Below are 57,671 nucleotides of genomic sequence, written 5' to 3' on the forward strand. Positions count from 1 at the left end.
ACGAGTCATCCCTCAAATGTGTACGCGGGAGAAGTGTCACCACCAAACACGCCCGAATGGTCACCGATCTATTGATGCAGAACTGTCACCGATGTCCTGAGACATAACAGCATCCGCCCGCGCGGTTCGCAGCAACCGGCGTCTACTGGCTTAATGGATGCTGTGGGCGACGACAGAGGGCTGGTGCTGGTCGTCGAAGACGACCCCGCAATCGCAGACATCGAACGCCTGTACCTCGTGCGCGCCGGTTTCACCGTGCATCTGGAGTCCGACGGGCGCGCGGGTCTCGACCAGGTGCGCCGGTTGCGGCCGGCCGCGGTGATCCTTGATGTCGGCCTGCCCGGGCTCGACGGGATCGAAGTGTGCCGGGCCATGCGCGAGGCGGGGGACTGGACACCCGTGCTCTTCGTCACGGCACGCGACGACGAGGTCGACCGGGTGCTCGGCATCGAACTGGGTGCGGACGACTACGTGACCAAGCCATTCTCGCCGAGGGAACTCGTCGCGCGGGTGAAGGGAATCGTGCGCCGCTCCTCGGGTCTCATCGGCGACGCGGTGCTGCGGGTGGAGGATGTGACGCTCGACCCGGCGACGCGCCTGGTCGCGCTCGGCGGCATCCGCGTGGACCTGACCGCGACCGAATTCGACCTGCTCGCCCAGCTGATGGCCCGGCCCGGACGGGTGTATTCGCGGGAAGAACTGCTCTCCCTGGTCTGGGGAATCGCCGACTACAGTGCGAGCAGGACGGTCGACGTGCACGTCGCCCAGCTGCGTGCCAAGCTCGGCGAGGGAAATCCGATCCGCACGGTGCGCGGCGTCGGGTATTCCGTCGCCGGCCTGGAGGGCTGAGCGGTGCGGCGTTGGTTCGCGTCACTCGGCGGCAGGATCCTGCTCGTCACGGTAGGTGTGGCGTTCGTTGCGGTTCTCGTCACGGCCGTCGTGTCCCTGCAACTCGTGCAGACCCTCGTCACGACGCAGGCCCAGGCGGACCTCGGCGCCCGGACGACCGCGTTGAGCCAACGGCCGCTCGCGACCCTGCGCATCCTGCTCGAGGACGACACCCTCCTCGGCGCGCGCGGCGAGCGCTTTGTGTTGGTCGGCGCCGACGGGACGGTACCGGAAACAGGTCCGGGCGCGCTCACGGTCACGCAGGACGTCAAGAGCCGCATCACCCGGGTACTGGATGCCGGCCGCTCGGTGTCGACGTCGCTGCAGATCCGGGGTGAGTCGTACGTGGTGGAAGCGCGGCCGCTTGCGGGAGGTGGTGGGCTCGTGGGCTTCGTGCGCGTTGCGGACATCACCGACTCGGGCAGGCTCGTCGCCGGGCGCATCCTGCTGGCCGTGCTCGTCGGGCTCGTCGTGGCCGTGCTCGCCGGACTGTTCCTGTCCCGGCGGCTGGCGCGACCACTGGAGCGGACCGCAGGAGCCGCCCGGCGGCTCGCCGACGGCGAACGCGGCGTACTCCTCGCGGCCCAGGGCATTCCGGAGATCGACGATGTGTCTCGCTCGCTCCGTGCCCTCGACCACGCGCTGGGTACGAGCGAGACCCGCCAGCGGGAGTTCCTGCTCTCGGTGTCGCACGAGATCCGCACGCCGTTGACCGCGATCCGCGGGTATGCGGAGGCCCTCGCCGAGGGCGTGATTCCAGCAAGCGGCAGCGCGGCGGTCGGTGACGTCCTGGTTGCGGAGACGAAACGCGTTGACCGATTCGTGAGCGACCTGCTCGAACTCGCCCGCCTCGAAGCCGATGACTTCACCGTGCACCTGCAGCCGATCGACGTCGGCGGAGTGCTCGCGCAGGCTGCGCTCGCCTGGCAGGGTCAATGCACCCAGCTCGGCGTCGCGCTGCGCGTCGACGAGCCGGGGGACGGTGCGGGTGCGGGCGCAGTGCCGGGTGTCCTCACGATCGTGACCGACGGCATGCGCCTGCGCCAGATCGTCGACGGCCTGCTCGAGAACGCGTTGCGCGCAACGCCGGCCGGCGGCGAGGTCGTACTCGCGGCTCGCCGGGTCGACGGCCGGCACGTGCGGGTCGAGGTGCGTGACAGCGGCCCTGGATTGAGCACCTCGGATGCCGCCGTCGCGTTCGAGCGCGGAGTCCTGCGAGCCAAATACCGCGACATCCGCCCGGTCAACACGGGCCTGGGCCTGTCGATCGCCGCCCGGCTGGTGACCAGGATGGGCGGCACGATCACGGTACAGTCCGCGGCCGAGGGCGGCGCGTGTTTCGCCGTGGTGCTGCCGGTCGGCGACGGGCCCGTCGCACACTGACGCGAGCGGCGCGCGCCGGTGCATCGGCCTGCGGGGAGACCTACCGGACCAGCCGAACCTCGTGCAGCTGCTCGCCGAGCACTTCCTGCACCTGCTCGTGACCGTCGGCGGCGTAGCCGTTGCGGGTGTAGAAGGCGTGGGCACGCGGGTTGACCGCGGCGACCCAGAGGTAGGAGGGCCCGGGGTCGACGACCGCGTCGAAGAGTTTCTGGCCGATGCCGCTGCCGTGCTTGTCCTCGAGCAGGTACATGAAGTACAGCTCGTGGGCGGCGGGGGCGTTCTCGTCGCGGGCGGGGCCGCTGCCGGCGAAGCCGACGACCTCTCCGTCGACGAGTGCGACGACCTGGCGGTATTCCGCTCCCTGGGTGGTGAACCGGCGCCACATGGCGGCGAGGCGCTGCGGCCGCAGCTGGGAGAGGGCCGCCTGGCTCAGCAGGTGGTCGTAGGTTTCGTGCCAGCAGAGGGCGTGTACGCGGCCCAGACTCTCGGCGTCCGCTTCTTCGACGGGCCGAACAACGACGGTGGTGGTGTCCATAATCTGACCCTAACCCAGCCGGGGGACGCCGGTTTACCGCGCCCGGTCCGGGCAGACAAACGGGCCGGACTCCTGGTGGAGTCCGGCCCGTTTGTGTCGTGCTGGTGCTGCTTAGCCCTGCGCGCGGCGCGGCGCCGAGCGACGGGCACCGCCGGCGCCGGCTCCCGAGCCGGATCCGCGGACGAGTCCGCCGACCTGGATGCCGCCGGAGCGACCGGAGCCCTGCGGGGCGTGGCTGCGACCGGATGCCGCGGGGCGGCCAGAGTGCTCCTGGCGTGCTCCGCCGGCCGAGGCGGCGTCGTTGCTGCGGCTGCCGCGGTTGCCGCGAACGGGCGCGGTGCTGGCGCCGTCGCGGTCGTCACGGCCGCGCGAGCGCTGCCCGTCGGACGAGCGCGAGGTGTCGGATGACGACGAGGAGGCGTAGGAACGGCTGCCGCCCTGCGAGCGTCCGCCGTCTGAGGACGAGGAACGACCGCCCTGCGAGCGACCCCCCTCGGAACGGCCGCCCTGCGAGCGACCGCCTTCGGAACGGCCGCCCTGCGAGCGACCGCCCTGCGAGCGTCCGCCCTGGGACTGGCGCTGCTGCTGCGGCTGCTCGGTGCGCGGCGCCGGCTTGACGTATGCGGCGACCTCGCCGACGAGGGCGGCGACGGCGGGGGAGTCCGCGGTCACGCGCTGCGGGGTTACCTTGATGGCGGCCTTGCGCAGCAGGTCTGCGGTGTCGCGACGCTGCTCCGGGAGCACGAGGGTGACGACGTCACCGGCGTGCCCGGCGCGGGCGGTGCGGCCGGAGCGGTGCGTGTACGCCTTGTGCTCTGCCGGCGGGTCGACGTGGATGACGAGTTCGATGTCGTCGACGTGCACACCGCGAGCGGCGACATCCGTTGCGACGAGCACGCTGACGTCACCATTGCTGAACGCGGCGAGGTTGCGGTCACGGGCGACCTGCGAGAGGTTGCCGTGCAGGTCGACCGAGGGGATGCCCGCCTCGGTGAGCGCCTTGGCGAGCTTCTTCGCGTGGTGTTTGGTGCGCATGAAGAGGATGCGGCGTCCGGTTCCGGAGGCCAGCTTCTCGATCAGGGCCTTCTTCTGTTCGGCGTTGTCGATCTCGAAGACGTGGTGCGTCATCGCGGAGACGATGCTGTTCGAGTCGTCGACCGAGTGCAGGACCTCGTTGTGGAGGAACTTGCGGACGATCTTGTCGACGCCGTTGTCCAGGGTGGCCGAGAACAGCAGGCGCTGGCCGCCGTTCGGCGTCTTGTCGAGGATGCGGGTGACGACGGGGAGGAAGCCGAGGTCGGCCATGTGGTCGGCCTCGTCGAGCACGGTGATCTCGACGGAGTCGAGGTTGACGTAACCCTGCTTCATCAGGTCTTCGAGGCGTCCGGGGCAGGCGACGACGATGTCGACGCCGGCCTTGAGCGCGGAGACCTGACGGCCCTGGGAGACGCCGCCGAAGATGGTGGTCGTGTTGAGGCCGTACGCCTCGGCGAAGGGGGTCAGTGCGGTGGTGATCTGGGTGGCGAGCTCGCGGGTCGGCGCGAGGATCAGGCCGAGCGGGCGGCCCGGGCGACGCTTGCCGCCGGCGAGCTTGCCGCCGAGGCGCGCGGCCATCGGGATGGCGAACGCGAGGGTCTTGCCGGAGCCGGTCTTGCCGCGACCGAGCACGTCCCGGCCCTTGAGGGTGTCGGGGAGGGTGTCGACCTGGATCGGGAAGGGGCTGTCGATTCCCTGCGCCGTGAGGACGGCAACGAGGGGAGCCGGCACGCCAAGCGCGCCGAAGGAAGTTTCAGACAAAGTGGTGCCTTTCAGGCATCAGAGCCCTCCGTCGAACCGTGTGCGCACCCCGAGTGAGGGAATGCAGGCTTCGGAGCCAGGAGGATTCACATGGCGAAGGTGCCAATGGGCACATCCGTTCGCCGTAAGAATGTTCATTCGCAATATGCGCTCGGCCCACCAGGCAGGTGTGCCGCCGCAACAAGAAGAGGGCGTTCTACGACGCAGCGAGCGCAGCGATGCATTCGCAAGTGGTTTCAGTCTAGCGGATGCTGTCAAGCACCCTCCCAGGATCCCCCAGCTCGGTGCGTTCTAGTCGCGGTCGCCGGTGTAGAACTCGCCGACGGGTACGTCCACCGCGACCGTGTTGCCGGCTTGCGCGAGCGGGCAGGCCCACATCGGGTCGTAGGCGCAGGACGGGTTGTATGCGAAATTGAAGTCGAGGATCAGGGTGTCGTCGCCGACCCCCGGTCCGAGGTCTGCACCCTTGATCGTGTCGAGCAGGTAGCGCCCGCCGCCGTAGGTTCCGCCCGGGCGTCCGGCGAGACCGTCCTTGAGCGGCAGGAACAGGCCGCCGCCGTAGCTGCCCAGTCGCCACAGGTCGATCGGGCCGAGGTAGGGCAGCCGCACGATGCCGACCAGGTCGAACGGCACGGTGCCGTCCGTCCCGGTCTCGACCGCAATCCAGTGCGGCTCCGGCGCCCGGTGCACCTCGACCTCGAAACGCCAGTCCGGGTCGTACGGCGCGACCGTGAGCCCCGTGAACGCGGACCGATCGTCGGGGAGCAGGGGCGACGACGGATGCCCCGCGAACAGGTCGTCGCGCCCGCTCCGCCAGAGCTCGTGCCCCGCCGCAGGATTCTGCACGCTCAGCTGGCGCACGCCCGCATACAGTCCGGTCACGCGGCGGCGCCAGTCGGCGAGCTGCAGGGCGCCCAGAGTCGAACTCATGCCGACACCTCCGTCGGCGCAGAATCCCCGTCGGATTCGTCAGGGTCAGCGGATGCGGCGTCGACCGCGTCGATGCCCACGTCGAAACGCCACGTCGGGGCCAGCCGCTTGAGCTGAAGCATCCGCCACTGCCACATCGCCCAGAACACCGGCCAGCTCGGCAGGGTGAGCGCGCCGGTGCGGAAGATGAGCTGGTCGCGGTAGAGCGTCTTGCCGGTGCCGGCCGGGTCTGCCGACACCGCCATCCGGTGGTCCCAGAGCGTCACGGCCTCGAGGGCGCCGGAGACGCCCCGGCCGGTGTCGCGCACGATGCGCACGCCGTCGCGCCGCTCGGTAGACATCTGCAGCCGGATCACCTGCTTGCCCATCGGCAGGAGGCCGAGCGCGCTCAGCTCGACAGGGTGCTCGCCGGGCTCCCAGATCGAGGGGAAGCCGTCGGCCTCGAGCGACTCCACGCTGATGAGGGGCGAACTCACCTCGCGGAAGACGGCGGGGCTCTGCAGGGCGCGCCACGCGGCATCCGGCGGGCAATCGAGGATTTCTTTCAGGAGAACACGCATGCCCCCAGTCTGTGGCGCTGGGGCATGCAGTACAACTGAGGAGTGGCAATTCGGTACTGGCTCGGGGTCGCGCAGCGCGATAACGTGCAGCGGGGCGTCGCCATGGGCTTCGCGCAGGCCGGCTACCGGCTGCGCACCACGCTCGAGGGCATGCGGGAGAGCGACGGGGTCGTGTACTACTCGCCGAAGACCGCCGTCGAGGGCGAGCTGCTGCGCGAGTTCACTGCGATCGGGTTCGTCGCCGAGGGGAACGCGTACGAATTCCGGAGCCCGGAGACGCCCTCCGGCACCTATGTGCCGTGGCGGCGGCGCATCGACTACGACACGGATGCCGTCAGCACGTCGATCCGCCCGCTCCTGAACGTGCTCGAGTTCACCCGGGAGGATCCCGACTGGGGCTACCAGCTCCGCCGGGGGCTGCTCGAGATCTCCCGGCACGACTACGACGTGATCCGGCGGCAGATGCGCCGCATGTAGGCGCCGGCACGGCATGTTCGCGGGTGCTCCCGCTCGCCCCAGCCGCGTTGATTAGACTCGCGGCTATGACTGGCGATCTCTGGTGGGTGCCCTCGGCCATACTTCTCGCGTTCGTGGTCCTCGGGGTGACCCTCGTCGTCGCATCCGCTCGTCGTCGTCGCCGCGACCGCGAGCAGGCCGAAGCTGCGGTGGTCGCCGAACGCGCACGCGCCGCGGCGATCTCCCTGGTGCGGGCCGATGACCAGGTCGGCGCCGCGACCGACGAACTCGGGTTCGCGGTCGCCCAGTTCGGCGAGGCGGCGACCCGGGACTTCGCCGCGGCCCTCGAACTCTCCCGCCGCCAGCTGCGCGATGCCTTCGCCCTGCAGCAGAAGCTCGATGACAGTGTTCCGGACACCGAGTCCGAACGCCGACGCTGGACCGAGCAGATCATCGCGCTCGCCGCTGAGGCGACGACCCGCCTCGCCGAACAGGACCGCGCTTTCACCGCCCGCCGAGGCCGCGAGCGCGACGCCCCGCTCCTCCTCGAGCAGCTCACCCGGCGCGTGGATCGGGTGACCGATCGGGTCGCAGCGGGCGCGGCGAGTATCGACAGGCTCCGGCTCAGTTACGCCCACTCCGCGCTCGCCGCGTTCAGCGGCAACGTGGCCGAGGCCCGCACAGCCCTCGGACAGGCGAAACAGGCCACGGATGCCGCCGCCGCTCATCTCGCGGCCGTCCACGGCTACCCGATCGGCGATGAGCTCTCGGCGGCGGAGCTCGGGCTCTTCCACGCCGGCAAGCTCCTCGACGCGATCGAGACCGGAGAGGACCAGCTCCACATCGGCTATGCGACCCTCAGCGCCGCACTCGACTCCGCGGACGCCGAGATATCCGAGGCGCGCACCCTGCGCGACGGGCACGAGGAGTCCGTCGCGGCAGCCGACCTGAACCGGGTGATCACCGCCGCCGATGCGATCGTGGCCGAGTTGCGGCATCCGTCGCGGGTGAGCGACCCGGCCGCCGACCTCGCCCGGCTGCGAGAGGTGCTCGACGGGCTCGACGTCACCCGGTCGGAGGCTCGCAACCAGCAGCTGCGACTCGACAACGCGCGGGCCGCGCTCGCCGGCGCGCTTTTGGCCGCGCGCAGCCAGGGCACTGTGACCCGCGGCTTCATCTCGGCCAACCCCGGCCGGGTCGGTGCGGAGGCCCGCACCCGCCTCGCCGAATCCGAGCGGCTCGTCGCCCTCGCCGAGGCCGAGGCCGACCCCGTGACCGCGCTCGACGCCGCGCGCCGGGCGATGACCCTCGCAACGGATGCCGACGCCCTCGCCCGCTACGACGCTCGCTTCGCCTGACCGACGGGTAGCCTTTCCCGGTGAGTGAATTCCTGCCCCAGCAGAAGTACCAGGTCCGCTTCGACGTCGGTCTCGCCGGGTTCCAGGCGCTCGCCGGGGACGCGGACGTGATCATCCTCGCGGATGCCCTGCCCACCGTCGGCGACACGGCACCGGCCACGCCCCTGGGCGGGCCCCGCGTGATCGTGGCCGACCTCGGCAACCCGGCGCGCGTCGCCGAGTGGGTGCTCGCGCGTCAGTCCGAGAAGGCCGACCGGTTCTCCGTCGCCGTGATCGCCGTCGGCGAGCAGCGCCGGGACGGTTCCCCGCGCCCGGCAGTCGAAGACTTCCTCCTGGCCGGGGAAGTGATCGACGAACTCGCCCGCCTCGGAATCGACCACTGCTCGCCGGAGGCTGCCGCCCCCTCCGCCGGGTTCCTCGGACTCCATCGTGCCCTCCGCCACCTCGTGAGCGCGTCCGAGACCGCCGTGGCCCTCGGCGCGGCCGGTCGGGGCGACGAGGTTCGCTCCGCCATCGACCTCGCCCGGCCGCACACGGCCACGGATGCCGCCCGGCAATCCGCCGAGATTCGCCGTGTCCGGGAATTCCGGTTTCCGGCCTGACGTTTCATCATCCGCAACCGCCTCGCACCAGCCCGATTCACCGACCGAACCAGGAGCACCCCATGAAGGCAGTATTCAACGGCACCACGATCGCCGAAGCCCCCCAGTCCGACCTCGTCAAGATCGAGGGCAACTGGTATTTCCCGCCGGAGAGCGTCAAGCCCGGTTTCCTCGTGGAGAGCGCGACGCCGTACACCTGCCCGTGGAAGGGCGAATGCCAGTACTTCAGCCTCAAAGACGGCGATGCCCTCCTGCAGGACCGCGCCTGGAGCTACCCGACGCCGTACCCCGCTTCGTTCGACCGGGTCGGCCAGGACTACAGCGGCTACGTCGCCTTCTGGAAGGAAATCTCCGTCACCGAGTAGGTCAGACGCGCGCCTGCGGTGCGTGCGTCGAGCGGGCGTGTGCCCGCACGAGGTACCCGACCGAGCGCACGGCGATACTGCCGATCACGAGGGTCACGGTGGCGAGGATGCCGGTTCCGGCGACCGCCGACACCCAGTCCCCCGACGCCCCCAGGTTCACGGCCGACCCGGTCCCGGCACCGGGCGCTGCGGCACCTCCGATCCAGTGCAGGGCGTAGGTCCCGCTCGCCGCGGCCGTGAAGGTGAACGCCCAGAAGCCGAGGTCGAACCCGAGCCGCCAGTAGGCGGCGAGCATCATCACCTGCACGAGGATCAGCAGCACGAACGTCCCGAGCAGGACGGTCTCGAGGGTGTCGAGCCGGCCGCCGTTGGAGGCGAACCAGGCGTTCCCCGCGACCGCGGGCGGGGCGGAGAAGATCGCGAACGTCGGCAGCAGGCGGGCAGGAAGGGCGGGACGGAACGCCATCCTGCCGAGGATGAGCGCACCCAGCAGCATCCAGAACAGCAGCCCGACCCCGATACAAGCGACGCTCAGCGTCGTCCAGCCGAACGTTCCCGCCGACTGCCCTGCGATGAAGGCGGCGGCGACCGTCGGAAGAAAGTACCCGGCATGGAGTGTGTCGATGTCGCGCATCCGGAGAGCCAGTTGCGCGACAGACCACGCCCCGAAGACGAGCGCCACGACCAGGAACCCGACGACGACCCCTTGCACCAGCGCGACCAGGAGCCCGGCGGGCGATCCCTGCAGTACCCCCGCAAGCGGATGCCCTGAACCGGAACCCGCGGACAGGGATACAGCGACATGGGTGCCCAGCAGCATCCCGGTTGTGGGCGCGAGGGCGGCGAACGGTGCCTGCACCGGGTCGGCGAGGTCCCCCCGGATCGTCCCCCCGTTGTTCCGGCTGCGCACGAGGTAATTGGCGAGGACCGCAACCCAGGCGACGAGCGCGAACACCCACAGGGCCTCACCGATCCCAGCGGGCGTGCCGAGGACTCCCGCGGCCATCGTCCAGGTGCCGGCAAGGCCCGACAGCCCGAAGGGGATGCCGAAGCTCGTCAGCGGGGCCCGCCCGGTCCGCAGGACTCTCCGGAACGCGCGAGGGGAAGCCGGCATGATCGTTCCCCTCGGGCCGCTGTTGAACGGACAGTTGTCCTCTCAATAGAATACCGGAGTCGGAGTGACCTGCCGCAAGAGGGCAGCGCGGGGCCGTCAGGCGCGTGCGTTTCGGTCGTTCCGGCCCAGCGCCGGCGTGCCCAGGAGAGGTACGTGAGGGGGCTGACCGAACCGCATAATCCCGTTGAGTAAGGACACGCCCTTGTTCGGGGGGACAATTGGCTGACAGGATTTGCGATCGCGCGTAGTAAAAGTATCGGACCGACAGACATGGTGAGGCTCAGCGGCGGCGGCATGTACAGGCGGCGGATGGCGGAATCCGTGATCGACAAGCTGCTGCGCGAGCAGACCGGAACGCCGGTGCGTTCACCGTGGCACCGTTTCCGCGGGCGTTCCCCGCTCGGCAAACGCTGCGAGGGCTGGTACCTGGCCGCACTCGGCGAGATCGCTGTCGGGAAGAGCCTCGAGGCGCTCAGCTCCGACTGGACGATCTTCCACGCGCTTCCGATCGGCCTCGAAGGCTGGGATATCGACCACCTGATCGTCGGCCCCGGTGGTGTGATCACGGTCAACGCGAAACAGCACCGCTCGGCACGCATCCTCGTCGACAAGGCCGTGCTGACCGTCAACGGACGCACGGTGCCCTACTTGCGCCACGCCGAGTTCGAGGCGAACCATATCACCGACCTGATGAGCGACCGGCGCGCCCAGACCGCACCGGTCCGGCCGACCGTGGTCTTCGTCGGCGCCCGCGAGGTCAAGGTCAGGGCTCGCCCGCCCTTCGTCACGGTGCTCGGCGTCGACGACCTCGTCGGCTGGCTCGAGGCGCTCCCGGTCGTCCTCGACCAGAACGAGTGCGGCCGGCTCACCGGCCTGTTCGACAACCCGGCGATGTGGGCGAACGTGCCCGTCGAGACCGGCGACGACCTGATCGAACGCTTCCAGGCCCTCGACGCGGAGGTCCGCGCCGCCAGCCGACAGCGCCGCATTTACCTTCCGCTCGCGATCTTCATCGGCGGCGGCGCAGCCTTCTTCGGCATCATCGGGCTCGTGTCCGAGGCCATGGGCCTCTCCGGCTGACATTCCGGCGGCCGCGTAAGCCAGCGGGTGCCGTCGGCCGGGCCGTCCCTGTCGCCCCGGCTGCCCGATGCTGTCGGTGTCCGCCGGGATCGCAGGCAGGCCGAGCAGCACCCGCAGCTGGGCGTCGATGAGCGCCACCCAGGGGAGGCGTCCGGATTCTCGGCCGCCGCATCCGGGCTGTCGCCCTGGGTCCACCACTTCGCCTCGAAGGCGCCGGTGTCGAAGGGCACTCGCTGGCCGTTGCTGTATATCGTCGTGCCGGACCACTCCGGGAAGCTGCCGGCCGGGAGCGTCAGAGTTGGCACCGGCGTCTCACCGGATCGGCGTGCGCCAGGCATTCACCGCCCGTCGGGCAGGCGCCTGCTCCGGTCACGCCCGCTCCTGTCACGCCCGGCCGGTGGCCGGTCTCCCGGCCCGGCCTAGAGTCCGGCCGACGCCGCGGCGCGCCGCCGAGCCGCCGCAGTGATCTCCCGGCTCGTCCAGGTGACGAGGTGGTCACTGTTGAAGCCGCGCCCGCACAGCCCGCAGGCGAGGGCGCGCGTCGGCCTCCGGTACCGGTAGTGGATGTGGCCGGCCGGGCAGACGCCCACCCACGGGGCGAGCTCGTTGGCGATCTCGCCGTCGTGCGTGCGCTTGCCGTCGTAGCCCAGGTCGCGGGCGATGGACTTCCACTTCGGGCCGTGGCCGGCGCGCGGGCCGGCGAGCGCGTGCCCGACCTCGTGCAGCAGGATCTGGTGCACGTCGTCGTCCTCGTACCGGGAGGCGAGGTAACGCGAGATCGTGATGCGTTTCGCCGTGAAGTTGCACAGCCCGGCGCGTTTCTTGGCGTTGTCGAACGCGAAGGTCCAGCCGGCGTCGAGGTGCAGGTCGATGAGCGCTTCGGCCCAGCGCCGCACGCGGGTGAGGTCCGCCATCAGGGCGCCGCCGCAAATCCGGCGGGTTCATTCGCTCGCTGCGCCACCCGAATGCCTCGCGCCAGGGGCGTGGTCTGCTCCACTCGAACCGAGTAGAGCTTGTCGTCGCCGGCGGCTCGGATGCCGCGGCCGTCCGTGTTGTTCATCACAAACCACAGTGTGCCATCCGGGCCGGGCACCACGTCACGCAGCCGGCCGCAGGTGTTGACGAACCACGCGCTCGCCGCGCCTGTTGAGGAGTCGACCCGCCAGAGTCGTTCGCCCCGCAGTGCCGCGAGGAACAGAGTGTCCCCGACGATCGCGAGCCCGATCGGACTGGCCTCGGGCGTGCGCCACTGCACGACCGGGTCGGTGTACCGCGGGTCGTGCGCGATGCCCTCGGCGTCCGGCCAGCCATAGTCGGCTCCCGGCGTGATCAGGTTGAGTTCGCCCCACGTCGACTGCCCGAACTCGCTCGCCCACAGCCGGCCGCGCGAATCCCAGGCGATGCCCTGCGGATTCCGGTGCCCATATGAGTAGACGAGCGTCCCGAACGGATTGTCCGGCGGCACGGCGCCGGTCGGCGTCATCCGGAGAATCTTCCCACCGAGCGACCCGAGGTCCTGCGCGGCCGCGGTGTTCCCGGCGTCGCCGGTCGTCGCATAGAGCATTCCGTCCGGCCCGAAGCGGATGCGCCCGCCATCGTGATTGCCTGCCCGCGGGATCCTCGAGAGCACCGGTTCGGGGCTCCCGAGCGTGAGGCTTCCGAGGGTGCCGGTGAGCGGCATCCGCACGATCTGGTTGGAGGTGGTGCCGGTGAAATACGCGTACACCCAGCCCCCGGGTCCCGCGCTGGGGGCCCCGACGGCCGCGGCCGGGTCGGCGAGGTAGGCGAGGCCGAGCAGCCCGCCCTCGCCGCGCGCGACGACACCGGGAACCGTGCCCGCGTCGCGGAGTCCGCCGGACAGCAGCTCACGCACGCGTGCGGTGCCCCGCTCACTGATCAGGGTGCCGCCGCCGGGCAGGCGAAGGATCGACCACGGCACCTCGAGGCCCGAGGCGAGGACGACGGGGTCCCCGACCGGCTCGACGGGCCCCACGCCCTCACCGGGGCCCTGGCCGGGTCCGGTGTTCGGGTCGCCCGGTTGCGCCCCGTGGTCAGGACTCGGCACACCGGTCGAACCCGGGGATGGCGTCGCGGGTGACGGCCCCGACGATGCGGATGCCGCTGCGGGCGTTTCTGGCGCGTCGGAGGTGCACGCCACCAGTACCGGGGCGATCAGCGTGATTACTGCGAGCACGGCCAGGTGCCGGACCACCCGGCCGGCATGGTGCGCCGAACGCCGGGCATGCCGCACTCCACGCGGCTGCGTCGGCGGGAGTGCGCACCCCTGTGCCGGCTCGTGCGGCGGCATCCACTCGTCCACTGCGACCTCCCGACTCCTCCTGCACCGGCCCGCTGCCGCGGGGCCTGCCCTACCGTGTGCCCGCGCATCCGGAACAGTGGGGGAACCGGCTACGCCCGTTCCCCCAGAATGCCCCCGTCCACCGACATCGACCACCGGGTTGCCGCAGCGTCCTCCGCGTGGTCCGTTCCCGCGACTGCCGTCGCGACTGTTTGCGCAGCCCGCTCCCACATCGGAGGGCGCGGCTTGCGGAAACCGGCGCGGGCGCGAGCACGCGCCAGGGGGGTTAGCGGCCCTGGCCCCGCTCGGCGATGATGGACTCGACGACTGCGACGGCGACGAGGGACCCTTCGAGCTGCTCGACGGATGCCCCGGCCTTCTCCCGCAGGAACACGGCGGCGGTGAGGTCGGTGAGGGCCCCCTCGAGGTCGCCCTGCTCGAACAGGACCTTCCCGCGGTTCTCCCGCGCGAACGCCGCAACCGCGCTCCACTCGTGCGTCTCGGCCTCGAGAACGCAGTGGGTGAGCTCGCTCCCGGCTTCATCGAGCTTGCCCTGGAACTGCATCACCTGGGCCCGGCGGATGCGGCTGGCCGCGAGTTCCTCCCGGGATCCGGTGAACCGGGCCTGGCGCAGGGCGGCGTTGGCCATGTCGAAGGCCTCGTCGAGGCGTCCGATCAGGCGCAGCAGCGCGATCTTCTCGTTGAGCGCGGACAGGCTGCGCAACTCGCCGAGTTCGTCGAGGCGCTGCCCGGCGGCGAGCAGGTCGACTTTTTCACGGAGAGTGACGGCGTCGTAACCAATGATGATGGGCAGGGTGTAGTCCAGAGGCAAGGGCGGCCGGGTGTGCCGCGGACGATCGGGTTCCCTAACAGGATATCCCGACCATGCCGCGGCGACACCCGTACGGGGGTGTGCCGGCGAACTTTCCGGCCCGGCCCCGGTCCGCTCGCCGCACTCCGCTAGTACCCCGTGTACGTGTCCTTGACGTAGGAGTCGACTCCCTCGGCCATGCACGCCTTCATCGACGCCTCGTAGCTGCTCCAGTTCGTCTTTGCGTCCGAGCCGTACATGCTGAGGTTCTCGCCGAACGATCCGACGACATTCATGAACGTTCCCACGTCACTCGTCACCGCCCCGATCGGCACCGCGCCGCTGTACCCCGTTTTCGCGGCGATCCGGGTCTGGAGGTCGGCCTTGGCGGCGTTGAAGATGTCCTCGGCCGTCGCGTTCGGGCCGAGCCCCGCGCCGGCGCCCAGCGTGGGTGTCGCGCTGTTCGAGGACGGCAGGGTGAGGATCTCGCCCTTGCCGTTCGCCCAGTCGTTGAGGCACTTCGTCGCGAGCATCGCGAGGTCGACCTGTGCTTGGATGACCGTTCCGGCCTTGTCGATCGCGTCGGCGACCGCACCACCGGCTCCCGCGGCCCTGAGGCCGGCTGCCGCGAGTTTCAGCCCGACGGCGGCGACCTTGGCGACCATCAACTGGGCGAGGGACACCCCCGTCGCGACGGTGATCACGGCGGCGAGCATGCGTTGGCTGATCGAACTGAACCAGTTGCCGACCTTCTCGCGGGTGCTGTAGCGGTGAATCTTGGCCTCGACGTAGCGGTCCCTGTCCATGATCACCCACGCGGTCTGGTCCCTCGACGCGTCGGCGTAGTCCCAGCCGTCGAAGCGGTTGCCTTCGATGTCCTCGGCCTGCAGCTGCACCGTGGTGCCGCGCGTGTACCGGTTGCCGGCCCCTCCCGGGCAGTTGCCGGGCGTGGTCGCCGACAGGTCCTTCCCGGAGATCGTGTAGCAGATGATCGTCAGGTCGAGGGTGTTCGGGCCGGAGACGTTGCCCTGGGCATCCACCACGCGTGTCGGGCCGGTGCCGTCGGTGCTTCCCCCCACCGAGTAGGTGTACTGCCCGGCAACGGTCACGGCGGTGGTCACGGTGCGGCCGGGGCGCGAATAGAGAGGCGGGCATCCGCCGTCGTCGACGACGATCTTCTTGGCGGTCTCCGGGTCGAGGGCGGATGCCTGGCCCGAATCGTCGATGACCCGAACGTTCAGCCCGATGGGCGCGCAGTACTCGAGGCGATAGCTGCCGCCGCCATAGACCTTGGCGCGACCTTCGAAGAAGCCCTGGGAGGTGCCGAACTCCGCCATTTCGTCCAGGCCCGAGGCGTTCACCAGGCTCGTGATCGGGACGAGGTTGGGGGACCCGGCGATGGCGGCGGGCAGCAGGTACCCGGCCTGGCCCCGGGGCAGTTCGCCGGCGCGTTCGCAATAGCTCTCGTCGGCTGACAGGGGAGCGATCATGTAGGAGCCGCCCTGCGGAAGGTTCACGATGGGTGGCTTGCAGCTCGTGTTGTACCAGCCGGCGGTCAGCGTGATGGCGCTGTTGACCCGCGCGAGGTCGATCTCCGTTCCCCCGGATGTCCCCTGGTTGCCGTTCCAGACGACACCCTGTTGGGTGCTGCTGCTCCAGCGCACCGAGGCGGTGTTACCGGTGTAGCCGCGCCAGCCCATGATGGCGTATTCCGGTTCCGTCGTGGTCAGGTGCAGGCGTCCCGTGGCGACCATCGAGTCCGTGGTGGTGACCACGTGGTAGCCGCCGAGTGCGCTGTTGCTGGTCGTGGTCGTGGATGCGACGTCGCCGCACTGCGTGAGGGGGCCGTCGTGTGCCCACGAGGCGCCGGCGGGCTCGCCCGTGCGCGCGGCGAAGTAGTCGCGGATCGCTTTCGAGACGACGGTGACCGTCACGCACTTGACCATGCTGAACTGGGCTCCGACCTGGAACCTGTCAGCCCAGGGCACGGTGAGTTGTGTCGTCGCGGTGGTGGCACCGCTTTTGAGCAGCTGTCCGGTCGGAGCCGCCAGCAGCGTCGTCGGGGTGTTGTCGCGTGACGAGCCGCCGAGCCACGAACCGAACGTTGCGGTGGGCTTCGCGGTGGCCACGACGGTGATCTTCGTTCCGGGAACGTATCCGGCCTCGCCGCCGACGGTGCAGGCTCCAGACGAGGGCTTCAGGCCCCAGCTGGTGGACGGCCGATCGGCGGCTGTCACCGCGACGCTGCCGCCCTCGGTGACGGGGAGGTCGACCACCGTGCAGGCCTTGACGCGGAACGTGGCGGCGACCGCGCGATCGGCGGTCATCGCCACCTGGGCGGAGTACGGGCCGGTGAGGGTCGCTCCGGTGAGGGCGTCGAGCTCCAATTCGGATTGGGTGTGTTCTTCGGAGAGGTTGGCGGGAACGAGCGTCAGGTCCACGATGGTGCCCGCTGCGTAGCGGGAGAAGCCGGCCTTCTGGTCGGCCAGCTCCTGCGCGGTGGACCCGTACGGACTGGCGCAGTTCGGCCGGGTATTCGCGCGCGCCCAGCCTTGCGCGTAGGGGTCGAGCAGGCCCCAGTCCACCGTGGGGGTCAGCTTCAGGGTGAAGCAGGTCGGCGCGTAGTGCTCGGTGTAGCCGACGCGGATGAATCCGGTCACGACGAACAGGAAGGACCGTCCCTGCGAAAGACGCATCGAGCCGTCGATCGTCCAGCTGTCGACGGCGTAGTCGGAATGTGCGTATGCCGTGGCGCGCAGCAGGCTGCCGGTGACGACGCCGAGCTTGTCGTCACCGCAGCGCACGGAGTCGCCGTAGTCGATGGTTCCGAAGACGATCGGGTATGCGCACAGCCTGGCGTCGGCCGTTCCGCTCACGACGGCGCCGGGGGCGTCGTCTCGAGAGACGAAGGTGACTCTGTACTCGGTGCTGACGGGGGCGAACTGGGCGGTCGTCACCGGGGTGAGCGTGCAGCTGCCCGCGAGCGCGGGCCCGTTGCATCCGACGCCGGGGAGGTCGAAGTACACCCGGCCGACGGCGGCGGCACCGGTCGTCGTCGTGGTCCAGCTGGCGGTGATCGGGTCGCCGTATACCCACTCGTCGGGGGTCGGGGAGAACGTCACCGCGAGGTCCGTGCCCCGGGCTGACGCGGTGAATTGCGTCACGCTGTGCGACGCTTCGTTGTCGGCGTCGCCGTCGTAGTGCGCGTACAGGGTGTTCTCGCCCATCCGCACGGATGCCCCGGGCAGGGTGCATGCGCCGGTCCCGTCTGCGGCGCAGAGGGTGTCGTTCGAACCGGTGAGGATGATCGTGCCGGTGGGCGCAGGGCTGGTCTGGGAGCCGGCCTGCAGCACCCGGGCGGAGACCGGGAGGGCGTCGCCCGCGCGAGCCCCGTCCGGGACGACCACCGCGACGCTCGTGGCGCGTTTGTCCACGGTGGCCGTCAGGTCCGCGGTCGCGGCGCTCGTGTCGACACCGTCACCCGGTGTGGACGCGGACAGGGTGAGGGACCCTGCGTGCAGGGTGGGGACCGCGACCGTGCCGCGGAAGAACCCGGTGGCGCCGCTGCGGGTCAGGCTCAGGGGGTAGTCGGTGCCCAGCACGGTGACCGTGGCCGGCACCGAACGGGAGGACCCCGTCAGGGTGCCGCTCGGCTCGGCCGTGACCGTGACCGTGAGGCTGTCGCCGACCGTGACCGGCTGAACGGCCAGGGACAGGTCGGTCGTGGGCGCGCTGACCGCGAGGTCGAGGACCGGGCTCGACGTGGAGGCCCGCAACGGCCCGTACTCGACGCTCGCGTGCACGGCCAGGGTGCCTCCGCGGAGGTTGGCGACGGTCACCGTTCCGCTCAGTCCCTCAGGGGACCCGAACAGTTGCGTGGTGCCGATGGCCGTGCCGGTGGCGTCCAGGAGATCCGCTCGTGTGCCGGCGGCGAGTCCCGTCGACGAGAAGGAGAGCCAGGCGGCCGTGATGGTCAGCTCGACGGACGCGCCGGCGACGAGCGCTGCGCCGGGGTCGGTCCGGGAGACCGTGAGCTGGGGGACGGGAACCGGCTGCACGGTCGTGACGGCAGGGTCCGAAGCGGCAGGCGCCAGTTCGCTCGCCGCGGTGAAGGTGACCACCGCACGGATGCCGTGGGCCCCGGCGACGAGCAGGGTGGGGGCCGCGGTGCCGTGGCCTGCCGTGTCGAGGGTGATCGTGCCGAGGTCGCTGACCGTCGCATCCGGGGCCGTCGCCGTGAGGTTCACCTGGGTCACGAGGTCGAGCGGAACGCCGCTGAGGTCGACCGTCACCGGGAAGGCGGTGCCGAGCGGCGCCGAGGCGGGGGCGCCGACGGTGACCGAGGGGGTGTAGTTCCGCAGCGCGGAGACCGGCACCACGTCGGTGCGCGTGGCATAGAGGCCGTCGCCGGTGTACTCGGCGCGGAGCACGGGGTGCGCACCGGGTGCGGACAGCCGCAGGGTGACCGAGCCGTATGCCAGGTTGCCCGTGGCGAGGATGCCGCCGGAGGCATCCAGGATGCGGATGCCGCCGGTCGGCACGGCGCGGTTCGGTGCCGCCGCATAGCTGAGGGTGAGGGTGCGGTCGCTCGGGGTGAGGTCGCCCGTCCAGACGGCGACGGGGGTCGAGGCGATTGCCAACGCGACCGTCAGCGCATCGGTCGCGTTCGACGGCTCGTACTGAGACGTCGTGTCGAAGTAGGAGGCCTGCACGGCGGCAGTGCTCGCCTGGGTCGGAGTGAACTTGTAGCGCGCCGTGCCGTCGGCGGCGAGGTCTACTCGTGCAGAGGAGCGGTCGGGCAGGGTGAAGGTCACGGCACCGGGCAGGGTCGTCTCGCCGGCGGCTGCCGTCGTCGTGGCGACGAGGGTGACGGGGGTGCCGATCTCCACCGTGTCGACCGTCGCGGCGCCGGCCGAGATGGTGAGCGTGGTGCTCGTGAGGCCGGCGCCGATCGAGACGGTCTGGCCGGCGGATGTGGCCGGGGCGTGGTCCGCGTCGCCGACCACGGTCGCCGCCAGCGTGTAGCTGCCGATCGGCAGGAGTCCCGTGAGAACCACGCTTCCGGTGCCGTGCTGGTCGGTGACGGTGACGCTGCCGGTGGCCACGAGGGCGGAGGTGCGGGTGTTGCGCACCTCGACCGTGCGCGGTCCGTCCAGGTCCGAGGTGACGTCGACGGTCATCGCGTGGGCGCTTCCGCGCGGCACCAGGGTCGGTGAGGAGGCCGGCTGCAGGGCGGCGGAGACGCTCGTTCGGGCCGGGGCGATGGTGATCGTCGACGTGGTCTCGGAGGCCTCGAATCCGGTGGCCGGAACGAAGGCGAAGCGCAGGTCGGTGCTTCCCGCGTGGAGGGCGGTTGTGGGGATGCTGAGCGTCTGGGTCAGCTTGGACGACTCGGTGAGCAGGGTCTGGCCCGCCCAGACCTGGATCGTCCCCTTCACCACGGTGCCGTAGTCGGCGTTCGGCGCCGTCACGACGGCGGAGGCGTTGATCACCGTACCGAGGGTGAATGGCGGGTTGTAGACGGTGGCGACGATCTGGGTCGGGTCAGGGACGATGACCGCGCCGACCTGGTAGTGGCCGGAGCTGGGCTTGAACAGGGCGGATCCGGCGTAGTCGGCGGTGATGTACGGATCGGAAAGGAGGGTGACCTGCTTCTCCGCCGAGCCGTCCACTAGGGTGAGGGTCTCGGTGGTCCCGTCGATCGTGACGTCGACGGTTCCGTCCGGCTTCATCGACGTGGCGTAGGTCGGGGCGACCGTCACGGTCACGGTCGCCGGTCCGTTCACCGCGGCGGCGGCATCCGTGCTGATGGTGACCTCGGTGTCGGCGAGGAACGACCAGATGCGCACGTTCGAGGTGCCGGCGGCGACGGCGGTGCCGGCCGGTTCGAAGCTGAAGCTGAGCGGATGCGAGCCCGGATCGAGCGGAGCCATGCCGCTCAGGGAGGCGCGGGCGACGTGCGGGTCGCCGGGCGCGAGGGCCAGGGCGACCCGGGCGCCGAGGGGGACGGCGCCGTCGAGGAACTGCACGGTGCCCATCGGGTCGCCGTCCGGAACGGTGACCTCGGCCGAGAGGATGGGTGTCGCACCGAAGCCGTCGAATCCGATGCTGAGCACGGGCTCGATCAGTGCGGGCGCGACCGCCGTCGACGGGGTGACGCCCGCCGCCTGGGCGGGTGCCGCAACGGTGACGGCCGGAACGACGCCGGCGACGAGGGCGACGACCACGAGCATGGCGACCCGCCCGCCGGCGGCGGTCAGGGGCAGGGTGCGCTGCCACGGGCGGCGCGGCGCGCTCGTGCCCGCGGTCGTTGCGGCGGATGCGCTGGGCACGGCCGCGACGATGACGGCGAGGGCCATCCCGGTGAGGGCGAGGAGTGCCGCGAGGATCGCCGCGAGCACGAGCAGCCCGGTGGCGCTGGTGCCGTCGCCGTCGATCGCGCGTGATGCAGCGGTGCCGGCCCAGGTGAGGCCGGCGGACACACCGGCGCCCACGACGACGAAGAGAAGCAGGGGGACCAGGCGCTGGCGCAGGCCGATGATCGCGATGCGGACAAGTGCTCGGAGGGAGCGGGGAGCGTCGAGCGTGGCCGCGAGCAGGGCGGGCAGGAGGAGGAGCAGGGCCAGCGTCGGAACGGACGGGACGGCGGCCACGAGGGCGATGCGGGTGCCGCGAGTGAATCGCGTCCCCTCGGGCTCGCGCACGCGGGCGTTCCGCACGAACAGGACAACGGCCACGATCAGGGCCGCAGCGCTCGCGGGAAGCGTCAGGATCGTGGCGAGCACCAGGGCGACGAGCGTCAGCAGCAGGGCGAGCGCGAGCCGGGGAAAGGTGCGCGCCGCGCCGAGCAGGGAGCGGCCGACCCGGGGCGCGCTCGCGCGAACGCCCTGGGGGAGGTGGGCCCGGCGGTGCAGGACCCCGACCGCGACGATTCCGAAGACCAGGAGCGCGGCACTGACGACGGTGATGAGCGTGGTGACGATCGTGGCCCAGACGAGTGCGCCGTCGGCCGTTTCGGCCAGCCGACCGCCGACGAAGGTGCCACCGAGAAGGAGGAAGACCATCAGCACGAGGGGGCCGGCGGCCACGGAAGCGGCGGCAACGCCCGCAGTGCGCAGCAGCATCATCGGCGACACGCTGCGGCGTAGTCGCTCGGAAAAGGACACACGTTCGAACTCGACAGCAGACATCGCTTGGACCCCCGGAGATCAGCGCGCTACCGTGCACGACAGTGTCTCGGAGCCTAGTGGTTTTTTCCAGCCTCGATCGGGTTTTTTATTGCAACGATTTGTCTTCGTCGCCGGGGGCCCCTTCGCGGGGCCGCAACCCAAACGTTCATGTTCTGCTCCGGCTCAGTTGCCGATCTGGAACACCGTGCGGCCGGGCAGCGGGGACGGCGTCGCCGTCGCATCCGTGGTCACGAGTGCGGTCGCCATGAACTGGCGCAGCTCCGCGCCCTCGACGACTTTGGCCGGGTGCGGGCCGCCGGCGAGCAGCCGCGGCACCCAGGTCAGGTCGACCGGCGAGAGCGTCGCGACGAGCACGATGTTGCCGAACCGGCGCCCCTTGAGCACCTGGGTCTCGGCGAGGCCGATCACGTGCGGGAACACCGCGGAGAGCGTCGCCGCCTGCGCGCGCGCGAAGGCGAGCCCCGGCCCGTCGGCGACGTTCACGACGAGCACCCCGCGCGGGCTCAGCAGCGGCCGGGCGAGCTCGTAGAATTCGCGGCTCGTCACGTGGGCGGGGGTGCGCGCCCCCGAGAAGATGTCGACGACGACGAGGTCGGTCGTGCCGTGCAGCCCGGCGGGCAGCTTGGCGAGCACCTCGCGGGCGTCGCCGTGCCGCACCCGCAGGTTCGCGCGCTTGTCCCAGGGCAGCTCGGCCCGCACGAAGTCGATCAGGTCGCTCTCGATCTCGACGACCTGCTGCCGCGAGCCGGGCCGCGTCGCCTCGACGTACCGGGGGAGGGTGAGCGCACCCGCGCCGAGGTGCACGGCCGTGATGGCTTCGCCCACGTCCCCGAGCAGGTCGATGACGTGCCCGATCCGCTGCACGTACTCGAAGAACAACTCACCGGGGTTGTCGATGTTCACGTGCGACTGCGGCGTGCCGTCGACGATGAGCTCGAAGCTCCCCGGAACGAACCGGTCCGGCTGTATTTCCGCGGTCATCCCGCTCAGCTTCAACCTGACCGACGGATGCTGCACTTCTGACCTGCTCATCCCCCCAGTCTCCCCCACGCACCCCCACCACCACTCCGCGAGAGTACGAAATAGGCCCCTTCAGCGGCGCCGAAAGGGCCATTTCTCCGCTCTCGCGGAAGGTGGGCGGCGGGGCGGGGGGAGCGGATGCGGCGGGTTATACCTGAGAAAATGGTGAAGGTCAAGATTGGGGTGGACATAGGGGGAAAGACAGCCTATAGTTGATCTTTGCGCTCCCAGACAAATCTATGCCTTCATATTGCGGTCGGCTTTGCGTGCTCAAGCCACCTTGAGGCATACCTCGTTCAAACTGAGGGTCTGGGGAGCGTACTCGGAATTCATTACTAACAGTGACTAGACCTGACGGGGTCTACGGAGGTTATTTCCTTGGCTGCTGCGCGCAACGCAACCACCAACTCACCCAAGAACGGCCGCGCTGCAGGGCGTCTGTCGTTCGCAAAGATCACAGACAATCTGACGGTCCCGGACCTGCTCGCCTTGCAGACGGAGTCCTTCGATTGGCTTGTCGGAAACGACAAGTGGAAGAAGCGTGTCGAAGAAGGTCAGGCGCAAGGTCGCCAGGACCTCCCGACCCGCACCGGGCTCGACGAGATCTTCGAAGAGATCTCCCCGATCGAGGACCTCGGCGAAACGATGCAGCTGTCGTTCACCAACCCCGAGCTCGAGCCTGAGAAGTACACCATTGACGAGTGCAAGGAAAAGGGCAAGACCTATTCCGCACCCCTCTATGTGAACGCTGAGTTCATGAACCACCTCACCGGTGAGATCAAGACCCAGACCGTGTTCATGGGTGACTTCCCGCTGATGACCCCCAAGGGCACCTTCGTGATCAACGGCACCGAGCGTGTCGTCGTTTCACAGCTCGTGCGCTCGCCCGGTGTGTACTTCAACCGTGAGCAGGAGAAGACCTCCGACAAGGACATCTACTCCGCCCGCGTCATCCCGAGCCGTGGAGCCTGGCTCGAATTCGAGATCGACAAGCGCGACCAGGTCGGCGTTCGCATCGACCGCAAGCGCAAGCAGTCCGTAACCGTGTTCCTCAAGGCACTCGGCCTCACGAGCGAGCAGATCCTCGAAGAGTTCAAGGGCTTCGCGTCCATCGAGCTCACCCTTGAGAAGGACAACATCCTCACCAAGGAAGAAGCCCTCAAGGACATCTACCGCAAGCTGCGCCCGGGAGAGCAGGTCGCCGCCGAGGCAGCCCGCGCGCTCCTCGACAACTTTTTCTTCAACTCCAAGCGTTACGACCTGGCCAAGGTTGGTCGTTACAAGATCAACCGCAAGCTCGGCATCGAAGCGCCGCTCAGCTCTTCCGTGCTGACGCTCGAGGACATCCTCGCCACGATCAAGTACCTGGTTGCCCTTCACGACAACCAGACCACGATCTCCGGCATCCGTGAGGGCGTCCCCACCGACATCCGCATCGACATCGACGACATCGACCACTTCGGCAACCGTCGTATCCGCGCCGTCGGCGAGCTCATCCAGAACCAGGTCCGCACCGGCCTGTCCCGCATGGAGCGCGTCGTCCGCGAGCGCATGACCACGCAGGACATCGAAGCGATCACCCCGCAGACCCTGATCAACGTGCGCCCCGTCGTCGCCGCGATCAAGGAGTTCTTCGGAACCAGCCAGCTGTCGCAGTTCATGGACCAGAACAACCCGCTCGCCGGCCTCACGCACAAGCGCCGCTTGTCCGCGCTCGGCCCGGGTGGTCTGTCCCGTGACCGCGCCGGCGTCGAGGTGCGAGACGTTCACCCCTCGCACTACGGCCGCATGTGCCCGATTGAAACCCCAGAAGGCCCGAACATCGGCCTGATCGGTTCGCTCGCCTCGTTCGCGCGGATCAACGCCTTCGGATTCATCGAGACCCCGTACCGTCGTGTCGTCGACGGCGTCATCACGACGACCATCGACTACCTGACCGCGAGCGAAGAAGACGAGTTCATCGTCGCCCAGGCCAACGCGCCGCTGACCAAGGACGCCCGGTTCGCCGAGCCCCGGGTCCTCGCACGTAAGAAGGGTGGCGAGGTCGACCTCTTCCCCGCAGAAGACATCGGCTACATGGATGTCTCCCCGCGCCAGATGGTGTCCGTCGCGACCTCCCTCATCCCGTTCCTCGAGCACGACGATGCGAACCGCGCCCTCATGGGTGCGAACATGCAGCGCCAGGCCGTTCCTCTCCTCATGAGTGACAGCCCGCTCGTCGGTACCGGCATGGAGGTCTTCGCGGCCATCGACGCCGGCGACGTCATCACCGCCGACAAGTCGGGTGTGGTGATGGAGGTTTCGGCCGACGTCGTCACCATCCAGCTTGACGAGGGTGGCACGCAGGACTACTACATGCGTAAGTTCGCGCGCTCCAACCAGGGCACGAGCTACAACAACCGCGTCATGGTCACCGCAGGTGAGCGGATCGAAGCCGGCGAGGTCATCGCCGACGGTCCCGCCACCGACAACGGAGAGCTCGCCCTCGGTAAGAACCTCCTCGTGGCATTCATGCCGTGGGAAGGCTACAACTACGAGGACGCGATCATCCTGAGCCAGAACCTGGTCAAGGACGACACCCTCTCCTCGATTCACATCGAGGAATACGAGGTCGACGCCCGCGACACCAAGCTCGGCAAGGAAGAGATCACCCGCGACCTGCCGAACGTCTCCCCGGACCTGCTTGCAGACCTGGACGAGCGTGGCATCATCCGCATCGGCGCCGAGGTTCGCCCCGGCGACATCCTGGTCGGAAAGGTCACGCCGAAGGGCGAGACCGAGCTTTCCGCCGAGGAACGCCTGCTGCGCGCCATCTTCAACGAGAAGAGCCGCGAAGTTCGCGACACCTCGCTCAAGGTGCCCCACGGTGAGCGCGGAACGATCATCGGCGTCAAGGTGTTCGACTCGCAGGATGGCGACGACGAGCTCGGCTCTGGCGTCAACCAGCGTGTTGCCGTCTTCATCGCCCAGAAGCGCAAGATCACCGAGGGTGACAAGCTCGCCGGCCGTCACGGCAACAAGGGTGTTATTTCCCGCATCCTGCCGATCGAGGACATGCCGTTCCTCGCAGACGGTACCCCGGTCGACATCATCCTCAACCCGCTCGGTATCCCCGGTCGCATGAACTTCGGCCAGGTGCTCGAAACGCACCTCGGCTGGATTGCGAAGCAGGGCTGGGACGTGGAAGGCAAGCCCAAGTGGGCCGCCAACCTGCCCGAGCAGGCGCACCACGCCGCACCGAACACCAAGGTCTCCACCCCGGTGTTCGACGGTGCGTTCGAGATCGAGATCGAGGGTCTCCTCGACTCGACGACGAAGACCCGCGACGGCGTGCGACTGATCGACTCCACCGGAAAGACGCAGCTGTTCGACGGCCGCTCCGGCGAGCCGTTCCCGAACCCGATCTCGGTCGGCTACATGTACATCCTGAAGCTGCACCACCTCGTCGACGACAAGATCCACGCTCGTTCGACCGGTCCGTACTCCATGATCACGCAGCAGCCGCTGGGTGGTAAGGCGCAGTTCGGTGGACAGCGATTCGGTGAGATGGAGGTCTGGGCGCTCGAGGCATACGGTGCCGCGTACGCCCTGCAGGAGCTCCTGACCATCAAGAGCGACGATATCCTCGGCCGCGTCAAGGTGTACGAGGCCATCGTCAAGGGTGAGAACATCCAGGAGCCCGGCATCCCCGAGAGCTTCAAGGTCCTCATCAAGGAAATGCAGTCGCTGTGCCTGAACGTCGAGGTGCTGTCCTCGGACGGAACCGCCGTCAGCCTGCGCGACACGGATGACGAGGTGTTCCGCGCTGCGGAAGAGCTCGGCATCAACATTTCCACCCGCTTCGAATCATCCTCGATCGACGACATCTAGGGCCGGGCAGAATGACAAATACTCCGAACACTCTTCAAGGAGAGAAATTGCTCGACGTAACCACGTTTGACGAGCTTCGAATTGGCTTGGCGACCGCAGACGACATCCGTCGCTGGTCGCACGGTGAGGTCAAGAAGCCCGAAACCATCAACTACCGCACGCTCAAGCCGGAAAAAGACGGCCTGTTCGGCGAGCAGATCTTCGGACCGTCCCGGGACTGGGAATGCTCATGCGGTAAGTACAAGCGAGTTCGCTTCAAAGGCATCGTCTGCGAGCGTTGTGGCGTAGAGGTCACCAAGTCGTCGGTGCGTCGTGAGCGGATGGGCCACATCGAGCTCGCCGCCCCCGTCACTCACATCTGGTACTTCAAGGGAGTCCCCTCCCGTCTCGGCTACCTGCTGGACATGGCACCGAAGGACCTCGAAAAGGTCATCTACTTCGCTGCGTACATGGTCATCACGGTCGACGAAGACGGCCGTCACCAGGACATGCCGGGCCTTGAGAACGAGCTTCGCCTCGAGATCAAGACCCTCGAAGGCCAGCGCGATTCCCGGATCGCCGACCGCCTCGTCCGCCTCGAAACCGACCTCGCCGCACTTGAGGCCGAGGGCGCCAAGAGCGACCAGAAGAAGCGCACCAAGGACGCCGCCGAGAAGGAAATGGGGCAGGTCCGCAAGTCCCTCGACGAGCAGATCGCGCACCTCGAGCGCGTGTGGGAAGACTTCCGCACCCTCAAGGTCGGCGACCTCAAGCCCGAGGACAGCGTCTTCCACGAGCTCCAGGACCGTTTCGGCATGTACTTCGAGGCCTACATGGGCGCCGAAGCCATCAAGAAGCGCCTGCTGGCCTTCGACCTGGTCACCGAGAGCGAAAACCTGCACCTGCAGATCGCCGAGGGCAAGGGTCAGAAGAAGATCCGCGCCATCAAGCGTCTCCGCGTGGTCAACGCCTTCATCATGACCGGCAACTCGCCGGCCGCGATGGTGCTCGACGTCGTCCCGGTCATCCCGCCCGAACTGCGCCCGATGGTGCAGCTCGACGGTGGCCGTTTCGCCACGAGCGACCTCAACGACCTCTACCGTCGTGTGATCAACCGCAACAACCGCCTGCGTCGCCTCCTTGACCTCGGTGCCCCCGAGATCATCGTGAACAACGAGAAGCGGATGCTGCAGGAAGCTGTCGACGCACTGTTCGACAACGGTCGTCGCGGCCGTCCCGTCACGGGTACTGGCAACCGTGCCCTCAAGTCCCTGAGCGACATGCTCAAGGGCAAGCAGGGTCGTTTCCGCCAGAACCTCCTCGGCAAGCGCGTTGACTACTCCGGCCGTTCGGTCATCGTCGTCGGCCCGCAGCTCAAGCTGCACCAGTGTGGTCTGCCCAAGCAGATGGCACTCGAGCTGTTCAAGCCGTTCGTGATCAAGCGCCTGATCGACCTGAGCCACGCTCAGAACATCAAGGCCGCCAAGCGCATGGTCGAACGTTCACGCCCGCAGGTCTGGGACGTGCTCGAGGAGATCATCCGCGAGCGCCCCGTGCTGCTGAACCGTGCGCCCACCCTGCACCGCCTGGGCATCCAGGCCTTCGAGCCTCAGCTCGTCGAGGGTAAGGCCATCCAGCTGCACCCGCTCGTGTGTGCGGCGTTCAACGCCGACTTCGACGGTGACCAGATGGCAGTGCACCTGCCGCTGTCCATGGAGGCCCAGGCCGAAGCGCGCATCCTGATGCTCGCCTCGAACAACATCCTGAAGCCGTCCGACGGCCGCCCGGTGACCCTGCCCACCCAGGACATGATCATCGGTCTGCACCACCTCACGACGCTCAAGGAAGGCGTGATCGGCGAAGGCCGCTCGTTCTCCTCGATCGCCGAGGCGATCCTGGCCTTCGACCAGAAGAAGGGCGAAAACCAGGGCCTCGACCTCAACGCCAAGGTACGCATCCGTCTGACGGACAAGTACTTCGAAGAGGGCACCCAGCCGGAAGGCGTGGAACTCGTCAACGGCCAGGCCGTCGGTACCGTGCTGGTGAACACCACGCTCGGCCGCGCGATCTTCAACGAGGCCATGCCGGTCGACTACCCGTACTTCGAAAAGGTGGCCGACAAGGGCAGCCTCTCGGCGATCGTCAACGACCTCGCCGAGCGGTACCCGAAGGTGGAAGTTGCCGCGACGCTTGACCGCGTCAAGGACGCCGGTTTCTACTGGGCCACCCGGTCCGGTGTGACCGTCGCGCTCAGCGACATCCTCACCCCGCCGGACAAGCCCGAGATCGTGGCTCGCTACGAGAAGCTCGCCGCCAAGGTGCAGTCGCAGTTCGAGAAGGGTCTCACGACCGACCTCGAGCGCCGTCAGGAACTCATTCAGATCTGGACGAAGGCGACGGAAGACGTCGCCGAGGCCATGCAGAAGAACTTCCCGAAGGACAACACCATCAACCGCATGGTCACGTCCGGTGCTCGTGGTAACTGGCTGCAGGTGCGTAACATCGCCGGCATGCGAGGCCTCGTGAACAACCCGAAGGGTGAGATCATCCCTCGCCCGATCATCTCGAGCTACCGCGAAGGCCTGTCCGTCGCCGAGTACTTCATTGCTACTCACGGTGCCCGTAAGGGTCTGGCCGACACCGCCCTCCGTACCGCCGACTCCGGGTACCTCACCCGTCGTCTCGTGGACGTCTCGCAGGATGTCATCATCCGCGAAGACAACTGTGGAACGACCAAGGGCCTCGAGTTGCCGATCGCGATCGTCGACCCGCTCGGTAACCTGGTTCGCCACCCCAACGTGGAGAACGCGGTCTACGCCCGCAGCCTGGCCGCAGCCGCGGTCAACGCCGCAGGCGAGGTCGTCGCCGAAGCCGGAGACGACGTCGGAGACGTGCTGATCGAGAAGCTGGTCGAGGCCGGCATCGAGACCATCAAGGTGCGTTCCGTGCTGACGTGTGAGTCTGCCGTCGGTGTGTGTGCGGTCTGCTACGGCCGTTCGCTCGCGACCGGCCTGCTCGTGGACATCGGAGAGGCCGTCGGCATCATCGCCGCACAGTCGATCGGTGAGCCCGGCACGCAGCTGACCATGCGTACCTTCCACACCGGTGGTTCGGCATCCGCTGACGACATCACCCAGGGTCTGCCGCGCGTCCAGGAGCTCTTCGAAGCACGTACCCCCAAGGGTGCGTCGCCCATCGTCGACACTGCGGGACGCATCACGATCGAGGACACCGACCGTAGCCGGAAGGTCATCCTGACCCCCGACAACGGCGACGAGCCGATCGCGTACCCGGTGCTCAAGCGCTCCACCCTCCTCGTCGAGGATGGCCAGCACGTCGAGCTCGGCACGCAGATCATCATCGGCGCCGTCGACCCGAAGGAAGTTCTTCGCGTCAAGGGTGTCCGGGCCGTGCAGAAGCACATCGTCGGTGGCGTCCAGGACGTCTACCGTTCGCAGGGTGTGCCGATCCACGACAAGCACATCGAGGTCATTGTCCGCCAGATGCTCCGCAAGGTCACCGTCGTCGAACACGGCGACACCGGCCTGCTCCCCGGCGAGCTCGTCGACCGGTTGAAGTACAACGAACTCAACCGTGCGGCACTCACCGAGGGCAAGAAGACGGCATCCGCTCGTCAGGAAGTCATGGGAATCACCAAGGCGTCCCTGGCGACCGAGTCCTGGCTGTCGGCTGCTTCCTTCCAGGAAACCACCCGGGTTCTCACCCAGGCGGCCATGGAAGGCAAGAGCGACCCGCTGATGGGCCTCAAGGAGAACGTCATCATCGGAAAGCTGATCCCGGCAGGCACCGGCCTGCCCCGTTACCGCGACGTCACCGTCGAGGCAACGGAGGAGGCCAAGGCCGAGCGTTACCCGAACCGCATCTTCACCGATGATGCCGCGTTCAACGAGGGTGACCTGAGCTTCGTCGACTTCGACAGCTTCTCGTCCGACGACTTCACGCCCGGTACCTACAAGTAGCGTGTAGTTCTCTCAGACGGATGCCCCTCTCACTTCGGTGAGGGGGGCATCCGTCGTTAACGCCCCGTCGCTGGAGCGCCGGCGACACTCGGCGCGCCGGGCAATTCTCGACGGAAGCGGTGGTGTGACGCGCTGGGCCGCGCCGGGTACCCTGTGATGGGGCGCAGGTATTTCCGCGTCTCGCGAGCACGAGGGCAGCATGCAACTACTACTGGCACGCATCAGCGCGGCCGTCACCGGGGCGATGGGACTCGTCGTGCTCGCAGGCTGGTATCTCGGCGCGAGCACCCTGCCGGCCGCATTCGCCGGCCCCTGGTCGATGAAGCCGACGCCGGCCCTGGCTCTCATCATGCTGTCGCTGGCCCTGTTCCTGCTCGAGCGGCGTCGGGTGGCCCTGGTCCTGGGGCTTCCCGTCGCCCTGCTCGGCACCCTCACCCTCGCCGAAGACATTCTGGGCGTGACGCTCGGCGTCGACAGACTGCTGCCCGGCATCGCCTTCGGCGGTCAGGATCCACGCATGGCGCCGGCGACGGCCGTTTCACTGATACTTCTGGGCATCGCCGTCTGCGCGAGCCTGCTGCCGCGGGCGTCCTGGATGCTCGGCCTCGCCTTCGGCTCGCTGACCGTGAGCCTGCTCGCACTGCTCGGCTACGCCTACGGGGCGTCCTCGCTCTACACCTTGGGCGGGTACACGAGCATGGCTCTCATCACCGCTCTCGCGGTGGCGTTCGCGTCGGTCTCGATCCTTCTCACCCGGCCCGACAACGGCCTCGTCGGATTGCTGCGCGACCCGGGTAGCTCAGGGCGGCTGCTCCGACCCGTCGTTCCGCTCCTCCTGCTCGGCCCCTTCGTGCTGGGCTGGCTGCGACTCTGGGGCCAGCGACAGGGCTGGTTCGACACGGTGCTCGGTGTCGCCTTCCTGATCGCCACGATGACGGTGGTCGGCATCGGCCTGAGCTGGGTGGCCGCCCGGAGGCTCCGCGACCTCGACCGGCAGCGCGACGCCGCCATGGTCGCGATGGACGCGGCCAACCACGCCCTCGAGACGGCGGTGGACAGGCGCACCCGCGAGCTCGCGAAGGTCGCAGACACGCTGCACACGCTCGTCGCGATCGCCCCGGTGGGCATCGTGCAGATGGACGCGGCCGGCGGACTTCTCAGCGCCAACGACCAGTGGCGCGCCCTGAGCGGCCTCACCAGGGTTCAGTTCCAGCGCGGCGGTATGGCCACAGCCATCCACCCCGACGATACCGAACGCGTGCAACGCGACTGGGCTGCCGCGATTGCCGCCGGGGCAGCGTACGAGACGATGATGCGCTTCCGCACCCCGGGCGGTCAGGTCAACTGGGTACAGGTGAGCACCGCACCGATCCGGGACGCCGGTCAGGTCACCGGGCACATGGCCACGGTCACCGACGTGACCGCGCTCCACGCTGCGGAACAGGCGGTCTCGGCCGCGCGGGCACGATTCGAGGCCGCGTTCGCGTCGTCACCGCTCGGCACGGCGATCGTGGATCTCGACGGCAGGGTGGTGGCGGCCAACCCGCGGCTGTTCGAGCTCGCCGGGCCGGCATCCGTTGTCGTCGGCCAGCACATCGAGGCCATCTTCATGCCGCTCGATGCCGGAGCGCGCGGCGCTCGCACGTCGGAGGTGTTCGACGGGCCCTCGACGCGGCAGCGCATGGACCGCCGGATGCTCCGGGTCGACGACGAGGAGACGTGGGTCAAGGTGAGTATCGCCGAGATCCCCGCGGGGGAGCAGGCTGGCGCGCTGCTGTACCAGGTGGAGGACATCACCGCCCGCCGCCTCGCCGAGGCCCGAGTGGAGCACCTCGCGTTCCACGACCCGCTGACCAACCTGCCCAATCGCCTTCTGCTTCTCGACCGGCTCAACCAGGCCCTGTTGCAGTCATCACGGCACGGGCACGGCGTGGCCGTGCTGTTCATCGACCTGGACCGGTTCAAGTTCGTCAACGACAGCCTTGGCCACCACATCGGGGACGCCGTGCTGGCTGAGGTCGGGGTGCGGCTTCGGCAGCGGGCGCGGGCCACCGATACGGTATCCCGTATCGGCGGAGATGAATTCGTGATCCTCTGTCCGGGCGTCGACAGCAGCCAGGACGTGCACACACTGGCCCACAACCTGCAGCGCTCAATCGCCGAACCGATCCGGATCGGCGACCTCGTCGCATCCGTCGACGCGAGTATCGGCATCGCCTTCGGCCTCGGCCACGACGACGCGGAGGCGCTACTCCGCAACGCAGACCAGGCCATGTACTCGGCCAAGGGCCGGGGCCGGGCCCGCTACGAGGTCTTCGACGACGACCTGCGCGGCCGCATCGACCGGCGGCTGGACACCGAGCTCGCCCTCCGCGACGCCGTCGAGCTCGGCGAGATCGAGACCTGGTACCAGCCGATCGTCGATCTCCAGGAGAACACGGTCGTCGCCACCGAGGCTCTCGCCCGATGGCGCCGCCCCGAGCGCGGCATCGTCTACCCGGGCGAGTTCATCGCGATCGCCGAGGAAGTCGGGTTGATCAAGGGCATCGGCGTGACCGTTCTCGGCCAGGCCTGCCGGGCGGCGGCGACCCTCGAGGGCGGCCTCGCGGTGAGCGTCAACGTCTCTCCACGACAGTTCGCGCAGGACGACTTCGGCGTCGTTGTCAGACGCGCGCTGGCGGAGAGCGGGTTGCCTCCCGAGCGCCTCTGGATCGAACTGACGGAGAGCGCCGTGCTCGAGGCGATCGACTCCGCGGCCCGGACCTTCCAGGAGCTGAGGGAACTGGGTGTCAAACTGGCGATCGACGACTTCGGCACCGGCTATTCCTCCTTCACGCACCTCCGCGCCTTCACCGTCGACCTGCTCAAGATCGACCTCACCTTCGTGCGCGACCTCGAACGCTCCGAACACGACCGGGCGATCGTCGAGGGCATCCTGCGCCTTGCCGATTCGCTCGGACTCGACGTCGTCGCCGAGGGCATCGAGACGGCAGGCCAACGCGACCTGCTCCGGTCCATGGGCTGCCGCTACGGGCAGGGCTACCTCTTCTCCAGGCCGGACCCGTCACCGCTGCCCGTCGTGAGCTTCGACAGCTGACCGACGGGCGCCAACGGAGGATCGTCCGCACCGGTCCGGCAATCTGTAGCGGTCAGCCGCGCGATCTTCCTGAGTTAGCCACCGGAAGGCCGCGCTCAGGCGGCCGGCGGGGTGGGGACGGCGCCTGGCCACGTGCCCAGGTATGCGGGACTGTCGAGGTAGACGCTGTTCACCCCGGTCTGGGCCGGGTACTCGACCCCGGCGAGCAGGTTGGCCTGCGGCTGCAGGTCGAGGGTCCTGCCGTGGTTGCGCACGGTCAGGGTCAGCTCGGCGGGCTGGCTGTCGAACGAGGTCGCCCAGCCAACCCTGAGGACGTAGTCGAGCACGCCGGGGGCCGCTAGCGCGGAGTCGTCATCGACGTAGACCTCGATGATCGCCAGCGTCGACAGGCCGGAGATGACCTCACCAATGCTGGCATCGCTCAGCCCGGGGACGGCGTTCAGGAGCGCGGCAGCGGCCTCGCGGCTGATGCTCGCCCCGGTCGCTGATGCCCCGGTCGCTGATCCTGAGGACGTCGGCGTTGGCGCCGGAGTGGCCCTGACGGCCTGCGGGGAACAAGCAGTGAGCACGGCTGCCATTGTCACGGCCGCGACAAGGGTGACGATCGAGCGAGTGCTGAGTTTCACTTCCGGATCCTCATCGAGTTGTGGTGTAGTCGCGGACGGTGGCGCGCGACGTCCCTCGCGAGGTGCAGCTCGTCTGCCTTCCCCAGGACTCGTGAAGCGAGAGGTTCTGTCGCCTGTGCACTCTTTGCCAGGCGTTTTCCCCGTAAGCCCCGTCCGAGCTTAACGAGATTGGGGCGGATCAGCGGTTCTCGTCGGACGACGTCACGCCCGGGACGGTGCGGGACCGTCGACTCGCCTGAACCTGTGAACTGCGAATCTCGTTCGCTGGCTCATCCGCGGGCCGTTTCGGCCGACCCAGGCCGGGGGATTTGCACCCTTGCCAGCCCATCCCAATTGCAGCGTGATGCAACATTCCCCAAGTGAGGCGGGGCCGGCGCTCAAGGCCCGTCCTGGTGAAGCTGGCAGTATCGACCAGTTTCGTGGACACGAGCTCCCCGTGCACCTACGGTCGGCCTTGTACACAACTGAGGACGGAGGTGAACGAGATGAATGATGCTGAGGCATTTCGTGCTCCCCGCGCCCTCTGGCTCGCTCTCGTCGCCGTTGCGCTCGGCATCGCCTGGTTCCTGTGCGGCGGGGCGAATCCCGCGTCGGCGACCGATCTGCTCCCCGATGCGCCTCCTGCAACGGATGCCGCCGCACCCGGCCTCCTGAACGCTTCCGTCCCGGAGCTGGTCGCCAGCGTTCCTGCCTTTGCAGTCTCCGTCGTGGCTGACGCACCTGGCGTCGACACCGCAACCATTGACGCGGCGTCCGCAGACGTGCCCGAAGCCGTTGGGACGGCCATGACGCCGATTCTGGCCGCCGTAGCTGCCGAAGTACCCGACGTCAGCATTCCGGACCTCAGCATCCCCGATGTGGCGGGTTCTCCTGTCACCGTGCCCGTCGCCGTGCCCACGATCGCCCTCGCGGTTTCAGACCTTTCCACCCTCGCGACTCGCACAGTGATCACCTCGGTCGTCCCGGCCGGGACCGTCTTCGTCGCGCCGAGCGCGCATCCGTTCCCGCCCTCTGTGCGCGGCACCGCCGGTACCCCCGACGCGGTCGCGAGCCTGACGCTACTTGATGCCGCGGCATCCGCTACCGGAGCCCCGCTCGGCACGCCGGGGCACCCCGTTAACCTGCCGCAGCCCACTCCGGATGCCGCAGCACCGGGCGGCGGCAGTTCGGCATCTCTGCTCGCAACGTGCGGATCAACACGCGCCGCGTCTGTCGCGGCTCTCCGTCTCACTTTCGAGGACGACGCCCTGCCGTCCTCCCTCTCCATCGACCCCGGTTCTTCTCCCGCCTGAGTAGGTCCCTACCGTGCTATCCCGACGGCATGCGGACCACCGCCACGCGTCCCTCGCGCGGCTCACTCACACTTTCAAGGAGAACCATCATGAACATCACTCTGTCCCGGGCGCTCTACGGCACCCTCTTCGTCGGGGCGCTCTCGCTCCTCGGCACGACCGCGGCGCACGCCGCAGACACCAGCGGCGACTCCGGAACCCTCTCGGGATCCCAGGTCGTCACCGACACCACGGCCCCTGTCCAGGTCTCCGGCAACGCGATCAGCGTCGTGGGCGACTCCGCCAGCACGGCACCGGCTCCTGCGGCTGCGTCCGCGTCGGCTCCTGCTCCTGCAGCCACACCGGCGCCAGCCGCTGCAACCACCTCGAGCTCCGACGGGACCGCCTCCGGCACCCAGGTCGTCGCCCCGGTCGCGGCCCCGGTGACCGCGTCCGGCAACGCCATCTCGGTGCTCGGCGACTCGACCTCGACCGGGTCGACCGGACCGGCCCCCGCCCCAGCCCCGGCGGCCACCCTGGCCCCGGCAACGACAACAGGAACCGACTCCCTTCTCGGCGGCACACAGGGCCTCACCAGCGTCGACGTGCCGATCACGGCATCGGGCAACGCGGTGAGTGTCATCGGTGATTCGGCGTCAACGGGCACACCGTCCGCGAGCACGGCGGATGCCTCCGCTCCCGCGGCCGGCTCCGGCCGGGTGACCTCGGGTGCGGACGGCATCGCATCAGGTACGCAGGTCGTCCCTGAAGTCGCTGCACCGGTGACGGTCGGCGGTAACTCCGTCGCGATCCTCGGTGACAGCAGCGCGACATCTGGTTCGCCGGCTCCGTCAGGGTCTGGCGCGGGAACGACCTCCGCTCCCACGGCAGGATCCGCCCCGGTGACCTCAGGTTCGGATGCCACGGCGTCAGGCACGCATGTCGACCCGGTGGTTTCCGCTCCGGTGACGGTCGGCGGCAACGCGGTCTCCGTCGTCGGTGACAGCGAGTTGGTGACCCCGACCTCCGTGACCCCGATGACCCCGATGACCACGGCTACAATGATGGCCCCGATGGCCCCGATGGCCCCGGTGGCCCCGGTGGCCCCGGTGGCCCCGGTGGCCCCGGTGGCCCCGATGGCCCCGGTGACCTCGGCTATCCCGACGGATCCGACCGACGCGGCCGGCCCGACCGCCCTCATCGACACAATCGTGACATTCGGAGCTTCGGCGAAGTCGACCACGCCGGCGCACTCCGGCAAGGTCTCGGCCCCGGCCGCACTGTCGGTCACGGAGCTCGCATCGACCGGCATCGGCACACTCGAGTTCGGCGGTTTCGCCGGCCTGTCTTTGCTCATCGCCGGAGCCGCCTTGATGTTCACGCGACTGATGAACACCGGTCGTATGAACGTCTAGTCTCCACCCCTGATGCACGGATACCGTCGGCCCGACCGGACCGGCGGCATCCGTCGTTTAGGCGGTCCCGTGCTTGCCCTGAGGTGTCGCAGAACGACGTTGGAGGGGCGTGGGAACGTCGATCTGCGACGCTTCAGCGAGGGCCCACACTCATCGGTGAGTTGCAGAAACTAGATTTCACCTGCGATTCTCCACTACCCACTATCATCGTGGGCACACGTGTTGCGCGGGGGTGGTCCGCGACATGCAGGGGGCCGTCGTCATCGCCGGGTTCTGGCAGCCGCTTTCCGCCGCGCTCATGCCGACCGACGACCCGAGAAGGGCACCACCGTGAGCGACTCCCGCACCCTCCTGTTCGCCGAGGCCGCGAACCCCGCGACCTCGCCAGCCCGCCTCGCCAAGCTCGCCGCGAAGCATTTCGACCTGCATCGGGCGATCGCTGCGAACCCCGCGTGTTATCCAGGTCTTCTCGAATGGATGCGCGGCTGCGGCACGCTCGAACCGCTCGCACCCGCATTGACGCAGTCTCCAATCGCGGCGCAGGCACCGACCCGAAAGGCGGCGCACGCTGAGCCATCCGTGCCCGCCTATGCAGTCTCCCGGCCCGTGTCCCTGCCCGTGTCTGGCCCGGTAGGGGCCGGGTCGGGCGCACCCGGCGGCTGGCAGCAGCCCGTCGTTCGGGCCAGCGCCGCGGCATCCGCCGGACGTCGCCGCCGTCGGCCCGGCCTGCTCTGGGGATCGATCGGCGTTGCCGTGCTGTTGCTCGCCGGTGGCGGCGTCTGGGCGTACGCATCCGTCTTCTCCAAGATCGGCGGGTCGTCGACTCCGCAGGCCGCAGTCGAAAAGCTCCTGACCGGAGCGGTGTCGCTGGACCTGCTCAACGTGTACGGCTCCCTGTCTCCCTCGGAGATCACCTCGCTCCGAGGCCCGGTCGAGACGCTCGGCCGGATCAAGCTGGATTCCGCGACCAGCCCGACCGACTACACGGCCGTCTTCGAGAAGCTGCGACCGAACCTGAACGTCACCCTCACCGGCTTGGACTTCTTGGTCACCGACATCGGCGATGGGATTGCTGTGGTCGCCGTGACCGGTGGCCAGCTGCACGTCGACGGTGACCCGAACGCTCTCGCCGGTCTGTGGATGGACGCCGTGAAATCCCAGCTCACCGAGCAGCTGAAGGCGACAGGCTCCACCGACGAGCAGGTCGCGGCCTCGCTCGAGAAAACCCGCGCGGCCGCCGTGGCCGGCATCGACGCCGCGCTGCCCTACGACCGCAGTGCGAGCGACCTTAAGCAGGACCTGGGGAGGGACGTCTCCGCAGTCGCCGTGCAGGAGGGCGGCTCGTGGTACGTCAGCCCCCTGCTGACCGGGTTCGAGCAGGGCTTCCAGGACCGCCTGCGCGCGGACCCGACGCTCACCCGCGGGGCCATCGTCGCGCCGGCCACCTATGTCACGCCGGAGGACGCAGTCCGCGGGCTGGCCGACGGGGTCTCCGCCTACCTGGCCCGGGGAGATTCGGGCGCACTCGCCGCCGCGCTTCCCCTCGCCGAGCGGCGCCTTGTGAGCCTCTACGGCGTGCCCACCTCTTCAGTCGACGGACGGAGCCTGAACGTCACCAACGTCGGCGTCTCCAGCACGGTGTCCGGCGACACCGCCCGGATCACGCTGGATGACCTGTCCTTCGCGGGGGAGTCGGACTCGGTGCCGTATGCGTTCTCGATCTCGGGAGTGTGCGCCACGGTCGGGAGTGCCTCTGGCGCAAAGATCTGCCTCGATCAGATCCCCGGCTTCGCGAAGCTCGGAGCCCAGGATCTGCGGCTCATCGCCGTGCGCGAAGGCGACGGCTGGTTCGTCAGCCCGTTGCGCACCGTGGCCGATGCGAGCTCGATCGTGATCAACCGGGTGGCGCAGCTGAGCCAGAGCGGCGAGCTCGCCGACCTCTTAACCACGACAGCGAATGCCCCGATCACCTCCGACGAAACGGCTCCCGTCGAGGAGGGTGCCTACTGAGGCCCCCGACATCCGTGCGCGGCCGCGCCGGTTTTGGCAGGCCGCGCCGGTCTGGTGTCGCGGCCGCGTCGGTTTGCGCAGGCCGCGCCCGCCGTTTCGGGTGCGGCCTGCGGAAACGGTAGCGGCGGCGCGCGCGGCTGACCCGCGGATGCCCCGAGTCAGCGGGCGAGCTGGCCGGCGGCAATGCGCGAGCAGACCGCGGCGACGTCGGCGGATGCGGCCGGTCGCGAGAAGAAGAACCCCTACCCGTACTCGCACCCGTGTGCACGCAACCACTGCGCCTGCACCGCGGTTTCGATGTCCTCGGCGATGACGCTGCTTCCGAGGCCGCGCGCGAGCCCGAGGATCGACTGCACGAGCGGCGCATCCGTTTCGCGCAGCCCGATCGCCGAGATGAACCGGCGGTCGATCTTGAGCACGTTCGCGCGCACCTCGCTGAGCCGGGCCAAGTTCGAGAACCCGGTGCCGAAGTCGTCGACCGCGATCGCCGCCCCGGCCGCTTGCAGCTCGGCCATGTTGTCGTTCACCTCCGCGAACTCGGTGACGTAGTCGCTCTCGGTCAGCTCGATCTTGAGCGCACCGCGCGCGAGCCCCGAGCTGGACAGGATCGCGCGCACCCGGGCGGCGTACTGGGGGTCGCCGAGCTCGATGCCCGAGGCGTTGATGCTGACGAAGAACGGCGGATGCCCCGGCGGGGCCTGGATCGTCCAGCCCGTGGCCGTCGACATGGCCGTTTCGAGTACCCACTCCCCGAGGCGGGGCATCATTCCGCTCGTCTCGCAGAGCGGGATGAATTCCTCGGGGGAGATCGCGCCGCGTACCGGGCGCGTCCAGCGCAGCAGCGCCTCGACGCCCGCCGCGCGCATCGTGTCGAGGTCGATGATCGGCTGGTACACGACGGTGAACTCGCCATTCGCGATCGCAAGGCCGACGGCGGCGGAGGAGGCGTACTGGCCGCCGTGCACCCGGGTGGTTCCCCGGCCTGAGCATCGCGGCGACCGCCGACGCCAGCACGACGATCGAGTCGCTCGTGAGCATGCCGTCGTGCCGGGAGAGCGCAACGCTGATCGACACCGCGAAACCGGACGGCACCACCTCGTGGTCGCCCCCGGCCTGACCGACCTCGGCGGCCCCCGCATCAACACCCGACCCGTCGCCGTCCTCCCGCTGATCCACGTGGAGACGCCCCGGTTCGAGGTCGGCAAGCGGTTCACGAAGCGCGCCTTCGACCTCGTCATCGGCGGGCTGCTGCTTCTCGTGCTCTCGCCGGTGATGGCGGTCACCGCGCTGTCGATCCGCCTTGTCGGCATCGGCCCGGTGCTCACCCGCGAGCAGCGCATCGGCAGCGGCGGCCGCCCGTTCACCCTGCTCGGCTTCGGGTCGGTGGATGCCCGGCGCCCCGGCGCGCGCCGGCGCCGCTTCGGTCTCGACGAAGTCCCGCAACTGTTCAGCGTGCTCACCGGCACGATGTCCCTCGTCGGACCGCGCGCGCCGCTCGAGGACGAGGTCACGGGCTTCAACAGCCTCGAGCACCGCCGGTTCCTGATGAAGCCGGGCATGACCGGCCTCGGCGAACTCTACGAGCACTCCACCCTGCCCTGGGAAGAACGGCTGCGCCTCGACATGTACTACATCGAGAACTGGTCGATCGTGGGCGACGTGATCATCCTCTGGCGCACCGCACGGGCCGCCCGCCGCCGCACCCGCCGCGGCCGAATCCGAGCCCGCTGACACCTACCCGAGCAGCGCCGGTACCACCACGAGCCCATTGAACACCACGTGCGCGATGATCGCCCCGCCGAGCCGCCCGGTGACCGCGGTGACGGATGCCGCCGCGAGCCCGAACACGAACGTCCCGGCCCCGACCACCCACAGGGCGGTCGGCGAACCGGCATCCACCACGTGCACCAGCGCGAACACCAGCGCACTCACCGTGCACGCGAGGGACAGGGCCACCGGGCGGCGGGCATCCCTGGCCGCGGCGACCGCGCGCAGCAGGAGCCCGCGGAAGAACAGCTCCTCAATAAAGGGGGCGATCAGCACCGGGGCGAGGAGCGACAGCACGATCCACCACGCGTCGTGCGCCGGGGCGTCGAGCGTGGCGCCCGCGGTGCCCATCTGCCCGTAGCCGGCGATCTCGAACAGGCTCGCCACCACCCGGGTCAGCAGCCCGATCGTGAGCCCCCAGAGCAGGTCCAACGGGTGGAAGCCCAGCCCGAAATCGCGGGCGAGCGAGCGGGAGCCGCGCAGGTAACAGGCCACGAGCACGCTTCCGAGCAGCGGAACCCACACCACCAGGTAGCTGAGCACCTCGACGAGCCGCGGGTCGGTGAGGTAGCCATGGCTGAGCGCCCAGTCGGCCGCGAGCACGAGCAGGATCGCCCCGACCGCGCCGGCAGCCGCGTCATCGAGACCCCAGCGCACGCGCCGGGCCGGGGGAGTGTCGGGCGCAGCGGGTGTGGGGTGGGTCATGCACTCAAACTATCGTGTCGCCCGAGCGCCCCGCCCGCCTATTCCGGGCGCAACGCCGCCGAGCGCGCGCTCAGCCCCGCGCACACCGCGGCAAGGTCGGCGGATGCCACGGGCCCGGAGAACAAATACCCTTGCGCGAAACGGCACGCATTTTCCTCGAGCCAATCGGCCTGGACATCCGTTTCGACCCCTTCGGCGATGACGCTGCTGCCGAGACCCCGGGCGAGCCCGAGGATCGACTGCACGAGCGGGGCGTCGTCGGCAGCGCAGCCGATCGCCGAGATGAAGCGGCGGTCGATCTTCAGCACGTTCGCCCGCACCTCGCTCAGCCGCTCGAGGTTCGACGAGCCGGTGCCGAAGTCGTCGATCATGATCGGAATGCCCGACGTCTGCAGCTGGGCCATGTTCGCGTGCACCGCGCCGTACTCCACGACGTAGTCGCTCTCGGTGAGCTCGATCTTGAGCGCTCCCGCCGGCAGCGCCGCAGCCGCGCACAGCGCGAGCAGCCGGTCGGCGTAGTGCGGGTCGCCGAGTTCGATGCCCGAGGCGTTCACGCTCACGTAGAACGGCGGCGCCCCCGGCTCGACCGGCATCGTCCACGAGGACGCGGTCGTCACGGCGGTGTGGACAATCCAGTCGCCCAGGCGCGGCATCGCACCGCTCGCCTCGCACAGCGGAATGAACTCGGCCGGCGAGATCGCGCCCCGGGTCGGGTGCGTCCAGCGCAGCAGCGCCTCGGCGCCCACGGCCCGCCGGGTGCGCAGGTCCACGATCGGCTGGAACACCAGACTGAATTCGCCGTTGGCGATGGCCTGCCCGACCGCGGTCGCGGTCGCGTAGTGCCCGCCATGGACGCGGGTGGTCCCGCGCCCCGCCCGCTTGGCGCTCGAGAGCGCCTCGGTCACCCGCGTGCGGAGCCCGGAGGCCGACTCGCCCGGCTCGTGGCCGGCGATGCCCGCGGAGAACACATGGACATCCGCCCGCATGGCCTCGACCGCGGCCTCGGCTTGCCAGGTGGTCATGCCCGGCAGCAGGATCGCGAATTCGTCGCCGGCCGTGCGGGCGACAACTGCGCCCGAGTCCGGGCCGCCGAGCCGCGTGCACCGTGCGGCGAAGTCGATGAGAATCGTGTCGCCGTAGGACCGCTGGCGTACTTCATTGGTGAGGGTGAAGTGGTCGAGGTCCACGAGCACGACCGTCGTCACGTCGCCGGGCGCGGCGCTCCGGACATGATCGTTGAGGATGCGTTTGAAGTAGATCCGGTTGCCGAGCCGGGTCAGGTCATCGGTCTCCGACTTCAGTGCGCTCGTCACGAGCCAGTGCAGGCCGAAATTCGCGATGATCGCCGCAGGGATGATCAGGAGCAGATCGATGCCGCGCATGCCCGGGTGCACGAACAGCGCGGTCGTGACGAGCACCGTGCCGGCCACGGCGAACGGCAGCGACTGCAGGATCGGCAGAAACATATAGGACAGCGCGAGGATCACGAGGATCCACGTGCTCATCGCGAGGGCCGAGGAGGTGGTGTCGGTCAGGTAGACGCTGACAGCGGTGTCGAGCAGCAGGAACGTGAGCACGATCATGCGCACGGCCCGGGTGAAAAACCGGCGAAAGAGAATCGACAGCAGCCCGACCGGCAGCGAGACACACGCGATGAGGACGAACAGGCCGGCGTGCGGGGCCAGGCTCTCCTCCGGTGTGCCCACGTAGACGAAGAGCACGAGGGATGCGAACGTCGTCAGGCTGCCGAGCAGCAGCCCGGCCACCTTCGGGTTGTCGAACATTCCCGGATGGAACGTGACCATCAGCTCGGCCCGGAAGAATCTCCCCAGAGATTCTCTCCATCGGTGTGTGCGATTCCCCCCTGAATCGTCCATCAGCCGGTTATCTGTGGTGGGGCCAGGGCTGGCCCGGTTCCGCACGCGGAAGACGACTCCCGCTGCACCTCGTTGTATGCAAATGTCGCGCCCATGCAGCGAGCCTACCGCCGCCACCCCCGCCCAGGCGGATGTCGCCGCTCGGCCGCCGCTCGCCCCACCCCCATTTGCCTAGATTCATGACCCCCATTGAGGCACATTGCCCAGTCACGGACGGAGAGCGCGAATCTTATGTGACAACATGTCAGGGGCGCACGAATCGTGCTGCCGTGCGCCAAAAAGTAAGTCAACACAGGAAGGGCCGCCTAGTGGAACTTCGCGACTACATTCGCATCCTCCACAAGAGCTGGGTGATGATCCTCATCTTCGTGCTCGTCGCCGTCGCCGCCGCGGCCACGTACTCGCTGATGCAGACCCCGAAATTCAGCGCATCCGCCAAGGTCTTCGTCTCGACCCAGTCCACCGGCACCGCCCAGGACCTCGCCCAGGGCAACAGCTTCTCGGTGCAGCGGGTCAAGACCTACTCCGACCTCGTGGCCGCCCCCATCGTGCTCCTGCCGGTGATCGGCACCCTCGGGCTCGGCATCACCGCCGATGACCTCGCCAAGCAGGTCACGGCATCCGCCCCGCTCGACACCTCGATCATCGAGATCGCGGTCAGCGACACAGACCCTGTGCGGGCCGCCGACATCGCCAACGCCATCTCGATCAGCCTCGCCGCCGTCGTGCAGACCATCGAAACCCCCGAGTCCACCGCCACCGGCGTCGCCGGTGTCTCCCCGGTCAAGCTCACCCGGGCGCAGGAGGCCACCGTACCGAGCGCCCCGGTCAGCCCGAACGTACCTCTTAATATCGCCCTCGGCCTGCTCGTGGGCCTCGCCCTCGGCGTCAGTGCCGCAGTCCTCCGCGAAACCCTCGACACCCGCATCCGCAACGAGCGCGATGTGGAACAGGTCACCGACATCCCCATCCTCGGCGGCATCGTCTTCGATGCCAAGGCCCAGGACCGACCCCTGATCGTGCACGTCGACCCGCGCAGCCCGCGCGCCGAGAGCTTCCGTACGCTGCGCACCAACCTGCAGTTCCTCGACGTCGGCCGCACCGACCGCAGCTTCGTGATCACCTCATCGATCGAGAGCGAGGGCAAGAGCACCACCGGCGCCAACCTCGCCATCGCGCTCGCCGACTCGGGCGCCCGCGTCCTGCTCGTCGACGCCGACCTCCGCCGCCCGAAGATCGCCGACTACATGGGCATCGACGGCACCGTCGGCCTCACCGACCTGCTCGTCGGCCGCGCCGATCTGGCCGACATCATCCAGCCGTGGGGGCGCTCCAAACTGTTCGTGCTGCCGGCCGGCCAGGTGCCGCCCAACCCGAGCGAACTGCTCGGCTCCGCCCGGATGACCTATTTCATCGGGGAATTCAACAAGAACTTCGACGTCGTCATCTTCGACGCCCCGCCGCTGCTCCCGGTGACGGATGCCGCCATCCTGGCCAAGAGCGTCGGCGGCGCCCTCGTCGTCGTGGCCGCAGGGCGCGTGCACAAGAATCAGCTGACCGGCGCCATCGCCGCGCTCGGAAACGTCGGGGCGTCGGTGTCCGGCCTGGTGCTCACGATGCTGCCCACCTCAGGGGCGGATGCCTCGGGTTACGGCCGCTATGGCTATGGCTACGGCTATGGTTATGGCGCCGACGATGCCGATACTGTGGACATCACCCCCCGAAATGGGGTCCGAAAGACGAAGGTGCGAAATTGACGATTGACCCAGACCCGACGGCCCCAGCCGCCGAGCCTCCGTTCAGCATTCTGGTCGTCTGCACCGGAAACATTTGCCGTTCGCCGCTCGCCGAGCAGCTGCTCACCACACGACTCACGAACTCCGGTATCCCCGTCCGCGTGACGAGTGCCGGCACCTATGCCATGGTCGGCAAGGGCATGCCCGATGAAGCCGCCGCCCTGTCCGTGCGCTACGGCGGGGACCCGCGCGCCCACGTCTCCCGCCAGCTCACCGCGCGGCTCGTCGCGGACGCCGACCTCGTCGTCACTGCCGACCGCGAACACCGCGGCGAGGTCGTCTCCCTGCACCCGCGCGCCGCCCGCTACGCCTTCACCCTCAACCAGCTGGCCCGTCTGATCGACGGCCTCCGCGACGCCGAATTTGCCGCAGCGGAACACGCCGCCGCCGAACGCCCCGGCGCCGACAGCGCACCCGTCGGCCACTCCGACCACAACGCCGGCACCGCACCTCTCACTGCCGCTGACACCCTCCGCGCCTTCATCGCCGAGATCGCGGCCAGCCGCGGCCTCACCCCGCCACCGGCCGACCCGGCCGACGATGACATTGGAGACCCGTACCGTCGCTCCCTCGCCACCTATGACCGTGTCGGAGTCGCGATCGACGCCTCGGCCGCGACGATCGCGACGGCACTCACCGGCGCACTCACCAAGGTGGCCTGACCATGGCTCGCAACGTCCGTCACGTTCCGAAAGACAGTTCCCGCCGCCGCGTCTGGGTCTACATCGGCGTCGCCGCGTTCATCCTCTTCGACATCCTGCTGATCCTCTGGGCCATCAACTCCACCCGCGCCACCGCCAGCGGTTCGGCTCCGCGCCCCATCCCCACCTACACGACGACCCCGGCAACGCCGGTGGCCACGCCGACCGCAACGCCCACGCCGACACCCACCCCGACCGCCGGCGCCGACTCCGCGGGCATCGTCGCGGTCCCGGCCACCCGCATCCTCTCGGCCGTCAGCGCCACCACCGCATGGCGTGCCTCGACCGGCGCCTGCCCCGCCACGGCCGCCACCCCCGAACTCACCACCGATTCGGGCGCCACCTGGGCGAGCACGGACGCCACCGGCCCCACCAAGGTCACCGCGGTACAGAGCCTGTCCGCGTCCTCCGCGACCACCGTCACCCTCATGGGCCTCACCGCCGCCGGCTGCGCACCCGAGGTCGTCAAGACCTTCGTCTCCGGCGACAACTACAAGGCCTACCCCGAGCAGGTCGCCACCAGCTGGTACGTCAACCCAGCCAACCGCGCCGTCGTGCACGCCCCCGCCGGCCAACACCCCGCCCCCTGCGACGCCGTCGTTTCCCTCGCCCCCCGGAGTGACACCGCCGCGGCCGCGCTCTGCGGCGACGGTCGCCTCTTCACTACGACGGATGCCGCCGTCACCTGGTCCACCCCGGCAACCCTCCCCGGTGCGATCGCCCTCGCCCTCGCCCCCGCCACCTCGGGCTACCTCGTCGTCTCGGCGGGCCGTCCCGAGTGCGCCGGCGCCCAGCTACTCACCGTGACCGACGCTCTCGCACCCACCGTGGCCGGCTGCTACGCCGTGAGCACCCCGGCGACGGCCATGGCCGGAACGGTCGCCGTCTCCGAGGCAGCCGGAACCATCTGGCTCTGGGCCGGCGAGCAGGTCGTGCGTTCCACCGACTCCGGAGCGACCTTCAAGTAACACCCCCCTCAATGGGGCACACCGTTCGTTCCTAGACTGGTAGCTGAGCGAGACACCCCGAATGTGTCTGTGCACCCGGATCCTTTCGGGCGCGCACCCGTTCGGAGGAGACATGAGCGCATCCACGGCGTCCCCCGTCGAGAGCACCGCATGCCCTCCTGCCGCGCGCGATTGGCGTCGCATTTACGCCCGGCGCCTCATGTTCACCGACTTCCTGGTGCTCATCTGGGTCGTGTTCGGCGTGCAGATGCTGTGGTTCGGGGTGGATACCGCCAGTCTGTCCATGAGCCGCAGTCACTCTGATCTCGCCGTCAACTACAGCGTCGTCTCGGTCGTGCTCATCGCCGCCTGGATGATCATCCTGGCGGCATACGACACGCGCGGCCTCCGGGTGCTCGGAACCGGACCCGACGAATACAAGCTCATCGCCAACTCCTCCCTGCGCCTCTTCGGGCTGCTGGCCCTGGTCGCGTACCTGTTCCATATCGACGTGGCCCGCGGCTACATTCTCATCGCTTTCCCGCTCGGCATCGTGGTGCTCATCTTCTCCCGGTGGATGTGGCGCCAATGGTTGGTTGTCCAGCGCACCAACGGCCAGTTCTCGTCCCGCGTGATCCTGGTCGGGTCACTCTCCTCGACGGCGCGCATCAACCGTGAACTGTCCCGCCAGCCCGGCGCCGGCTACTGGGTCGTGGGGGCCTGCATCACCGGCGCTGCCGCGGGCGGCGTGCTCCCGGACACTCAGGTGCCGGTCTTCGGATCCATCGACACCGTCCATTCGGCCCTCGGCGCGACGGGTGCCGATACGGTCGTCGTCACGGGCGCCGACGAAATGACCGCTCAGCTCATCCGCGAGCTGAGCTGGAGCCTGGAACCCGGGCTGCAGCACCTCGTGGTCGCTCCGCGACTCATCGATGTCGGTGGCCCGCGCATCCACATGCGCCCGGTCGCCGGGCTACCGCTCATGCATGTCGAGACGCCGAGCTACGAAGGCCGCAAGATCCATACCAAGCGCGCCTTCGACCTGGTGGTGTCCGGTCTGCTCCTCGTGGTCCTGTCACCGGTGTTCGCACTGGTCGCTCTCGCCATTCGGGTGGGCGACGCCGGTCCGGTGCTGTTCAGTCAGGCCCGGGTGGGCTTCCACGGCGACACATTCCGCATGTTCAAGTTCCGCTCCATGGTCATCGACGCGGAAAACCGGCTCGCGGACACCAGCACCCTCGACCGTGCCGAGGGCAACGTTGTTCTGTTCAAGATGAGAAACGACCCCCGGATCACCCCTCTCGGCCGATTCCTGCGCCGGTGGAGCCTTGACGAACTGCCCCAGCTTGTCAATGTCTTCCTCGGCACCATGTCCCTCGTCGGGCCGCGCCCGCCCCTCGCTGCAGAAGTCGACCAGTACGAGAGCCATGTTCATCGCCGGTTCCTCGTCAAGCCGGGAATCACCGGACTGTGGCAGATCAATGGCCGATCTACGTTGTCCTGGGAAGAAAGCGTTCGCCTCGATCTGTACTACGTCGAGAACTGGTCGCTCGCGGGAGACTTCACGATCCTGTGGCGCACGGCGAAGACCGTTCTCCAGCGCACCGGCGCTTACTGATCGCCGGCACAAGCCACCCCAGTGCGAGGGTCATTCCGGCGGGTCGACGCTCGTGGGGCCGTCCAGCCCTGACTTCAGCTGTGAATCTACCGTATGGTAAAGAAGTGCCTTCAAGACGTTCGCACGCGCCGGCACATCCAATCACGTTTCAGCAGGGGGATTCACTCATGGCAAAAAAGGCTTTCGCAGCGGCAGCGCTCACGATTCTGGCTATCTTCGCCGCACCCGCCGCCGCCAACGCAGCCGGGTACGTACCCCCGACCAATGACACCGTTACCGGCACCCCGGTCGCCGGCGGCAGTGTCGCGGTGGACTTCATCGCCGGTTCTTACACCAACGGCGAGACCGTCAACATCTCGGTAGACGGTTCCGGAACCGCCACCCTGTCGGCCGTCAAGGCCAACGTTGCCACGCTGGCCAAGGCCGCGACCGCAACCGGGGCCTTGGCCGTCAAGGTCACCCTGCCGACGAACGCCACCGGCTCCTACACGCTCACCGGAACCGGGGCGACGTCCGGCCTCATCGGCACCTCGACCATTACCGTCGTCGCAGCGGATGCCGGCACCTCTGCCGGACTCGCGAGCACCGGCTACAACGCCCCGATGCTCCTCATCTGGAGCGCAGCGGGCGCCGTCCTCCTCGGCATCGCACTGGTCCTCGTGCTCGGCTATGTTCGTCGCAAGCGCGCCAACGCGTAATACCCCGCGCTGACCCCGGCGCACAGCTTTTCGACAGGCCCCGAGCACACGCTCGGGGCCTGTCGTTTTTGTCTGGTTTACTAGACGAATGTCCCACGCGCACGCATCTGCACCGGTCCAGGGTCGGCGTCGACGGGGACGACGAATTTGGCTCTCGGTGGGCATTCCCCTTGTATTACTCGTCGGGATCGTCGCCTGGGTGGGCGTGCGCGCCTACCTCGCTAAGGGTGAGCTCGAGGCCGCCCTTCCGCTCGCGGCGCAAATCCAGGCCCAGGTGGTCGCCGGCGATGGCGAATCGGCCCAGCCAACGGCCCGAGCCCTGTCCGACCATTCCGCGAGTGCCGCAGCTCTCACCAGCGACCCGGTCTGGCGCGCATTCGAAGGCATCCCGGTGCTCGGCCCTAACCTCACGGTGGTTCGTCAGCTCGCCGCCGCGACCGACGACATTGCCCAACAGGCCGTCCTTCCTCTGACGAAGATCGCCGGAACCATCAGCCTGAGCGACTTCAAACCGGTCAACGGTGCGATCAACCTCAAACCGATGACGGATGCCCAGCCCCAGATCGATGCGGCCGATGCAGCTCTCGCCGCCGTGAAGCAACGTGTCGACGCGATCGACACGACGGACACACTGTCCGTGGTGACCAGCGCGGCGGAAAAGCTGTCAACTTCGGTGGACAAGGCGGCCGACGCCGTGAACACGCTTGACCGCGCCGTGCGTGTTGTGCCCGGCATGCTCGGGGCCTCCGGGCCACGCAACTATATCGTGCTGTTCCAGAACCCCGCGGAACTCCGTGCCTCCGGTGGCATCCCCGGTGCACTCGCCCTTATCCACACGGAAGACGGTGCGATCACCCTCGCACAGCAAACCGCTGGCACTGACTTCCCGCATTACGCGCAACCGGTCTTGCCTCTTCCAACAGAGACGCGAGGGCTTTACGGCGACATAGTCGGCGAATATATTCAGGACGTCACTCTCACGCCGAATTTTCCGCTATCGGCGTCACTCGCGCGCGAAATGTGGAAACGCCAGTTTGGTGTCGAGGCCGACGGCGTCATCTCCATCGACCCGGTGGCCCTCAGTTATCTCCTTAAAGCCACCGGCCCCATTACTTTGGCGACAGGCGACGTCCTTACCTCGGACAATGCCGTACATCTCCTGCTAAGCGATGCCTACGCGCGATACACGAAGCCAGCCGACCAGAACGCATTCTTCGCGGGGGCCGCCTCGTCGGTATTCTCGGCGTTGGCCAGCGGCGGCGCTAACCCGAAGTCGCTCCTCGAGGCGTTGGGCCAAGCTGGTGCCGAACGACGCGTTCTGGTTTGGAGCGCACACGATGACGACCAGGCTGTTCTCCAGGACACCTCCTTGGCCGGTCGTCTACCGGTGACCGACGCCGACACGACGCGGTTTGGCGTCTACCTCAACGATGCCACTGGCGCAAAAATGGACACACACCTGGACGTGCAGGTAGCTGTCGGCAATGCTGTCTGTCGACAGGACGCGCGGCCGTATTATGCCGTGACTGTGAATCTGAAGAACACGGCACCCGCCGATGCTGCGAAGTCATTGCCCGAATATGTGACGGGGGGAGGTCATTTTGGTGTCACCCCCGGAAACGTGAAGACGATCGTATCGGTTTACGGGGCACCAGATATGCAGAACCTGGGCGTCATGCGAGACAACGTCGTCATCGGCTACCACCCGGCGACTGATGCGACCTATCCGGTTAGCGCATCTAGCATCGAATTGGCTCCAGGAGAGAGTGCGGTTCTCACATTTGGATGGCTAGGGGCTGGACCTCTGACGAGTGATGTCTCTGCTCAGATCACTCCTGGTACTTCGCGAGTTGTCGCAACGAATGCGTCGTCACGCTGCGATTCCTTGCTCTGGCCACAGCGATGACTGTCTCTCGACCGTCATATGTCGGGGGTGTTAACGCTGCGTCCGACAGGCATTCTTTGACGCACCGTAGGTCGCAACTGTGACACCATAATGGGGGGCGTCAGAAGTCGGCCTCGAAAGTGAACGTCATAGGAAGGCCGCTGAGTGGAACTTCGCGACTATATTCGGGTCTTACGTAAGAGCTGGGTCCTCATCGTACTTCTGTTGCTCGTTGGTCTGGGAGCGGGTGCCACCTACTCTTTGACGACAACGCCTTTATACAATGCGTCGTCGAAGGTCTTCGTCTCAACGCAGGGCGGAGGCACAAGCCAGGAGCTGGCGCAGGGCAACACCTTTACTGTGGCCAGAGTGAAGACTTATGCCGATCTAGTGGCTACACCGATCGTTCTCCTTCCGGTGATTGGAAGCCTCGGGCTTAACATGACTTCCGTTGATTTGGCAAAGCAGGTCACGGCTTCAGCCCCTCTTGACACGTCGATTATTGAAATCGCCGTCCTGGACCCGGATCCCGTGCGGGCCGCCGATATTGCCAATGCCGCTTCTCAGAGCCTTACTGCCGTTGTCCAGTCCATCGAGACTCCCGAAGCCATTGACGCCGTATCGCCTGTCAAACTCACCCGGGCACAAGAAGCAACAGTGCCCAGCAAGCCAGTGAGCCCAAACGTCCCGCTGGATATTGCGCTGGGTGCTCTGATAGGACTTGCTCTAGGAATCGGCTTAGCAGTCCTACGCGAAGCGATGGAGACTCGCATTCGAAATGAGCGCGACGTCGAGCAGGTTACTGATGTGCCGATCTTGGGCGGAATCGTCTTCGACCCGAAAGCCAAGGAACGCCCGCTCATCGTGCATGTGGACCCGCGCAGTCCCCGGGCTGAGTCGTTCCGTTCTCTTCGAACGAATCTCCAGTTCCTTGACGTGGGTCGGACAGAACGCAGCTTCGTCATAACATCATCTATAGAAAGCGAAGGAAAGAGCACCACGGGTGCAAACCTCGCGATCACACTGGCTGATGCTGGCGGCCGTGTTCTTCTCATTGACGCCGATCTGCGGCGCCCAAAGATCGCAGACTATATGGGTGTAGAGGGGAGTGTTGGACTCACCGACGTCCTAATCGGTCGAGCGGAATTGTCCGACGTTATTCAGCCGTGGGGCGAGGGTCGTCTCTTCGTGCTCCCGGCAGGCAAGATACCGCCCAACCCCAGTGAGCTGTTAGGTTCAGCCCGAATGGCCGATCTCATTGCGCAGTTCAATCTCACCTTTGACGTGGTGATCTTTGACTCGCCGCCATTGCTGCCTGTTACGGACGCGGCAATCCTCGCGAAGAATGTGGGTGGGGCCATCATCGTGGTCGCGGCCGGCCGCACCCACAAGAATCAACTTAGGGGCGCAATCGCAGCATTGGGGAGCGTCGGTGCACCGGTTTCGGGACTCGTGCTGACCATGCTGCCGACCAAAGGCCCTGATGCTTACGGCTACGGTCACTACGGCTATGGATATGGCTATGGGTATACCCAGGACGTCACGGACGAAAAGGTCCGGAGCCGCGCGCGCATCAAGAAGGTATAGATCGACTGAATTTCGCTGGTTAATGCCACCGTAACCACAATGGGGTACCTTCTTGCCTACGTCGTCGTGGTCTGGCGTTGGCGTCAATCAAATCGAGACATGGCGGAAAGTGCAGCGCCATGAGGAGCAATATGAAAAAGCGCACTGGCATAGCCGGGGTACCTATTGAGATCGAACAGACCGGCGGGCGAAATTGGAGGGTTTCATATGCCGCTCGACTTGTCGCTTCTGATCTTCTTGTCCTGATTTGGGTAGTTTTTGGGGTCCAAATCGCATGGTTCGGCATCGCAGCCTCGGATGTGCAATTTCGAGGTAGCCTCGCGGACACAGCGATCAGCTATTCAGTAATCTCCATTGTGCTCATCGTGACATGGATGATTTCCTTGGGTATCTATGGCTCGCGAGGCTACCGAGTGCTGGGCACTGGCTGGCAGGAGTACCGCTTGGTGGCGGGAAGCACTGTCCGTCTTTTCGGTCTGGTGGCGCTAATCGCCTATCTCTTCCAGATCGATTTAGCGCGAGGCTATATTCTCATCGCGTTTCCTCTCGGACTGGCAGTTCTCGCTCTTTCGCGTTGGATGTGGAGACAATGGCTTGGAGTGCACCGTCTCGATGGGCGCTATTCCTCCCGAGTGCTCCTAGTCGGGTCGGAAGTGTCCGCAACGCATTTGGCTCGTCAATTGGCGCGCCAGCCCAAAGCCGGTTATCTCGTCGTCGGGGCTTGTATTCCCAGCGGGCTCGTAGCGGGGTATCTACCGGACAGTGCAATACCTGTGTTCGGCAATCTCGACAAATTGCAGGCGGCGATGACCGCAGTGGGCGCCGACACGGTTGTGATTACCAGTAGTGACGAGCTGTCACCAGAACGAGTTCGAGAATTGAGCTGGAGCCTGGAACCAGGCAGACAACACCTAGTCGTCGCACCGAGCTTGACGGACATCGGTGGTCCACGTATCCACACCCGACCGGTCGCTGGATTGCCGCTCATCCACGTCGAGACGCCAAGGTTCGAAGGCCGGAATTTCTTTGCTAAGCGTGCCTTCGATCTATTGTGCTCGGGTTTGCTTATAGTCGTACTTTCGCCGTTCCTCCTCATCATCGGAGCCGTAATTCGGCTCAGCACACCTGGGGACGTGCTATTTCGGCAGGAGCGAGTGGGTATTAACGGTCGACACTTCAGCATGCTGAAGTTCCGATCTATGGTCACAGATGCAGAAGCACTGCTAGTCGGGCTCCGGGACGAAGCGCGCACTGAAGGCAACTCCGTACTCTTCAAGATGAAGGAGGACCCTCGAGTTACTCCCATCGGAAAGTACCTTCGACGTTTTAGCCTCGATGAACTTCCGCAGTTATTCAACGTATTTGGTGGCTCGATGTCCTTGGTCGGGCCAAGACCCCCCCTAGAACGGGAAGTTGCTGAATATGAGAATCACGTTCATCGTCGATTCCTCGTGAAGCCCGGTATTACGGGCCTCTGGCAGGTAAGCGGTAGGTCCAACTTGTCGTGGGAGGACACGGTCCGCTTGGATCTCTACTACGTCGAGAACTGGTCGATCACTGGAGACATCGTGATCTTGTGGCAGACGGCCCGTGCTGTATTAGCAAGTGATGGTGCCTACTAATGTGCAATGCAGCAACCGGAATGGTGCGCATCGGATACCACTCGATCGCTGATCTACGGGGCGATCGTTGCTGGGTTGTCTTGAAGACTTCAGGAAGACCGCAATTTTGCGATGGCTTCGCTCGAAGCGCCACCACAGTTCCTTGGAACCCGCCAGCTGCTCAGACTCATCTTTCACTCGGTACAGCGCGACTGTGGCGCTCTTTCTTCAGAAGAGGAGTACGGTCGCAGCGCGCAATCCCGGCTCGAATAGCCATACCGCAGTCGCAGTCGGGTCAGGGATTTGCAGAGCGGATTTCTCGGGCCCCTAGACACCTATCGCAAGAGGGCACGGGGCTGCACCGTAATCCCAAGGCGGAATCCCTCGAGTTCGCGAAGCATGCAGTTCACGGGCTGGGGTACCGAAACGAAAGACCGGACTTTTCGTGGGACGATGGAGCGTGGGTTGGCTTCCACGACGAAGGAAGTCTTGTTGGAGTAGGTCGAGCTGAAACTTCGAGGCATCGATACCATTCGGTCCCGGCGAAAGATGGCGCAAATTGAATGCCGTTCGGTCTCGGCGTCTCGGCAGTGTCGGGCTTAGCGCGCTTGTCCGCGTTGGTACATTTCCCGTCACCGCACTCGCAACATTCCTGACAACTTCTCTAGTCATTGGTCATGCTGGAGCGGCTGGCTATGCCGCGATTGCGGTAGTAATAACCCTTTCCCAGTTGGTGCCCTACGCCGATCTCGGGATAGGGGCCGGTGTTATTAACGCGATCTCCATGTCGGAAGTAGATGATCCGATTCGTACAAAGGCGGTGGCCAGCGCGATCCGCGTGATGCTGGTGTCAATGATCATTGTCTCTAGCCTGGGCTTGCTCGGAATGACCTTCTTCTCATGGTCCGAGGTCCTGAGTCTCGAAAACTCTGGGTTGGGCCGCCTTGATACTGTGACTGCTCTTGTGATCGTGATCTTCGCAGCTACCATTCCGATGGGGATTGGACAACGGGTGCTCTTGGCGCTCCTGATGAATCCGATCGCGATCGTAGTTAATTCGCTAGGGCCGATACTGAGTCTCCTGGGCACCGCAGTGATCGTTGGAATGGGCCTTTCTCCAGAGCTATTAGTTTTCCCCCCGGTCGTTGGTGGCCTGATTAGCTCCTTTGTATCCTTGTGGATCGCGACCAAGCGGATTCGATTCCGATGGTTGACTGTCTTCCAATACCGCAAGTTTCATCTCCCCGGGCTTCTATCTCAGGGGATGTGGTATCTCATGATTAGTGTTGTTTCGGCTTTTGCCTTTCAATGGGGGCGGATCGTTCTCGCCTCTCGTGGAACGCTTGACCAAGTTGCCACATACTCAATTGCAATGCAGTTCTATGCGCCATTGTGGTCCTTCTTCATTGCGGCTGGAACGTCGCTCTGGCCCATATTTGCGCGCAATAGATCGCGGAATGAGAGTAATTCGGCGCTACTTTTGCGAATGGTTCTCTACTTTGCAGGTGCCGGTTTGGTTTGCATTATCGGACTTATGTTGTTCGGGCCGTGGCTGGCCGGCGTGATTTCACATTCGGCGGTGGAAGCAAGCGCAATGATATTCCTGGGATGTGGTCTCCTGATCATTGTTCAATCGGTCCAGCTCGTTCTCGGCGTCTCACTTACTTCTCCACGGGACCTTCGATTTCAGGCGCTTTGGGGCATCCCGATGGCTGCATCCGTGATTGGTGCCACTTGGCTATTCGTGCCTGCCCTCGGAGCAATAACGCCCTTCTTGGCTGCCGGTGTTGGAGTTCTGTTGTTTCAGGTATTTCCTAATGTCTTTCGTGTGCGCGCAAATAGCCGTTCGGTACGTGAGACCACCGCAAATCCCGAACTTGAGACTGTTGCCTAATTATCTAGAAGATCTCAGCATCCGGGAGAGTACGACCGTCGAGATCATCGTTCGCCAAGTCGAAGTATTGATAGGAGATTGAAATGGCACAAATCGGAATGGTGATTCCGACGTTAGGCACGCGCCCGGCATGGCTTCGCGGTACCTTGAAATCGATGTTCGAACAGCGTGGCGTTGATCTTAAGGTTGTCATCGTGACACCTCGTCCGGACGAGGTGAGACTGATTGCGGCTGGGACTCCCGCGGTTGTGGTTGCGTCAGACACGCCGGGAATATCGGCGGCCGTCAATGAAGGATGGGCGGAGCTAAAAGACTCGACTTTCCTGGCTTGGCTTGGCGACGATGATCTACTTGCACCGGGATCTCTCCGCATTTCGCAGGACGCGCTAGTCAGAAATGCAGCGGCTTCCGGCACGTACGGGTGCGTGCGATACATTGACGCCGCGAGTGAGACTCTCTTCGTTGCTCGGCCCGGTCGCTTTGCGAGCGCTTATCTGCGCTGGGGTAAAGACTTGGTCCCCCAGCCGGGTAGTCTATTTCGCCGTGAAGCAGTCGAAGCCGTTGGCGGACTGGATACCAGTCTTCGATATGCAATGGATTTTGATCTGTTCCTAAAGCTTCGAGCCTTTGGGCCACTCCGCTACCTTTCATCCGAGGTCGCGTCGTTCCGACTGCACCCCGGCAGCATTACGGGTGCGAACCAGTCGAGCGTGGAAGCCGAAAGCGTTCGTGCCAGGTTCCACTCCGCACGAGTGAACTCCATACGTAGGTCGCTGGCGCCCCTTCAATCGGTCACCGATCGGGCGCTATACAAGCTATCTCGGCGACCGGGGGGTCTGGTTCCACAAATGCTCGGGCGAGACTATGTACTCGACGTCTATAGCGATGCCGATCTCGACGGCTCAACGACATGAAGAACTACGGCCGAACGGTTTCGACGACCCCAGGATTCCGATTTAGTTGGGTCTTTCAAGATTTTGCTGCGAACGCCCACAGGCCCCGCACTCGTCTCTTATTGGTCACATTTAGGTTGGCGCAGGCGGCCCGACATCCATTTTCCGACCGCCCAAGTCTGCTGTCATATTTTGTAACTGCGTGGTACGTGTTCATTTCCGAATGGGTTTTCGGGATGGAGTTGCCGGTTAAGACTCACGTCGGCTCTGCGCTGCAAATCGTGCACGGTTTCGGCCTTGTAATTAATGTGGATAGCCGACTTGGTTCTGACGTGGTCATTCGCCAAGGCGTCACCATCGGCAATAAGGGTGACGGTGGTGCTTCGCCTACTGTCGGAGATGGCGTATCGATTGGATCCGGCGCTTGCGTTATCGGGGCCGTTACCATTGGAGCTCGAGTGCGAATTGGCGCAAATGCGGTCGTAGTAACGGACGTACCTGAAGACGTTTCCGTCGTTGGAAATCCTGGACGAATCCTTCAAAACCGGGCTCCAGGGGTTTGAGCGAGTGACTGAACCAATTGTTATTGCGCTCGTCACTGGATCCTCTCTAGGTGCGGTGTGGGTCTGGCTTCGCGGCGTACGTCGTGGTGACGTGGTTTCCAAGTGGAATATCACGACCACCTATGTGGTCCTCATAGCTTGGCTCCTGTTGGCATCATCGGTGTTCACACAGTTTGATGGCGGAAACGTATCCATAGTTAACGTCTTCGGGCAGACGACGATACTTGCTAATCCTCGAGCGGCGCAAATAATGCAGCTCGCTGGCTATGCCATTATCGGAATAGGATTCCTCACCTTCTTTGTGTTCGGTATCGTCAAAAGAGACCGCCTATCAACTCCCCTGCTGCTTATGGGGCTTCTGGTGGTGATGACGGATTTCTCTTCTGCCATCGCGGGTGCGTCTGCCATTGGGAACCCTCGCATCATCGCCTTATTCGCACTGTTTCTGGGTGCTTCAGTGCTGCCGCGCGGCGGTGGCGCTCGGCTCGGGGTGGCGTTCT

At 67.0% G+C, this 57,671-nt stretch carries 40 protein-coding genes (1 of these 40 running past the window's edge); 26 read left to right on the forward strand and 14 right to left on the reverse strand.

What is annotated here, in order from left to right; all coding sequences use genetic code 11:
- Positions 1 to 153 precede the first annotated feature (153 nt).
- The gene (locus E3O46_RS15005) at positions 154 to 849 is read left to right on the forward strand and encodes a response regulator transcription factor (protein ID WP_134449720.1); all 696 of its coding nucleotides are present in this window, start codon (positions 154 to 156) and stop codon (positions 847 to 849) included.
- Positions 850 to 852: 3 nt separating this feature from the next.
- Entirely contained in the window at positions 853 to 2,271 is a 1,419-nt protein-coding gene (locus tag E3O46_RS15010; RefSeq protein WP_134449719.1) for a HAMP domain-containing sensor histidine kinase, read from the forward strand.
- Between the two features lie 40 nt (positions 2,272 to 2,311).
- On the opposite strand, the gene E3O46_RS15015 is transcribed toward E3O46_RS15010, so the two are convergent.
- The 4 genes from E3O46_RS15015 to E3O46_RS15030 form a co-directional block, all read right to left on the reverse strand.
- On the reverse strand, positions 2,312 to 2,806 hold the full coding sequence (locus E3O46_RS15015; protein WP_134449718.1) for a GNAT family N-acetyltransferase: 495 nt from the start codon (positions 2,804 to 2,806) through the stop codon (positions 2,312 to 2,314).
- Positions 2,807 to 2,917: 111 nt separating this feature from the next.
- Entirely contained in the window at positions 2,918 to 4,603 is a 1,686-nt protein-coding gene (locus E3O46_RS15020) for a DEAD/DEAH box helicase (RefSeq protein ID WP_134449717.1), read from the reverse strand.
- A 291-nt stretch (positions 4,604 to 4,894) separates the two neighbouring features.
- A complete protein-coding gene (locus tag E3O46_RS15025) occupies positions 4,895 to 5,533 on the reverse strand; it encodes a DUF1684 domain-containing protein (RefSeq protein WP_134449716.1) in 639 nt (212 codons plus the stop codon).
- Complete coding sequence (locus E3O46_RS15030) at positions 5,530 to 6,093, reverse strand: hypothetical protein (protein ID WP_174774821.1); 564 nt, start codon at positions 6,091 to 6,093, stop codon at positions 5,530 to 5,532. Before E3O46_RS15030 ends, E3O46_RS15025 begins: the two co-directional genes overlap by 4 nt.
- 42 nt (positions 6,094 to 6,135) lie before the next feature.
- Here E3O46_RS15030 and E3O46_RS15035 point away from each other — a divergent pair, with 42 nt between their 5' ends.
- The 4 genes from E3O46_RS15035 to E3O46_RS15050 all read left to right on the forward strand — a co-directional run bounded on the left by E3O46_RS15035 (position 6,136) and on the right by E3O46_RS15050 (position 8,874).
- Entirely contained in the window at positions 6,136 to 6,570 is a 435-nt protein-coding gene (locus E3O46_RS15035; protein ID WP_241984918.1) for an EVE domain-containing protein, read from the forward strand.
- A gap of 65 nt (positions 6,571 to 6,635) precedes the next feature.
- Entirely contained in the window at positions 6,636 to 7,907 is a 1,272-nt protein-coding gene (locus E3O46_RS15040; protein WP_134562001.1) for a hypothetical protein, read from the forward strand.
- Between the two features lie 20 nt (positions 7,908 to 7,927).
- The gene (locus E3O46_RS15045; RefSeq protein ID WP_134449714.1) at positions 7,928 to 8,509 is read left to right on the forward strand and encodes a hypothetical protein; all 582 of its coding nucleotides are present in this window, start codon (positions 7,928 to 7,930) and stop codon (positions 8,507 to 8,509) included.
- Between the two features lie 62 nt (positions 8,510 to 8,571).
- Positions 8,572 to 8,874 carry a DUF427 domain-containing protein gene (locus tag E3O46_RS15050; protein WP_134449713.1) on the forward strand — a complete coding sequence of 101 codons (303 nt, stop codon included), beginning with the start codon at positions 8,572 to 8,574 and terminating at the stop codon, positions 8,872 to 8,874.
- Between the two features lies 1 nt (position 8,875).
- Here E3O46_RS15050 and E3O46_RS15055 read toward each other — a convergent pair whose 3' ends face one another.
- Positions 8,876 to 9,988 carry an SLAC1 family transporter gene (locus E3O46_RS15055; protein WP_134449712.1) on the reverse strand — a complete coding sequence of 371 codons (1,113 nt, stop codon included), beginning with the start codon at positions 9,986 to 9,988 and terminating at the stop codon, positions 8,876 to 8,878.
- A gap of 309 nt (positions 9,989 to 10,297) precedes the next feature.
- Between E3O46_RS15055 and E3O46_RS15060 the strand changes: the two genes are divergently transcribed.
- The gene (locus E3O46_RS15060; protein WP_166787403.1) at positions 10,298 to 11,068 is read left to right on the forward strand and encodes a nuclease-related domain-containing protein; all 771 of its coding nucleotides are present in this window, start codon (positions 10,298 to 10,300) and stop codon (positions 11,066 to 11,068) included.
- Between the two features lie 419 nt (positions 11,069 to 11,487).
- Here E3O46_RS15060 and E3O46_RS15070 read toward each other — a convergent pair whose 3' ends face one another.
- The 5 genes from E3O46_RS15070 to E3O46_RS15090 all read right to left on the reverse strand — a co-directional run bounded on the left by E3O46_RS15070 (position 11,488) and on the right by E3O46_RS15090 (position 22,400).
- Entirely contained in the window at positions 11,488 to 11,982 is a 495-nt protein-coding gene (locus E3O46_RS15070; protein ID WP_134449709.1) for a SprT-like domain-containing protein, read from the reverse strand.
- Positions 11,982 to 13,280: a PQQ-dependent sugar dehydrogenase gene (locus E3O46_RS15075; protein ID WP_241984917.1), complete on the reverse strand. Its 1,299-nt coding sequence runs from the start codon at positions 13,278 to 13,280 to the stop codon at positions 11,982 to 11,984. The genes E3O46_RS15070 and E3O46_RS15075 overlap by 1 nt, the downstream gene beginning before the upstream one ends.
- Positions 13,281 to 13,653: 373 nt before the next feature.
- Positions 13,654 to 14,199: a hypothetical protein gene (locus E3O46_RS15080; RefSeq protein WP_241975556.1), complete on the reverse strand. Its 546-nt coding sequence runs from the start codon at positions 14,197 to 14,199 to the stop codon at positions 13,654 to 13,656.
- Between the two features lie 128 nt (positions 14,200 to 14,327).
- Complete coding sequence (locus E3O46_RS15085; protein WP_134562002.1) at positions 14,328 to 21,368, reverse strand: hypothetical protein; 7,041 nt, start codon at positions 21,366 to 21,368, stop codon at positions 14,328 to 14,330.
- Positions 21,369 to 21,530: 162 nt separating this feature from the next.
- A complete protein-coding gene (locus E3O46_RS15090; RefSeq protein WP_134449707.1) occupies positions 21,531 to 22,400 on the reverse strand; it encodes a spermidine synthase in 870 nt (289 codons plus the stop codon).
- Positions 22,401 to 22,766: 366 nt separating this feature from the next.
- Between E3O46_RS15090 and rpoB the strand changes: the two genes are divergently transcribed.
- The 3 genes from rpoB (at position 22,767) to E3O46_RS15105 (ending at position 33,314) form a co-directional block, all read left to right on the forward strand.
- Positions 22,767 to 26,258 (forward strand): DNA-directed RNA polymerase subunit beta, encoded by a 3,492-nt coding sequence (gene rpoB / locus E3O46_RS15095; protein ID WP_134449706.1) that lies wholly within the window; start codon positions 22,767 to 22,769, stop codon positions 26,256 to 26,258.
- 47 nt (positions 26,259 to 26,305) lie between these two features.
- Positions 26,306 to 30,217 carry a DNA-directed RNA polymerase subunit beta' gene (locus tag E3O46_RS15100; RefSeq protein WP_134449705.1) on the forward strand — a complete coding sequence of 1,304 codons (3,912 nt, stop codon included), beginning with the start codon at positions 26,306 to 26,308 and terminating at the stop codon, positions 30,215 to 30,217.
- A gap of 199 nt (positions 30,218 to 30,416) precedes the next feature.
- Positions 30,417 to 33,314: a GGDEF domain-containing phosphodiesterase gene (locus E3O46_RS15105; RefSeq protein WP_134449704.1), complete on the forward strand. Its 2,898-nt coding sequence runs from the start codon at positions 30,417 to 30,419 to the stop codon at positions 33,312 to 33,314.
- 95 nt (positions 33,315 to 33,409) lie between these two features.
- Here E3O46_RS15105 and E3O46_RS15110 read toward each other — a convergent pair whose 3' ends face one another.
- A complete protein-coding gene (locus tag E3O46_RS15110; protein WP_134449703.1) occupies positions 33,410 to 33,940 on the reverse strand; it encodes a hypothetical protein in 531 nt (176 codons plus the stop codon).
- Positions 33,941 to 34,425: 485 nt separating this feature from the next.
- On the opposite strand from E3O46_RS15110, the gene E3O46_RS15115 reads away from it, so the two are divergent.
- From E3O46_RS15115 to E3O46_RS15125, 3 genes are all read left to right on the forward strand, one after another.
- Positions 34,426 to 35,232 carry a hypothetical protein gene (locus E3O46_RS15115; RefSeq protein WP_134449702.1) on the forward strand — a complete coding sequence of 269 codons (807 nt, stop codon included), beginning with the start codon at positions 34,426 to 34,428 and terminating at the stop codon, positions 35,230 to 35,232.
- 89 nt (positions 35,233 to 35,321) lie between these two features.
- Positions 35,322 to 36,626, forward strand: coding sequence for a chaplin family protein (locus E3O46_RS18495; protein WP_194088517.1), 1,305 nt, complete (start codon positions 35,322 to 35,324; stop codon positions 36,624 to 36,626).
- 330 nt (positions 36,627 to 36,956) lie between these two features.
- Positions 36,957 to 38,636 carry a variant leucine-rich repeat-containing protein gene (locus tag E3O46_RS15125; protein WP_134449700.1) on the forward strand — a complete coding sequence of 560 codons (1,680 nt, stop codon included), beginning with the start codon at positions 36,957 to 36,959 and terminating at the stop codon, positions 38,634 to 38,636.
- 242 nt (positions 38,637 to 38,878) lie between these two features.
- Here the strand turns inward: E3O46_RS15125 and E3O46_RS15130 are convergent, their stop codons facing one another.
- Positions 38,879 to 39,601: an EAL domain-containing protein gene (locus E3O46_RS15130; RefSeq protein WP_166787402.1), complete on the reverse strand. Its 723-nt coding sequence runs from the start codon at positions 39,599 to 39,601 to the stop codon at positions 38,879 to 38,881.
- A 79-nt stretch (positions 39,602 to 39,680) separates the two neighbouring features.
- Here E3O46_RS15130 and E3O46_RS15135 point away from each other — a divergent pair, with 79 nt between their 5' ends.
- A complete protein-coding gene (locus E3O46_RS15135) occupies positions 39,681 to 40,367 on the forward strand; it encodes a sugar transferase (RefSeq protein ID WP_166787401.1) in 687 nt (228 codons plus the stop codon).
- 3 nt (positions 40,368 to 40,370) lie between these two features.
- On the opposite strand, the gene E3O46_RS15140 is transcribed toward E3O46_RS15135, so the two are convergent.
- Both E3O46_RS15140 and E3O46_RS15145 read right to left on the reverse strand, forming a co-directional pair.
- A complete protein-coding gene (locus E3O46_RS15140) occupies positions 40,371 to 41,108 on the reverse strand; it encodes a CPBP family intramembrane glutamic endopeptidase (protein ID WP_134449697.1) in 738 nt (245 codons plus the stop codon).
- 38 nt (positions 41,109 to 41,146) lie between these two features.
- Positions 41,147 to 42,892, reverse strand: a complete 1,746-nt coding sequence (locus E3O46_RS15145) for a putative bifunctional diguanylate cyclase/phosphodiesterase (protein WP_166787400.1) — start codon at positions 42,890 to 42,892, stop codon at positions 41,147 to 41,149.
- 401 nt (positions 42,893 to 43,293) lie between these two features.
- Between E3O46_RS15145 and E3O46_RS15150 the strand changes: the two genes are divergently transcribed.
- The 12 genes from E3O46_RS15150 to E3O46_RS15205 all read left to right on the forward strand — a co-directional run.
- Positions 43,294 to 44,742: a tyrosine-protein kinase domain-containing protein gene (locus tag E3O46_RS15150; protein ID WP_134449695.1), complete on the forward strand. Its 1,449-nt coding sequence runs from the start codon at positions 43,294 to 43,296 to the stop codon at positions 44,740 to 44,742.
- Complete coding sequence (locus E3O46_RS15155) at positions 44,739 to 45,443, forward strand: arsenate reductase/protein-tyrosine-phosphatase family protein (protein WP_134449694.1); 705 nt, start codon at positions 44,739 to 44,741, stop codon at positions 45,441 to 45,443. The genes E3O46_RS15150 and E3O46_RS15155 overlap by 4 nt, the downstream gene beginning before the upstream one ends.
- 2 nt (positions 45,444 to 45,445) lie before the next feature.
- Entirely contained in the window at positions 45,446 to 46,450 is a 1,005-nt protein-coding gene (locus tag E3O46_RS15160) for a hypothetical protein (protein ID WP_134449693.1), read from the forward strand.
- A 112-nt stretch (positions 46,451 to 46,562) separates the two neighbouring features.
- On the forward strand, positions 46,563 to 48,050 hold the full coding sequence (locus tag E3O46_RS15165; protein ID WP_241975228.1) for a sugar transferase: 1,488 nt from the start codon (positions 46,563 to 46,565) through the stop codon (positions 48,048 to 48,050).
- 167 nt (positions 48,051 to 48,217) lie between these two features.
- The gene (locus E3O46_RS15170) at positions 48,218 to 48,748 is read left to right on the forward strand and encodes a hypothetical protein (protein WP_134449691.1); all 531 of its coding nucleotides are present in this window, start codon (positions 48,218 to 48,220) and stop codon (positions 48,746 to 48,748) included.
- 157 nt (positions 48,749 to 48,905) lie between these two features.
- Positions 48,906 to 50,654, forward strand: coding sequence for a DUF4012 domain-containing protein (locus tag E3O46_RS15175; protein ID WP_166787399.1), 1,749 nt, complete (start codon positions 48,906 to 48,908; stop codon positions 50,652 to 50,654).
- Between the two features lie 144 nt (positions 50,655 to 50,798).
- Positions 50,799 to 52,220, forward strand: a complete 1,422-nt coding sequence (locus E3O46_RS15180) for a tyrosine-protein kinase domain-containing protein (RefSeq protein WP_134449689.1) — start codon at positions 50,799 to 50,801, stop codon at positions 52,218 to 52,220.
- 131 nt (positions 52,221 to 52,351) lie between these two features.
- The gene (locus E3O46_RS15185) at positions 52,352 to 53,842 is read left to right on the forward strand and encodes a sugar transferase (RefSeq protein WP_241984916.1); all 1,491 of its coding nucleotides are present in this window, start codon (positions 52,352 to 52,354) and stop codon (positions 53,840 to 53,842) included.
- Between the two features lie 709 nt (positions 53,843 to 54,551).
- Complete coding sequence (locus tag E3O46_RS15190) at positions 54,552 to 55,715, forward strand: lipopolysaccharide biosynthesis protein (RefSeq protein ID WP_134542301.1); 1,164 nt, start codon at positions 54,552 to 54,554, stop codon at positions 55,713 to 55,715.
- Between the two features lie 83 nt (positions 55,716 to 55,798).
- Positions 55,799 to 56,629: a glycosyltransferase gene (locus E3O46_RS15195; protein ID WP_134449686.1), complete on the forward strand. Its 831-nt coding sequence runs from the start codon at positions 55,799 to 55,801 to the stop codon at positions 56,627 to 56,629.
- A gap of 215 nt (positions 56,630 to 56,844) precedes the next feature.
- Positions 56,845 to 57,171 carry a serine O-acetyltransferase gene (locus tag E3O46_RS19070; protein WP_420897750.1) on the forward strand — a complete coding sequence of 109 codons (327 nt, stop codon included), beginning with the start codon at positions 56,845 to 56,847 and terminating at the stop codon, positions 57,169 to 57,171.
- Positions 57,125 to 57,671, forward strand: the start of a protein-coding gene (locus E3O46_RS15205) for an O-antigen ligase family protein (protein WP_134562004.1). The gene runs 902 nt beyond the window's last position; 547 of the gene's 1,449 nt are visible here — the first part of the coding sequence; the start codon lies at positions 57,125 to 57,127; the stop codon falls past the right edge of the window. The genes E3O46_RS19070 and E3O46_RS15205 overlap by 47 nt, the downstream gene beginning before the upstream one ends.

It is taken from the genome of Cryobacterium glucosi (genome assembly GCF_004402235.1).
GTDB classification, from domain to species: Bacteria; Actinomycetota; Actinomycetes; order Actinomycetales; family Microbacteriaceae; genus Cryobacterium; species Cryobacterium glucosi.

Excerpts from the sequence above, each read along its gene's own strand:
- E3O46_RS15005 (WP_134449720.1), top strand. The coding sequence starts at position 154 with ATGGATGCTGTGGGCGACGACAGAGGGCTGGTGCTGGTCGTCGAAGAC.
- E3O46_RS15015 (WP_134449718.1), bottom strand. The coding sequence starts at position 2,806 with ATGGACACCACCACCGTCGTTGTTCGGCCCGTCGAAGAAGCGGACGCC.
- E3O46_RS15025 (WP_134449716.1), bottom strand. The coding sequence starts at position 5,533 with ATGAGTTCGACTCTGGGCGCCCTGCAGCTCGCCGACTGGCGCCGCCGC.
- E3O46_RS15030 (WP_174774821.1), bottom strand. The coding sequence starts at position 6,093 with ATGCGTGTTCTCCTGAAAGAAATCCTCGATTGCCCGCCGGATGCCGCG.
- E3O46_RS15040 (WP_134562001.1), top strand. The coding sequence starts at position 6,636 with ATGACTGGCGATCTCTGGTGGGTGCCCTCGGCCATACTTCTCGCGTTC.
- E3O46_RS15050 (WP_134449713.1), top strand. The coding sequence starts at position 8,572 with ATGAAGGCAGTATTCAACGGCACCACGATCGCCGAAGCCCCCCAGTCC.
- E3O46_RS15055 (WP_134449712.1), bottom strand. The coding sequence starts at position 9,988 with ATGCCGGCTTCCCCTCGCGCGTTCCGGAGAGTCCTGCGGACCGGGCGG.
- E3O46_RS15060 (WP_166787403.1), top strand. The coding sequence starts at position 10,298 with ATGGCGGAATCCGTGATCGACAAGCTGCTGCGCGAGCAGACCGGAACG.
- E3O46_RS15070 (WP_134449709.1), bottom strand. The coding sequence starts at position 11,982 with ATGGCGGACCTCACCCGCGTGCGGCGCTGGGCCGAAGCGCTCATCGAC.
- E3O46_RS15085 (WP_134562002.1), bottom strand. The coding sequence starts at position 21,368 with ATGTCTGCTGTCGAGTTCGAACGTGTGTCCTTTTCCGAGCGACTACGC.
- E3O46_RS15090 (WP_134449707.1), bottom strand. The coding sequence starts at position 22,400 with ATGAGCAGGTCAGAAGTGCAGCATCCGTCGGTCAGGTTGAAGCTGAGC.
- E3O46_RS15105 (WP_134449704.1), top strand. The coding sequence starts at position 30,417 with ATGCAACTACTACTGGCACGCATCAGCGCGGCCGTCACCGGGGCGATG.
- E3O46_RS15115 (WP_134449702.1), top strand. The coding sequence starts at position 34,426 with ATGAATGATGCTGAGGCATTTCGTGCTCCCCGCGCCCTCTGGCTCGCT.
- E3O46_RS18495 (WP_194088517.1), top strand. The coding sequence starts at position 35,322 with ATGAACATCACTCTGTCCCGGGCGCTCTACGGCACCCTCTTCGTCGGG.
- E3O46_RS15140 (WP_134449697.1), bottom strand. The coding sequence starts at position 41,108 with ATGACCCACCCCACACCCGCTGCGCCCGACACTCCCCCGGCCCGGCGC.
- E3O46_RS15145 (WP_166787400.1), bottom strand. The coding sequence starts at position 42,892 with ATGTTCGACAACCCGAAGGTGGCCGGGCTGCTGCTCGGCAGCCTGACG.
- E3O46_RS15160 (WP_134449693.1), top strand. The coding sequence starts at position 45,446 with ATGGCTCGCAACGTCCGTCACGTTCCGAAAGACAGTTCCCGCCGCCGC.
- E3O46_RS15165 (WP_241975228.1), top strand. The coding sequence starts at position 46,563 with ATGAGCGCATCCACGGCGTCCCCCGTCGAGAGCACCGCATGCCCTCCT.
- E3O46_RS15170 (WP_134449691.1), top strand. The coding sequence starts at position 48,218 with ATGGCAAAAAAGGCTTTCGCAGCGGCAGCGCTCACGATTCTGGCTATC.
- E3O46_RS15185 (WP_241984916.1), top strand. The coding sequence starts at position 52,352 with ATGAAAAAGCGCACTGGCATAGCCGGGGTACCTATTGAGATCGAACAG.
- E3O46_RS15195 (WP_134449686.1), top strand. The coding sequence starts at position 55,799 with ATGGCACAAATCGGAATGGTGATTCCGACGTTAGGCACGCGCCCGGCA.
- E3O46_RS19070 (WP_420897750.1), top strand. The coding sequence starts at position 56,845 with ATGGAGTTGCCGGTTAAGACTCACGTCGGCTCTGCGCTGCAAATCGTG.